Consider the following 56320-nt stretch of genomic DNA (forward strand, 5'->3'; position numbering starts at 1 on the left):
CCATACTTTTGTCGGCTACTTCATCGGCAGCCCTGGGATGAACCTGATCGACGTGCAGCCGCAGCCGGGGGGTGTCGGGTTTGCCTCGACCCACCTTCCGTTGTCCGAAGCGCAACAGCAGCGTATCGCCGAATCCGAATGGCACACCCTGAAGGTTGGCATCCGTCCGGAGTTCATCCATGTGTGGGACGAGCCGTTCGATGACGCGATGCAGGCGCAAGTCGTACACGTCGAGGACCTCGGCACCTACAAGATCATGACCTTGAACCTCGACGGCGCACCGCTGAAAGTGCGCCTGGCCGAAGATAAACCGGTGCCGCAAGGCACTGCTTTCATCAGTTTTCCGGCCCAGTGGTTGATGGTCTACGCCGATGACTACCTGCTGGAGACGCAGCCATGAACAAGGTGCAGAACAACAAGGCCTGGTGGCTGGTGTTGCCGGTATTCCTGCTGGTGGCATTCAGTGCCGTGATCCCGATGATGACCGTAGTGAACTATTCGGTGCAGGATATCTTTGATCAATCCAGCCGCTATTTTGTCGGCGCCGAATGGTACAAGCAGGTGCTGCTGGATCCGCGGCTGCATGACTCGTTGCTGCGCCAGTTCATCTACTCCGGTTGTGTGCTGCTGATTGAAATCCCTTTGGGCATCGCCATAGCCCTGACCATGCCGACCAAGGGGCGCTGGTCGTCGCTGGTACTGATCATCCTGGCGATACCGTTGTTGATCCCGTGGAACGTGGTGGGCACCATCTGGCAGATCTTCGGCAGGGCCGACATCGGCCTGCTGGGTTCGAGCCTCAACGCCATGGGCATCAGCTACAACTATGCCGCGAACACCATGGACGCCTGGGTCACCGTGCTGGTGATGGACGTCTGGCACTGGACTTCGCTGGTGGCGCTGCTGTGCTTTTCCGGCCTGCGGGCGATCCCGGACGTGTACTACCAGGCGGCACGGATCGATCGGGCCTCGGCCTGGGCGGTGTTCCGCCATATCCAGCTACCCAAACTGAAAAGCGTACTGCTGATCGCGGTGATGCTGCGCTTCATGGACAGCTTCATGATCTACACCGAGCCGTTCGTGCTGACGGGCGGTGGTCCGGGTAATGCCACCACCTTCCTCAGCCAGACCCTGACGCAGATGGCGATCGGCCAGTTCGACCTCGGCCCGGCTGCGGCTTTCTCGCTGGTGTACTTCCTGATCATCCTGTTGGTGTCCTGGCTGTTCTACACCGCCATGACTCACTCTGACGCCAACCGCTGAGGTCTGCCATGAGCAAAAGAAAGCTGATTCCGTTGCTGATCTACATCCTGTTCCTGCTTGTGCCGATTTACTGGCTGCTGAACATGTCCTTCAAGAGCAACACCGAAATCCTCAGCGGCCTGACCCTGTTTCCGCAGGATTTCACCTTGGCCAACTACAAGGTCATCTTCACTGACCCGGCCTGGTACACCGGCTACCTCAACTCGCTGTATTACGTGAGCCTGAACACGGTGATTTCCCTGAGCGTGGCGCTGCCGGCGGCCTATGCGTTCTCGCGTTATCGCTTCCTGGGCGACAAGCACCTGTTCTTCTGGCTGCTGACCAACCGCATGGCCCCCCCAGCCGTTTTCCTGCTGCCGTTCTTCCAGCTGTATTCCTCGATTGGTCTGTTCGATACGCACATCGCCGTGGCCCTGGCGCACTGTCTGTTCAACGTGCCGCTGGCGGTGTGGATACTTGAAGGCTTCATGTCCGGGGTGCCCAAGGAAATCGACGAAACGGCCTACATCGACGGCTACAGTTTTCCCAAGTTCTTCGTGAAGATCTTCATCCCGCTGATCGGCTCGGGGATCGGTGTCACCGCCTTTTTCTGCTTCATGTTTTCCTGGGTCGAGCTATTGCTGGCGCGCACCCTGACCTCGGTGAACGCCAAGCCCATTGCGGCGGTGATGACCCGCACGGTTTCCGCCTCCGGTATCGACTGGGGCGTGCTGGCGGCGGCAGGAGTACTGACCATCCTGCCGGGCATGCTGGTGATCTGGTTTGTGCGCAACCACGTGGCCAAGGGCTTTGCCCTGGGCCGGGTATAAGGAGCTGATGATGGAATGGATGAGCTGGACTGTCCCCACCGCGGCGTTTTTCATCGTCATCGGCCTGATCCTGGTGGGCATGACGACTTGGGAACTGCGTTCGCCGAGCGTTCTTCGTCGGGGTTTTTTACCGATTGCCACCACCCGTGGCGATCGGCTGTTTATCGGTCTTCTCGGTAGCGCTTACCTGCATTTGCTGGTGATTGGCGCAACCGACTGGAGCATCTGGGTAGCGTCCGCGTTGTCCCTGGTGTGGCTGTTGGCTGTGATGCGCTGGGGCTAGTCGACATCGCTCGGCAAAGTTGCTCCAAAACTCAAACAGGAGGTCTCTATGTTCGACAAAAACAATAAGCTGCGACATAGCGTTTCATTGGCAGCCATGCTGGCACTCAGCGGGTTGAGCGCTGCGGCCTGGGCCGATGCCTATGAAGACGCCGCGAAGAAGTGGATTGGCAGCGAGTTCAAACCGTCCACGCTGACGCCAGAGCAGCAGCTCGAAGAACTGAAGTGGTTCATCAAGGCTGCCGAACCGTTTCGCGGGATGAATATCAAAGTGGTCTCGGAAACCCTGACCACCCACGAATACGAGTCCAAGGTATTGGCCAAGGCCTTTACCGAGATCACCGGGATCAAGCTGACCCACGACCTGCTGCAGGAAGGCGATGTGGTGGAGAAGCTGCAAACCGTCATGCAGTCGGACAAGAGCATCTATGACGGTTGGGTCAACGACTCGGATTTGATCGGTACACATTTCCGCTACGGCAAGACTGAATCAATCACAGACCTGATGGCCAACGAAGGCAAGGACTTCACCTCGCCGACCCTGGACATCAAGGATTTCATCGGTATCTCCTTCACAACCGCTCCGGACGGCAAAATCTATCAACTGCCAGACCAACAGTTCGCTAACCTCTACTGGTTCCGCGCCGACTGGTTTGAGCGCCCGGACCTGAAAGCCAAGTTCAAGGAAAAGTACGGCTATGAGTTGGGCGTACCAGTGAACTGGTCGGCTTATGAAGACATCGCCAAGTTCTTCAGCGAAGACGTCAAGGAAATCGACGGCAAGCGGATCTACGGGCACATGGACTACGGCAAGAAAGACCCGTCCCTGGGCTGGCGCTTCACCGATGCCTGGTTCTCCATGGCCGGTGGCGGCGACAAGGGGATCCCCAATGGCTTGCCGGTGGACGAGTGGGGCATCCGCGTCGAGGACTGTCATCCGGTCGGTTCCAGCGTGACCCGTGGCGGCGACACCAACGGCCCGGCAGCGGTTTATGCGACGCAGAAATACGTCGACTGGATGAAGGCCTACGCACCACCTGAAGCGGCGGGCATGACGTTCTCCGAATCCGGGCCGGTGCCGTCCCAGGGCAACATCGCCCAGCAGATTTTCTGGTACACCGCCTTTACCGCCGACATGACCAAACCGGGCTTGCCGGTAGTAAACGCCGACGGCACGCCGAAATGGCGCATGGCTCCGTCGCCACGTGGGCCGTACTGGGAAGAGGGCATGAAGCTGGGGTATCAGGATGTGGGGTCCTGGACGTTCATGAAGTCGACGCCTGAAAAACAAAAACTCGCGGCCTGGCTGTACGCGCAGTTCGTGACCTCGAAAACCGTTTCGCTGAAGAAAACCATCGTCGGCCTGACGCCTATTCGCGAGTCGGACATCAACTCGCAAGCCATGACCGACCTCGCGCCTAAACTCGGCGGCCTGGTGGAGTTCTATCGCAGCCCGGCCCGTGTGCAGTGGACCCCGACCGGGACCAACGTACCGGACTATCCACGCCTGGCACAACTGTGGTGGAGCCACATTGCCGAAGCGGCCAGCGGCGAGAAAACCCCGCAACAGGCGCTGGACGGTTTGGCCAAGGATCAGGACGCGATCATGACCCGGCTCGAGCGCTCCAAGGCACAGCCGGTGTGCGGGCCGAAGATGAACCCGGAGCGGGATGCGCAGTACTGGTTTGACCAGCCGGGTGCGCCGAAGCCGAAACTGGCGAACGAGAAGCCCAAGGGCGAAACCGTGAACTACAACGAACTGCTGAAATCCTGGGCGGATGCGCGTAAGTAAACGGCAGGACCTTAAAATACGAACGGCACCGCAAGGTGCCGTTTTTGTTAGTGCCTGGCTCATCGCTATCGCTGGCAAGCCCGCTCCCACAGGTATTGCGTCAGTCGCAGTAGGTGCATACACCACGAGTCATTGTGGGAGCGGGCTTGCCCGCGAAGAGGCCATCCCATGCGCCCAATTTCTCTAGCCGAACAAACATCTGTCAGAAACGCTGATCGCTGAGTTGGCTAACCGCCCGGAACATAAATCTTATTCGTGGGAGCCTTCGAAATCTTCATGTATGTCATCAGACAGAGGGGCGTCGCACTCTTCGGGAAGCTTTTTAGTCTGCCTATTGGGCTACGCTCGATCGAGAAAATACCACATAAAGCGCGCTTGTATCTCACGGAAAGTTACACTCTTGAAAATTCCGCTTTAGGAAATTTTTCGTTTGTTATTGCGACAATTCCTAATCGATCATTGGTCTATTCTATTGCATTGCTTCCAACACGCGGTCTACCGTCTTTTTTCAACTCCGGTTTCAGCTCATCGAACGATCACTACCGTCGCTAACCAATCGGACAGTTTTCATGGATAAGGGTAATGGCACAGATGTTGGGGGATTTATTAAGACCATGCCAGCTGTCAATCTCCAACCAGAGTTTGAGAGTGTTGTCGGAGATGTCTGCTCGACCTTGGTCGAGGCGCTCGGGACGGTAGTAGATAGCATCTACCTATATGGCAGCGTTGCCCGCGGACAAGCGAGACCAGGTGAGTCAGACCTGGATGTGACCCTGCTGATCAATGGTCAAATTGAACTTTATAACAGCCAGCTAGAGCGTATAAAGGATGAGTTAGAGGAACGACATCCAGAAGTCACCAAGATTGATTTCGATGTAGGAACTCGCACTGAAACTCTGGCTCCTGAGAACCATTTTAGCTGGGGCTACTGGCTAAAACATCATTGCCGGTGTGTATGGGGGAGTGACCTTAGCAGCGAGTTTCAACGTTTTAAGCCCTCACGCGAGATCGCAATGGCAGTCAACGGCGATTTCGCTCGGGTGCTAAGGCAATACGCCACGTCGATTGAGTGTACGACTGACACCGAGCAACTACTGCGCTTGCAGCGGGAGGCGTCCCGAAAACTCATCAGGTCGACGAACATTCTGCGTCTGGATCAGGAACAATCGTGGCCTCTCTCACTTGAGGATTATGTAGAGCTCTTTTTACGAGTCGCTCCAGAAATGAAACATGAAATTGAATATTTCCTGAGGCATGCAAGGGTGCCAGACTCCGAAGCAAATACTTTTTCGACGAACCTCAGATCCTTTATTGACTGGATGCTCGAGCGGCAAGCACGTCGCGGTACCCTACCTAAAGGATAGCGTGATGGCGCTTCTAAACCTCTAAGCAGACAGGTTTCAGCCATAGCTGGATGGGCATGCGCTTGGCTATGATTAACCCGCCCACAACGCATGCTGCCATACCCAAAAAACGGGAACCTGCCCCCAACGTACGCTTATCCTGATGTGCATGGCCCACCGGTTCCACTCGAACGGGGCGCTGGGGAGTCCAGCGGGAGCAAGCTCCCTCGCCACAAAAAACGGCACCCGAAGGCGCCGTTTGTTTTCTACCGATTACCGCTAAGCGATCAACCCGCCAATACCGCCTGCTGAACCAGGCTCAGCAACGGCTGTGGGTACACGCCGAGGAAGAAGGCGACCACCGCGATGGCCAGCAGCATCACACCGCCTGCACGTTGTTCCCAGTGCAGTTGCGCATCGTGGCGACGCAGGTTTGGTTCGATCAGGAACAGCGTGACCATGACGCGCAGGTAGTAGAAGACGCCGATGGCGCTGCCCAGTACCAGGGAACCGACCAGCCACCATTGGTGCGACTCGACACCGGTAGCGATGATGTAGAACTTGCCGATGAAGCCCGCAGTCAGCGGGATACCGGCCAGGGACAGCATCATCACGGTCAGTACCGCAGTCAGGTAAGGACGGCGCCAGAACAGGCCGCGGTATTCGTACAGGGCATCGGCGTCACGGCCGTTGTACGGCGAGGACATCAGCGTGATCACGCCGAAGGCGCCGAGGCTGGTGATGACGTAGGTGACCAGGTACACGCCGATGGCTTCCACGGCCAGACCCTTGCTCGCCACCAGGGCGATCAGCAGGTAGCCGAAGTGCGCGATGGACGAGTAACCCAGCAGACGCTTGAGGTTGCTCTGGGTCAGGGCCAGCAGGTTACCGAACAGGATCGAGGCGATGGCGATGATGGTCAGTACGTCGCTGAGCACGCCACTGCTCGCCGCTGGCGAGATCTGGAACAGGCGCACCATCACCGCGAACACGGCGACTTTCGAAGCGGTGGCCAGGAACGCAGCCACCGGTGCCGGAGCACCTTCGTAGACGTCTGGAGTCCAGAGGTGGAACGGTACCAGCGACAGCTTGAACGCCAGGCCGACCAGCATCATGCCCAGGCCCAGTTGCGCCAGCGAGCTTGGCAGGCCGGTAGCCGCCAGGGCCTGGCCGATACCGACGAAGCTCAGGCTACCGGAGTCGGCGTAGAGCAGAGCCATACCGAACAACAGGAACGCGGAACCGGCTGCCGACAGCACCATGTACTTGATGCCGGCTTCCAGAGAACGCTTGTTGAAGAAGGCGTAAGCCACCAGACCGTAGACCGGCACCGAGAGCAGTTCCAGACCGATGAACAAGCCGGCCAGGTGCTGCGCGCTGACCAGGACCAGGCCGCCCAGGGCGGACATCAGGATCAGCAGGTAAAGTTCTTCACGGTTGCCCGGGTAACCCGAACCCCCATCGCCAAGGTAGGCGTGGGCGAGGGTCACACAGGCGAGGGTGGCGACCAGGATCAGCGCCATATACAAGCACGCGAAGCTATCGATCTGCAGCAACGGAGTCACGGCCAGGGGCGCAACTTTCAGGGCAGGCAGGATCGACAGCAGCGCCAGGTTCAGACCTGCCACCGAAATCAGGAAGGTCTGCGAGTGGTTACGGCGCCAGGCAATCGCCAGCATCACCACGATGATCGTGACGGTGGTGATCAACAGCGGCGCCAGCGCGATAAAGTGTTGAGTCGTGAATTCCATAGCGCTCTTACCGGGCCGAAGCGAGTTGAGTGAAGGCGGTACTGAGCCATTGCTGCACGCCATGCATCGTGGCGGCAGAGGTATCGAGGAACGGTTGCGGGTACACGCCGAGGTAAATCAGCAGTACCGCCAGGCCCAGCACCATGATCAGTTCGCGAGCATCCATGCCATGCAGCACCGCGTCCGATTTGGAGGGGCCGAAGTAGGCACGGTGAATCATGATCAGCGAGTACACCGAACCAAACACCAGGCCGGTCGTGGCAATCGATGTGATCCATGGAGCGCTGGCGAACGTGCCGAGCAGGATCAGGAACTCGCCCACAAAGTTACCGGTGCCCGGCAAGCCCAAGGACGCGGCAGCGAAGAACAGGCTGATGGCGGGCAGGTAGGCAATCTTCGACCACAGGCCACCCATCTGACGCATGTCGCGGGTATGGGTGCGTTCGTACAGCTGACCACTGAGGATAAACAGTGCAGCGGCCGAAACGCCGTGAGCCAGCATCTGCATCACTGCGCCCTGCAGCGCGAGCTGGCTGCCGGAGTAGATGCCGATCAGGACGAAACCCATGTGGGAAACGGACGAGAAGGCGATCAGACGCTTGATGTCGGTTTGCGCGAATGCCAGGAAAGCACCGTAGAAGATCCCGATCAGACCCAGGGTCATGGCGATCGGCGCGAACTCGGCCGAAGCATTCGGGAACAGCGGCAGGGCGAAACGCAGCAGACCGTAGGCAGCGGTTTTCAACAGGATACCGGCCAGGTCGACCGAACCCGCTGTAGGCGCCTGGGCGTGAGCATCAGGCAACCAAGAGTGGAACGGCACGACTGGCAGCTTCACCGCGAAGGCGATGAAGAAGCCCAGCATCAGGATGTACTCGGTGGTGAGCGACATCTTGGTTTTCAACAGGTCGGCGTAGTTGAAGGTAATCACGCCGGTGTTGTTGAAGTTGACCAGTACCAGACCGAGGATCGCCACCAACATGATCAGGCCGGAAGCCTGGGTGAAGATGAAGAACTTGGTCGCCGCGTAGATCCGGGTTTTCTTGCCGTCCGAAGAACTGTGACCCCAGAGCGCGATGAGGAAGTACATCGGCACCAGCATCATTTCCCAGAAGAAGAAGAACATGAACAGGTCGAGGGCGAGGAACACGCCGACGACACCGCCCAGGATCCACATCAGGTTCAGGTGGAAAAAGCCAACGTGGCGTTGAATCTCTTTCCACGAGCACAGTACCGAGAGGATACCCAGCAGGCCGGTCAGCAGGATCATCAACAGCGACAGGCCGTCGAGGGCCAAGTGCACGCTGATGCCGAAGCGCTGGATCCAGGTGTGCTTGAACTCAAGCGCCCAGGTCGGATCGGCGCCAGGCGCCGGGGCAAACGAATAGTTGCCGGTTGCCCACAGCCAGAGGCCGATAGCGAGCAACAGGGACATGGTGATCAGCGCAATCCAGCGCGGGAGGGTAGCGCCGAAGCGCTCTCCCATCCAGCACAGCAGGCCGCCGATGAAGGGGATCAGGATTAGCCAAGGCAGAATCATGACGGGCTCAATTCCTTTCGCAAGTTCGCAAGGTTCATATTCAGACCGCTACCAGCACGATGGCGCCGATGACCAGCACGGAGCCGGCTGCCATCGAGGCCGCGTACCAACGCAGTTGACCGGTTTCGGTACGGCTCAAGGCAGTGTGACCGCCCTTGGCCATACGCGGGATCAGGCCGATGGTCTGGTCCAGCGGGTCTTTGCGCAGTACGTGGCTGATTGCCAGGTAAGGCTTGACGAACAGTTTGTCGTAGATCCAGTCGAAGCCCCAGGCAGCGAACCACCAGGCCGAAAGGAAGCGGCCGATACCGCTGTTGGCGATTGCAGTGACGAAACGACGCTTGCCGAGGAACAGCAAGGCGGCCAGCAGGATACCGGCCAGGGCGATGGCGCCCGAAGCGATTTCCAGACTGTGCTTGGCTTCGCCGCCGGCATGCCCGACGCTTTGCGGCAGCACGCCGTGCAGTGGTGGAACGATCATCGCACCGATGGCGGTGGACAATACGATCAGCACCGACAGGGGCAGCCAGTGAGCGATGCCATGACCGGCGTGCGCTTCAGTCTTCGCTTCACCGTGGAACGCGATGAAGATCAGGCGGAAGGTGTACAGCGAAGTCATGAACGCGCCGACCAGACCTGCATACAGCAGACCATGGTTGCCGCTGGCGAACGCTTCCCAGAGGATTTCGTCCTTGGAGTAGAAGCCTGCGGTCACCAGTGGCAGGGCCGACAAGGCCGCGCCGCCGACGATGAAGCTGGCGTAGGCCAGTGGCAGTTTCTTCCACAGGCCGCCCATCTTGAAGATGTTCTGCTCGTGGTGGCAGGCAACGATTACCGCGCCGGAAGCAAGGAACAGCAGTGCCTTGAAGAAGGCGTGGGTCATCAAGTGGAAAATCGCGCCATCCCATGCGCCAACGCCCAGGGCCAGGAACATGTAGCCGATCTGGCTCATGGTCGAGTAGGCGAGGATACGTTTGATGTCGGTCTGCACCAGTGCGGCAAAACCGGCCAGCACCAGGGTCACACCGCCGACGATGCCGACCAGTTGCAGGATGTCCGGGGCCAGTGCAAACAGGCCGTGGGTCCGGGCGATCAGGTAGACACCGGCGGTGACCATGGTCGCGGCGTGGATCAGTGCCGACACCGGAGTCGGACCGGCCATCGCGTCCGCCAGCCAGGTTTGCAGTGGCAGTTGCGCGGATTTACCAACGGCGCCACCCAGCAGCATCAGGGTCGCCAGGACGATCCAGAAATCGCCGACCTGGAACTTCTGCGGTGCCAATACCAGCAGCTCCTGGACATTTAGCGTGCCCAGTTGCACGAACAGGATGAACAGGCCGATGGCCATGAACACGTCGCCGATGCGGGTCACGATAAAGGCTTTGAGTGCCGCGTTACCGTTGTTGCGGTTGCTGTAGTAGAAACCGATCAACAGGTATGAGCACAGGCCCACGCCTTCCCAGCCGAAGTACAGGAACAACAGGTTATCGCCCAGGATCAGGAACAGCATGCTGGCGATAAACAGGTTGGTGTAAGCGAAGAAGCGCGAGTAACCGTCTTCACCGCGCATGTACCAGGACGCGAACAGGTGGATCAGAAAGCCGACGCCCACCACCACGCCAAGCATGGTCACGGACAGGCCATCCAGGTACAGGGCGAAGTTCGGCGTGAAGCCTTCCACCGCCATCCACTGCCACAACACCTGGGTGTAATGGCCGCCTTCCGGCGGGGCGACGTTGAATTGCCAGATCACGTAGGCCGAGACGATGGCAGACAGGCCGATGGAACCGACGCCGATCAGCGCCGACAGGTTTTCCGAAAAGCGTCCCCGGGAGAACGACAGCAGCAGGAAACCGATGAGAGGGAATACGAAAGTCAGATAGAGAAGATTCATCCGCGCATCTCGCTGGCAGCGTCGATATCGAGAGTGTGGAAGCGGCGATACAGCTGCAACAGAATCGCCAGGCCAATACTGGCCTCGGCGGCGGCCAGGCTGATCACCAGGATGAACATGATCTGTCCATCCGGCTGACCCCAGCGGCTACCGGCGACGATGAAGGCCAAAGCGGAGGCATTCATCATGACCTCCAGGCTCATCAGCACGAAGAGAATGTTGCGGCGGACCATCAGGCCGACCAGACCGAGGCAGAACAGGATGCCGGCAACCGCCAGGCCATGTTCCAAGGGGATAGCAGGCATAGTTATTGCTCCTTCGCCTCGTTACGGCCCAGGTGGAATGCCGTGACGGCTGCGGCAAGCAGCAGCATCGAGGCGAGTTCGACCACCAGCAGGTAAGGACCGAAGAGGCTGATGCCCACGGCCTTGGCGTCTACGGTGGTGTGGCCGATGGCCTGGCCGCTCTGGTGGGCGAACAGCACATACAGCAGTTCAACCAGCAACAGCATGCCGAGGATGGTCGGGCCAAGCCAGATGCCGGGCTTGAGCCAGACGCGCTCCTGCTGAACCGAGGCCGGGCCAAGGTTCAGCATCATCACCACGAACACGAACAGCACCATGATGGCGCCAGCGTAGGCGATCACTTCCAGGACGCCGGCAAACGGCGCGCCGAGGGCGAAAAACGTCATGGCCACGGCGATCAGCGAAATGATCAGGTAGAGCAGGGCGTGCACGGGGTTGGTGTGGGTGATCACGCGAAGCGTGGACACCACAGCGATACCCGATGCGAAATAGAAAGCGAATTCCATCTTTCTTCCTTAAGGCAGCAAGCTCTTCACGTTGATCGGTTCGGCTTCATTTTGCGCGGCGCCTTTAGGCTTACCGGCAATTGCCATACCTGCAACACGATAGAAGTTGTAATCAGGGTTTTTGCCGGGGCCGGAGATCAGCAGATCTTCTTTCTCGTAAACCAGGTCCTGACGTTTGAACTCGGCCATCTCGAAATCCGGTGTCAGCTGGATCGCGGTGGTCGGGCAGGCTTCCTCGCAGAGGCCGCAGAAAATGCAGCGCGAGAAGTTGATGCGGAAGAACTCCGGGTACCAGCGACCGTCTTCGGTTTCGGCTTTCTGCAGCGAGATACATCCCACCGGGCACGCCACGGCGCACAGATTGCAGGCAACACAACGCTCTTCGCCGTCAGGGTCGCGGGTCAGGACGATACGACCACGGTAGCGCGGCGGCAGGTAGACCTGCTCTTCCGGGTACTGCAGCGTGTCGCGCTTGCGGAAGGCATGGCCGAAGATCATCACCAGGCTGCGAAGCTGGGTGAAGAAGCCATGCACGATGTCAATTATGTACTTCATGATTCTCTATCCTCACTGAGCCGCGACGGCGGGCGTGTTAAGCAACACGATCGCAGCGGTCACCAGCATGTTGACGAGGGTCAGCGGCAGGCAGAACTTCCAGCTGAAATCCATCACTTGGTCATACCGTGGGCGCGGAATCGAGGCGCGCAGCAGGATGAAGATCATGATGAAGAACGCGGTTTTCAGTGCAAACCAGATGAACGGTATCTGCGGCAGAATGCCGAACGGACCATGCCAGCCACCGAAGAACAAGGTCACCAGCAGCGCCGAAATCAACACGATGCCGATGTATTCGCCGACGAAGAACATGCCCCATTTCATGCCGGCGTATTCAATGTGGTAACCGTCGGCCAGTTCCTGCTCCGCTTCCGGCTGGTCGAACGGGTGACGGTGAGTCACGGCGACGCCAGCGATGAAGAAGGTCAGGAAACCGAAAATCTGCGGAATGATGAACCACAGGTTCTGCGCTTGATATTCGACGATGTCGCGCATGTTGAACGAGCCGACCTGGATCACGATGCCCATCAGCGACAGGCCCATGAACACTTCGTACGACACGGTCTGCGCCGAGGCCCGCAAGCTGCCCAGCAGGGCGAACTTGTTGTTACTCGCCCAGCCGGCGAACAACACCGCATAGACCGACAGGCCGGCCATGGCGAAGAAGAACAGGATGCCGATGTTGATGTCCGCCACGCCCCAGGTCGGGGTGATCGGGATGATCGCGAAGGCAATCAGCAGGGCGCTCATGGCCACTACCGGTGCCAGGGTGAAGATCATCTTGTCGGCGAACGGTGGCGTCCAGTCTTCCTTGAAGAACATCTTGATCATGTCGGCCGCGATCTGGAATGCGCCGAACGGGCCGACGCGGTTCGGACCGTAACGGTCCTGCCAGAGGGCAAGCAGACGACGCTCCACCCAGCTCAGCAGCGCGCCGCACACCACCACGGCGAGCAGAATCACGATGGCCTTGAGGACCGCGATGATCACGTCAATCACTTCAGGCGTGAACCAGGTCATTGAGCTGCCTCCTGCAGACCGTCAACGGTTTTGCCAAAGATCGCCGGTGGAATGCCGGCAATACCCGCGGGCAATGCAACCAGGCCAGCACCCAGCTCTTCGTTGATACGCAGCGGCAGACGCAGGGTCTGGCCAGCAACGTTCAAGCTCAGCAAGGCACCTTCATTGACACCCAGGCGGTCGGCTTCAGATTTGGCCAACGCGACATAGGCGGCTGGAATGCGTTCCTGAACCGGTGCGGCCTTCGAAGAGTTCTCTTCGCTGCCGAACAGATGGAAGAACGGCACGACTTGCCAGGTGCCTTGAGCCGGGTTGAACGCGCGCGGAACGCTGGCGAACCAGTTCAGCGAATCACCGGTGCTTTCGATCAGGCGGGTGCCCGGGTCGCCAGCGCGGATGTGACCACCGACTTCGTCCTGGAACTTGTTCCAGGCCTGTGGCGAGTTCCAACCCGGGGACCAGGCGAATGGCACTTGCTGACGCGGTTCGACCGAGCCCGAGTAACCTTCCATCGAGAAGTTGAACGCGGTGTCGTTGTCTTGCGGGGTACGCGGTTCATGGACGCTGATGTCAGCGCGCATGGCGGTACGACCGGAATAACGCAGCGGTTCACGGGCCAGTTTCATGCCCTTGATACGGAACGAGGCAGACGGCGCGGCATCAACGATACGTGCCAGCTGCGGAGTGCTCGAGGCAACGGCAGCGGTGACGTGGTCCAGTTGGGTCCAGTCGATCGGCTGGTTCAGCAGGGTTGAGCGCAGGGCGTGCAGCCAGCGCCAGCCTTCGTGGACCAGGATGCTCGCGTCCATGTACTTTGGATCGAATACCTGGAAGAAGCGCTGGGCACGGCCTTCCTGGCTGACCAGGGTGCCGTCGCCTTCAGCGAAGCTGGCAGCTGGCAGGACCAGGTGCGCACGATCGCTGGTGGCGGTCTTCTGATGGTCGGCGACGATCAGCACTTTCGCAGCGTTCAGGGCAGCATCGACCAGCGCCTTGTCGGTGCGGGTATACAGATCGTTTTCCAGCACGACGATGGCGTCGGCCTTGCCGTCAATTACCGATTGCAGCGCAGCGTCGACCGATTCACCACCGAGCATGGCCAGGCCGAGGCTATTGGCCTCTGGCACGATCAGGCTGATGGAGCCGTTCTTCTCGCGCAGCTTCAAGGCTTTGGCGATGTTTGCCGCCGCTTCGATCAGGGCCTTGGAGCCCAGCGAAGTGCCGGCAATGATCAGCGGACGCTTGGCCGCGAGCAGGGCGTCGGCAATGCGCTTGGCCAGGTCCAGTGCTTCGGTGTCCAGGCCTTCAACGGCCGGAGCACTGGCGTCGAGGGCGTGAGCCACGGCGAAACCGATACGAGCCAGGTCGTCAGGCGCAGCGTGTACACATTCTTCAGCGATGTCGTCGAGCTTGGTTTCAGCCAGGCTGGCGATGAACAGCGGGTGCAGCGCATGCTGACCGATGTTCTTCACTGCTGCATCGAGCCAAGGCTGGACGCGCATGGCGTCGGCCATGTCTTCGGCTTTACCCTTGACCGACTGACGCAGGGACAGCGCCATGCGGGCAGCGGTTTGGGTCAGGTCTTCACCGAGGACGAAAATCGCGTCATGGTCTTCGATGTCGCGCATGTTCGGGATCGGCAGCGGGCTGTCTTTGAGCACCTGCATGACCAGACGAATGCGTTCCAGCTCGGCGGTTTCGATACCCGAGTAGAAGTGCTCGGCGCCAACCAGTTCGCGCAATGCATAGTTGCTTTCGAGGCTGGCACGGGGCGAGCCGATACCAACGATGTTGCGACCGCGCAGCAGGTCAGCGGCTTTGTCCAGCGCTTCGTCGAGACTCAGCTTGGTGCCATTGGCCAGCAATGGCTGACGCGGGCGGTCTTCGCGGTTGACGTAGCCATAGCCGAAACGGCCACGGTCGCACAGGAAGTACTGGTTGACCGAACCGTTGAAGCGGTTTTCGATACGACGCAGTTCACCGTAACGTTCGCCCGGGGATATGTTGCAACCGCTGGAGCAGCCATGGCAGATGCTCGGCGAGAACTGCATGTCCCACTTGCGGTTGTAGCGCTCGGAGTGAGTCTTGTCGGTGAACACACCGGTCGGGCAGACCTCGGTGAGGTTGCCGGAGAACTCGCTTTCCAGGGGGCCGTCTTCAACGCGACCGAAGTACACGTTGTCGTGGGCGCCGAACACACCGAGGTCAGTGCCGCCGGCGTAGTCCTTATAGAAGCGCACGCAGCGGTAGCAAGCGATGCAGCGGTTCATCTCGTGGGAAATGAACGGGCCCAGTTGCTGGTTCTGGTGGGTACGCTTGGTGAAGCGGTAACGGCGCTCGTTGTGGCCGGTCATTACCGTCATGTCTTGCAGGTGGCAGTGACCGCCTTCTTCACAGACCGGGCAGTCGTGAGGGTGGTTGGTCATCAGCCATTCGACGACGCTGGCGCGAAACACTTTCGCTTCTTCGTCGTCGATGGAGATCCAGCTGCCGTCGGTGGCGGGGGTCATGCAGGACATGACAATCCGACCACGGGTGTCGTTGGCGTCGGTGTACTGCTTGACCGCGCACTGGCGGCAAGCGCCAACGCTGCCAAGGGCGGGGTGCCAGCAGAAATAAGGGATATCGAGGCCTAGTGACAGACATGCCTGTAACAGGTTGTCTGCCCCATCGACTTCGAGCTCTTTGCCGTCTACGTGGATAGTGGCCATGGTTCAAAGTTCTTCGTTGGCCCGGTGTCAGCGGGCGTGGCTAATGGAATCTTGTGTTCGTGCGAATCAAAACAGCCTCCAAAGGCGTCATCGCACGAGAAGGTGAAGGGCACGGACCCTTCGCCTTTTTAAGCGTTTACGCGCCGACTACGATCGGCCTTGCCAGAGGCGGGACGGCGGCGCTGATAGGCGCGATGCCGGCTTCGAACTCATGGCGGAAGTATTTGATTGCGCTGCCCAGTGGCTCCACGGCGCCCGGTGCGTGAGCACAGAAGGTCTTGCCAGGGCCGAGGAAACCGACCAGACCCAGCAGGGTCTCGATATCGCCGGCTTGCCCTTCACCGTTCTCGATCGCACGCAGCAGCTTGACGCTCCACGGCAGACCGTCACGGCATGGGGTGCAGAAGCCACACGATTCGCGGGAGAAGAACTCTTCCATGTTGCGCAGCAGGGAAACCATGTTGACGCTGTCGTCCACCGCCATGGCCAGGCCGGTACCCATGCGGGTGCCCACTTTGGCGATGCCGCCGGCGTACATTTGTGCGTCGAGGTGTTCCGGCAACAGGAAACCGGTACCGGCGCCGCCTGGCTGCCAAGCCTTGAGCTTGAAGCCGTCGCGCATGCCGCCGGCGTAGTCTTCGAACAACTCGCGACCGGTGACGCCGAATGGCAGCTCCCACAGGCCCGGGTTCTTGACCTTGCCGGAGAAGCCCATGAGCTTGGTGCCCATGTCTTCACTGCCTTCACGGGCCAACGATTTGTACCAGTCCACGCCGTCGGCAATGATCGCCGGCACGTTGCACAGGGTTTCAACGTTGTTCACGCACGTCGGCTTGCCCCACACGCCAACGGCGGCAGGGAAGGGCGGCTTGGAACGCGGGTTGGCGCGGCGGCCTTCGAGGGAGTTGATCAGTGCGGTTTCTTCACCGCAGATGTAACGCCCGGCGCCGGTGTGGACGAACAGCTCGAAATCAAAACCGCTGCCCAGAATGTTCTTGCCCAGCAGGCCCGCTGCCTTGGCTTCTTCCACGGCACGGTTCAGGTGCTTGGCGGCGGTGGTGTATTCGCCGCGCAGGAAGATGTAGCCACGGTAGGTTTTCAGCGCGCGAGCACTGATCAGCATGCCTTCGATCAGCAGATGGGGCAGTTGCTCCATCAGCATGCGGTCTTTCCAGGTGTTCGGCTCCATTTCATCCGCGTTGCACAGCAGGTAGCGGATGTTGATGGATTCGTCCTTGGGCATCAGGCCCCACTTCACGCCAGTGGGGAAGCCGGCACCGCCGCGACCTTTCAGGCCGGCGTCTTTCACGGTCTGGACGATATCGTCCTGGGCCATTTCGGCGAAGGCCTTGCGCGCAGCGGCATAACCATTCTTGGCCTGGTACTCGTCGAGCCACACGGCCTCGCCGTCGTCACGCAGGCGCCAGGTCAGCGGGTGAGTCTCAGCCGACCGCTTGATACGGTTGGCAGGACCAAAGGAAGTCAGGGTCATACGTAGCCCTCGAGCAATTTGGCAACGCCGGCTGGCTGTACATCACCGAACGTGTCGTCGTCGATCATCAACGCCGGCGCCTTGTCGCAGTTGCCGAGGCAGCAGACCGGCAGCAGGGTGAAACGACCGTCGGCAGTGGTCTGACCCAGGCCGATGCCCAGATTGCTTTGGATTTCGCTGACCACGGACTCGTGGCCGCCGATGTAGCAGACCATGCTGTCGCAGACGCGAATGATGTGACGACCAACCGGCTGACGGAAGATCTGGCTGTAGAACGTTGCCACGCCTTCAACATCGCTGGCCGGGATGCCGAGGATTTCGCCGATGGCGTACAGGGCGCCATCAGGCACCCAGCCACGTTCCTTCTGGACGATCTTCAGGGCTTCGATCGACGCCGCGCGCGGGTCTTCGTAGTGATGCAACTCGTGCTCGATGGCCGAGCGCTCGGTTTCACTCAAGGTGAAACGGTCTGTCTGGATAAGCGTGCTGTTCATGCTTAGCGGTCCACGTCGGCCATAACGAAATCGATACTACCCAGGTACGCGATCAAGTCCGCGACCATGCTGCCTTTGATCACCGAAGGGATCTGCTGCAGGTGCGGGAAGCTTGGAGTACGAATCCGGGTGCGGTAGCTCATGGTGCCGCCATCGCTCGTCAGGTAATAACTGTTGATGCCCTTGGTCGCTTCGATCATCTGGAAGGATTCGTTGGCCGGCATGACCGGGCCCCACGAAACTTGCAGGAAGTGCGTGATCAGGGTCTCGATGTGCTGCAGCGTGCGCTCTTTCGGCGGCGGCGTAGTCAGCGGGTGATCCGCCTTGTACGGCCCTTCCGGCATGTTGCGCATGCACTGTTCGATGATCTTGATGCTCTGGCGCATTTCTTCGACGCGCACGATGCAACGATCGTAGGCATCGCCATTGGCCGCCAGCGGCACTTCGAACTCGAAATTCTCGTAACCGGAGTACGGGCGCGCTTTACGCAGGTCGAAGTCGCAACCGGTCGAACGCAGGCCGGCACCGGTGACGCCCCATTCCAGGGCCTCTTTGGTGTTGTAGGCAGCGACGCCGATGGTCCGGCCTTTGAGGATGCTGTTGTCCAGGGCGGCTTTCTGGTATTCGTCCAGACGCTTTGGCATCCACTCGACGAAGTCTTTCACCAGTTTTTCCCAGCCGCGCGGCAGGTCGTGGGCGACGCCACCGATGCGGTACCAGGCCGGGTGTAGACGGAAACCGGTAATGGCTTCGATCACCGTGTACGCCTTCTGGCGGTCGGTGAAGGTGAAGAACACCGGGGTCATGGCACCGACGTCCTGGATGTACGTACCCAGGAACAGCAGGTGGCTGGTGATCCGGAAGAACTCGGCCATCATGATCCGGATGACGTCGACCTTCTCAGGCACCTTGATGCCGGCCAGCTTCTCGACCGAGAGCACGTACGGCAGGTTGTTCATCACGCCGCCGAGGTAGTCGATACGGTCGGTGTACGGAATGAAGCTGTGCCAGGACTGACGCTCGGCCATCTTCTCGGCACCACGGTGGTGGTAGCCAACGTCTGGCACGCAGTCGACGATTTCTTCACCGTCCAGCTGCAGGATGATGCGGAATGCACCGTGCGCGGAAGGGTGGTTCGGGCCGAGGTTGAGGAACATGTAGTCTTCGTTCGCCCCGGAACGCTTCATACCCCAGTCTTCAGGCTTGAAGCGCGCTGCTTCTTCTTCAAGCTGTTGCTTGGCCAGGGTCAGGCTGAACGGGTCGAACTCGGTGGCACGGGCCGGGAAGTCCTTGCGCAGCGGGTGACCTTCCCAGGTCGGCGGCATCATGATGCGGGTCAGGTGCGGGTGACCTTTGAAGTCGATGCCGTACATGTCCCACACTTCACGCTCGTACCAGTTGGCGTTCGGCCAGATGCTGGTGACGGTCGGTACGCTGAGGTCGCTCTCGGACAAGGCGACCTTGATCATGACGTCACTATTACGTTCGATCGACATCAAGTGATAGAACACAGTGAAATCGGCGCCGCTTGGCAGCCCTTGACGCTTGGTGCGCAGGCGCTCGTCCACGCCGTGCAGGTCATAGAGCATGACGTACGGCTTGGGCAGGTTGCGCAGGAAGCTCAGGACTTCAAAAAGTTTGGCACGGGCAACCCAAAGCACTGGCATGCCAGTGCGGGTCGGCTGGGCGGTGAACGCCTCGGGGCCAAAACGGTTGTTCAGTTCGACGACCACATCCTGGTCGTCTGCCTTGTAAGGCGGGATGTACAGAGCACTGCCTGTAGTCATGGTTATTTATCGCTTTCGGTCAACGTAAAGAATGAAGCCAGTGTCTCGTTCTATTAAAGAAGCAGAGCTGGATCAGACTTCGTCGGGGCTGCGCAGGTTGGTGACTGCGATTCGCTGTTCGCGGCGCTGTTCCTTTTGCGAAGGCATCTCGGCGCGGTACACGCCTTGATCGCCGACGACCCAGGAAAGCGGACGACGCTCCTGTCCAATCGACTCCTGCAACAGCATCAAGCCTTGCAGAAAAGCTTCAGGGCGGGGCGGGCAGCCAGGCACGTAGACGTCCACGGGCAGGAACTTGTCCACCCCTTGAACGACGGAGTAGATGTCGTACATGCCACCGGAGTTGGCGCACGAACCCATGGAGATAACCCATTTAGGCTCGAGCATTTGCTCGTAGAGACGCTGGATGATCGGCGCCATCTTGATGAAGCAGGTACCGGCGATAACCATAAAATCCGCCTGACGCGGCGATGCCCGGATAACCTCGGCGCCAAAGCGCGCGATGTCGTGGGGCGCCGTGAAGGCGGTGGTCATTTCCACGTAGCAGCACGAAAGACCGAAGTTATACGGCCACAGGGAGTTCTTGCGCCCCCAGTTGATCGTGCCGTTAAGCACGTCTTCGAGCTTGCCCATGAAAATGTTTTTGTGAACTTGATCTTCTAACGGATCGGAAACGGTTTCCCGCTCGCCAATCGGATACTGCTCGTTAGGAGCATCGGGGTCGATCCTGGTGAGATTGTATTGCATTGCCAAAGCCTCATTGTTTCAGCTTCGCCTGCCGCTTGCGCCGCGCTTCCGGAGCCCAGTCAAGGGCGCCCACTCGGAACAGGTAGACAAGACCTGCCAACAGAATTGCTATGAAAACGAGAGCTTCGACGAATCCGGTCCAGCCGCTTTCGCGGACGGACACAGACCAGGCAAAGAGAAAGAGGGCTTCGATATCGAAGATCACGAAGAGCATCGCGACCAGATAGAATTTGGCTGAGAGCCGCAAGCGGGCGCCACCTGTAGGTAGCATGCCGGACTCGAACGGTTCGTTTTTGCTGCGGCCCCAGGCTTTTGACCCAAGGAGGCTGGAAACGCCAAGCATGAAGGCGCAGAGGCCGACGACGCCCAGAAGGAAAATGGCAAAGCCCCAGTTGTGGGCCATGAGTCCTGTCGCTTCGGGCATGCTGGAAATCCTTAACAGAGAGCAAAGGTCTCTGAGCTTGAAAAAGAAACAACGCAGTGACGATATGTCGCAGCAATCAATCCCGCTGATTTTATGGCACAACACGGTGCAAGTAAAATTCCTATAGCGAAATTATTTATAGGAATAAGGACATTACGCACGGAAAAAGGGGTGTAGCCCTTGCGTTGCGGGCATTAGCCGGCTTTTCGGGAATTATGTTTTGTAGGGAATGTAACGAACACAGCTTGGTTTAAATGATAATCAATGCCGTTTGTGACGGTTTTCAAACTGTTTCTCAGGTTTATGGCTGGGAAGTTATCTTATATGTGCGCAACTGTAAGAGCTGACGAGTGCGATCTTTTGATTTTTTTAACAGCAAGATCAAAAGATCGCAGCCTGCGGCAGTTTCTACAGGGTTTTGTTGTTTCACGAAATCCCGCGCAAAAAAACGCCCCGAACCAGTCGGGGCGTCAGATGTGCGACGTTGCGGTTAGCTTTCTATTCGGTCCGCAACGGCCGTTTGCTCAGATCAGTGGAACTGTTCTTCTTCGGTCGAACCGGTCAGTGCGGTCACCGAGGACGAGCCGCCCTGGATCACGGTGGTCATGTCGTCGAAGTAGCCGGTGCCCACTTCCTGTTGGTGAGCCACGAAGGTGTAACCCTTGGCGGCGTCAGCGAACTCTTGCTCTTGCAGTTTCACGTAGGCAGTCATGTCGTTGCGGGCGTAGTCGTGCGCCAGGTTGAACATGCTGTGCCACATGTTGTGAATGCCGGCCAGGGTGATGAACTGGTGCTTGTAACCCATGGCGGACAGTTCGCGCTGGAACTTGGCGATGGTCGCGTCGTCCAGGTTTTTCTTCCAGTTGAAGGAAGGCGAGCAGTTGTACGACAGCAGTTGGTCCGGGTATTCCTTTTTGATCGCTTCAGCGAAGCGACGAGCCTCGTCCAGGTCCGGCTTGGCGGTTTCGCACCAGATCAGGTCAGCGTATGGAGCGTAGGCCAGGCCGCGAGCGATAGCCTGGTCCAGGCCTGCGCGCACTTTGTAGAAACCTTCCTGGGTACGTTCGCCAGTTACGAACGGCTGGTCGTAAGGGTCGCAATCGGAAGTCAGCAGGTCAGCCGCGTTAGCGTCGGTACGGGCCAGGATGATGGTCGGAGTACCGGCCACGTCAGCTGCCAAGCGAGCAGCGGTCAGCTTCTGTACGGCTTCCTGGGTAGGAACCAGTACCTTGCCGCCCATGTGGCCACATTTTTTCACGGAAGCCAGTTGGTCTTCGAAGTGAACGCCGGCGGCGCCTGCTTCGATCATGCTCTTCATCAGCTCGTAGGCGTTCAGTACCCCACCGAAACCGGCTTCGGCGTCAGCCACGATCGGCGCGAAGTAGTCGATGTAGCCTTCGTCACCCGGGCCTTTGCCGGCTTTCCACTGGATCTGGTCAGCGCGACGGAAGGAGTTGTTGATGCGCTTGACCACGGTTGGAACCGAGTCCACCGGGTACAGCGACTGGTCCGGGTACATCGATTCGGCGGAGTTGTTGTCCGCAGCCACTTGCCAGCCCGACAGGTAGATCGCCTGGATGCCGGCCTTGACTTGTTGTACAGCCTGGCCGCCGGTCAGGGCGCCCATGCAGTTGACGAAATCTTTCTCTGGGCGGAAGGACGGCTTGGCACCCTGGGTCACCAGGTTCCACAGCTTCTCGGCGCCGAGTTTTGCAAAGGTGTGCTCAGGTTGAACCGAGCCACGCAGGCGGACGACGTCAGCAGCGGAGTAGGCGCGTGTCACACCTTTCCAGCGTGGGTTTTCAGCCCAGTCTTTTTCGAGGGCTGCAATTTGCTGTTCGCGTGTCAGTGCCATGGAGATAAACCTCGTCGCGTCTTTTACGGAAAGTTGTTCTGCGGTGGAAAATACGTGCGCTCGCAGACCAGAAGCTTAGGCGGTCAAGTCGGATTCGGCGGGATTGGCGACGGGATGAACGATGGGCTCGAGGGGAAGTGAGCAGGTAAGGGCGAACTGGCGAACGCATTCGGGCGTCGTGGGCCCTGATGCAAACTTCAGTGTGGAGCCGGGTTACCTAATTACGCTTCCGTCCCTCGGGACAACTTCGTTCCAGTCGGCAATCTCGTCAAACACACCTTGTGGGCGGTACAGACACGAAGCGGTTCACGGGGTATATGCGAACATCGTTTCGAAGGCCCTTGCCAGGGCCTCTGATTAGCGGGAGCGAGGCCATCATGCCTTTGCTTTTTTCGATCGTCAAACGTTTTGTAGTGCTTTTTTTATAGCACTACATCTTTGGTCTAATACGACTAATCAGTCAGTTTTCGGTGGTTTAGTCCAAAGTATCGACTTTGACCCGCAGGGTCATGTCGTCCCGGCCCTGAGTCGAGTAGCTGCGGGCCAGGCCTTGTTTGTCGGCCTGGGTCTGGCGATTCACGCCGGCGAGAGTGATCCATTCGCCAAGGCGGCCCGTGACCGTTGTGTCGGTGCTTTGCACATTCACTACATCGGGACGTTCCTGGCTCATGCGGTCACGGTTGGTGCTGATATCCAGGTGAACAATCTCACCGGTGACGCGGGCGGTGACATAGAAGCCCTGGGTGACGTTGCGGTACTCGGTCTGGCTGCGCAGGTCGCCGTAGGAGTCGCTTTGGCTGGTGGTCAGTGGCACGCTCTGGCCCACCTGGATCAGCGCGGGCGCACCTTCGCTGGCCTGGATCTGCTGGATGCCACCATCACGGCTGTCAGTACTGTGGTTGATGATGCGGGTCTGGCTCGGCTTGGCACCGTTGACCGAATAGCCCTGGTCAGCCTGAAAATTGTTTTCACTGGTGTCGACGGTGATCAGCAGGCGTTTTGGTGCAGTGTCCAGTTGGCTGATTAGCGCCTTAAGTTCGTCGATTTTCCGTTGATCTGCGGTGACAATTAGCTGATTTCCATAAGCGCTGACTTGGCCGTCCTTGCCGACGAAATCTTGCGCCATTGGCAGCATGTCGGCGCTGGTATGGTAGTTCAGCGGCACGATCTCGGTGGCAGCGCTGAGCGAAAAACTGCAGGTGAGCAGCAGCGTGGTGAGCAGGGTGCGTAGGGACATGTCCGTTATCTCCGCCAAATAAACAAAGCCCGTAGGAGCTGCCGAAGGCTGCGATCTTTTGATCCTGCCTTTGATTTATTGATATTGCCAGTTTGTCGGCTTGGGGTGGGGCAAGTTGAATAAAGGACAGCAAAACGCCCCGGCATCCGGAGATGGCGGGGCGTTTTGTGGTGTTCTTCAGGCTTTTTTGGCGAGGGAGTGATTAAGCCGAATGACGCACCATGTCCACATGGGGAATTCCGGCTTCCAGGAACTCCTCGCTGACCAGGCTGAAGCCCAGGCGCTCATAGAACGCCGTCGCCTGCACTTGTGCACTCAGCATCTGTTGCTTCAGCCCACGCTTCTCGGCTTCATCAATCACCGCTTGCATCAGCGCGTCGCCCACTTTCAAGCCGCGCCAGTCTTTCAGTACCGACACCCGGCCCACGTGCCCATCGGGCAGGAGGCGCGCAGTACCAATCGGGAAGTCATCCTCGAAGGCCAGGAAATGCACAGCTGTCTCGTCATCTGCATCCCACTCAAGTTCTGGTGGAACAGATTGCTCGGCGATGAATACCGTCTCACGAATGCGCCGGATATCGGCGTTGTCCTGTTGCCAGTCTGCGACACGTACGTGAATTTTATTCATCAGCGAACCCCAGGCTTCCTTGCTTGATCAGCTCGCACAGTAGGCCACGACCGTCTTCGTCGCTCAGCCATTGGCCAAGGTTGTCGACGTGCAGTGCGTCAGCGGCGCAGATCATTTTTAGCAGTTCGCGCAGCTTGCCCGGCAGATAACGGCTCTGGCCGCTGGCGAACAGCAGCAGGTCGTCATCGACTTCGGACCAGGCCAGGCGCGCGCTTGGGTTGCGGATCAGTACGGCGCCCTGTTCCAGGCTGGCGAGCAAGTCGTCTTCCTCGATCTCTTCCGGGCCTACCACAAGTTCCGGGTAGCGCGGCTCGGTCATGAACTGGCCAAACCAAGTCAGCAGCAGGCGCTCGTCGCTCATGTGTTCGGCCAGCAGGCCTTTGAGGCGGCCTAGCGCGTCGTGCTGAATTTGGTGCGGGTCAGACGCAGGCTGGGCATCGGCGTCGGTGTAGCGCTCTTCGTCCGACAGGAACTGGCTGAGGAAGTCGGTGAAGTGAGTCAGCACTTCGGAGGCGCTTGGTGCGCGGAAGCCGACCGAGTAGGTCAAGCAATCATCCACGGCTACGCCGCAATGGGCCAGGCGCGGTGGCAGGTACAGCATGTCGCCCGGTTCCAGGACCCATTCGTCGGTGGCTTCGAAATCAGCCAGGATGCGCAGGTCCGCGTGCTGCAGCAGCGGGCTTTCGGCGTCGCACATCTGGCCGATTTTCCAGTTGCGCTTGCCGTGACCTTGCAGCAGAAACACATCGTAGTTGTCGAAGTGCGGGCCGACGCTGCCACCTGGAGCGGCGAAGCTGATCATCACGTCATCGACGCGCCAGCTTGGTAGAAAGCGGAAGTTTTCCAGTAGTTCAGCGACTTCCGGGACGAACTGGTCAACGGCTTGAACCAGCAGAGTCCAGTCCTGCTCCGGCAGCTTGCTGAATTCGTCTTCGGCAAATGGGCCGCGGCGCAATTCCCAGGGGCGCTCGCCGTTCTCGATCACCAGGCGCGACTCAACTTCTTCTTCCAGCGCCAGGCCGGCCAACTCGTCGGCGTCGATCGGGCTTTCGAAATCAGGAATCGCCTGACGGATCAGCAGCGGTTTTTTCTGCCAGTAGTCGCGCATGAATTCGCGCGCCGTGATGCCGCCCAGAAGTTGAAGAGGAATATCAGGATTCATGTGTAACCTATTGAAAAAAAGCACTTTTCAGACGGGAATAAAAACGCCCGGCGCTGCCGGGCGTCTCAAACGGGTACAGCGGTCGATCAGATGCGTCTGGCTTGCTCAACGGCGTTGCCGATGTAGTTCGCCGGGGTGAGCAGTTTCAGCTCGGCCTTGGCAGCGGCAGGCATATCCAGGCCATCGATGAAAGTTTGCAGTGCTTCGGGGCTGATGCCCTTGCCACGGGTCAATTCTTTCAGCTTTTCGTAAGGGTTTTCGATGTTGTAGCGACGCATTACGGTCTGGATCGGCTCGGCCAATACTTCCCAGCAAGCGTCCAGGTCTGCAGCGATCTTCTGGGCGTTGAGCTCCAGCTTGCTGATGCCTTTGAGGCTGGCTTCGTACGCAATCACGCTGTGGGCGAAGCCGACACCGAGATTGCGCAGTACGGTGGAATCGGTCAGGTCGCGCTGCCAGCGGGAGATCGGCAACTTGCTCGCCAGGTGCTGGAACAGCGCGTTGGCGATACCCAGGTTGCCTTCGGAGTTTTCAAAATCGATCGGGTTGACTTTGTGCGGCATGGTCGACGAGCCGATTTCGCCCGCGATGGTGCGCTGCTTGAAATAACCCAGGGAGATATAGCCCCAGATGTCGCGGTCGAAGTCGATCAGGATGGTGTTGAAGCGCGCGATCGCGTCGAACAGCTCGGCGATGTAGTCATGCGGCTCGATTTGCGTGGTGTAGGGGTTGAAGCCCAGGCCCAGCTCGTCTTCGATGAAGGCGCGGGCGTTTTCTTCCCAGTCGATCTCGGGGTAGGCGGACAGGTGTGCGTTGTAGTTGCCCACGGCACCGTTGATTTTGCCCAGCAGCGGCACTGCAGCAACTTGGGCGATCTGGCGCTCCAGGCGATAAACCACGTTCGCCAGCTCTTTGCCCAAGGTGGTCGGCGAAGCCGGTTGGCCGTGGGTGCGCGACAGCATCGGCACGTCAGCGAAACGTATCGCCAGCTCGCGGATGGCATCGGCAGTCTGGCGCATCAGCGGCAGCATCACTTCATCACGGCCTTCACGCAGCATCAGGGCGTGGGACAGGTTGTTGATGTCCTCGCTGGTGCAGGCAAAGTGGATGAATTCGCTGACCTTGGCCAGTTCCGGCAGCTTGGCCGCTTGCTCTTTGAGCAGGTATTCGATGGCTTTTACGTCGTGGTTGGTGGTGCGCTCGATCTCTTTGACACGCTCGGCGTGCTCCAGAGCGAAGTTGTCCGCCAGGGTGTTCAGCACCGCGTTGGCTTCGGCGGAGAACGCCGGCACTTCGCTGATGGCAGGGTGAGCGGCCAGGCGCTGGAGCCAGCGCACTTCAACCAGTACGCGAGCACGGATCAGGCCGTATTCGCTGAAAATAGGGCGCAGGGCCTGGGTTTTGCCGGCGTAGCGGCCGTCAACAGGGGAAACCGCAGTGAGCGAAGAGAGCTGCATGGGGTGTTCTCGGACAGTCGGGCAACGAAATGGGGCGCGTATCATACATGAAAAAATCCGCCGGTCCGTTGCCAACTGACCGGCGTATTACGCGTTAAAGATCAAAAACGGTGTTGCGGGCGCGGTTCAGCTGCTGCGCATCAGCGGGTAAAGCTCTTTGAGCAATTTGCGCCGGCTGATCACCAACTGCCAACGATGACCGCCCAGTTGGCGCCACAGACGTGCCGAACGAATTCCTGCCAAAAGCAGTGCGCGGATCTTCGAGGCGTTGCTTGGCTGCTGCAGGTTGCGCATGTCGCCGTGCACCTGAATACGTTGGCGCAAAGTGCTCAAGGTGTCCTGATACAGCCCGCCACAGGCGGCGATCACGTTTTCGTGGGCCGGGCCGAAGTGTTCTACCTGGGATTGAATCTGCGGCAGGCGCTTGCCGATCACTTCCAGCAAGTCGTCGCGCTTGGCCAGCTGGCGCTCCAGGCCGAGCATGGCCAGCGCGTAGCGCAGCGGTTCGCGTTGCAGGGTACTGGGGTCGCGTTCCAGAGCACCGATCAAGGCGCGGTAGCCTTCGCGCAAATTGATGTCGTCTCCGCCGTAAACTTCCAGAGTGTCCTTGGGGTCGCGAATCAGCAGGCTGCCCAGCATGCAGGTCATGCCCGCTTCGGTGGTCTGGCCGGTCTTGGCGATCTTGTCGACCAGGACAGCGGCGAGAAATACCCCGCCAAGCGCCGTCAGTTGCTCCTGAGTCGGGTTCATTGGGCTTGGCCCTTGCTGGTGCTCTTGCTCGTCCAAGGCTCGGCCATTTCGATCACGCCGCCACCCAGGCAGATTTCCCCGTCGTAGAAGACCACGGACTGGCCCGGGGTGACCGCGCGTTGCGGGTCATCGAAGATGGCGCGATAGCCGGTGGCGGTCTTTTCCAGCGTGCACGGCTGGTCGCTCTGGCGATAACGAACCTTGGCGGTCAGCTTGCGCGGCTCGCGCAGGTCGATCGGGTTGACCCAATAGATGTCCGAGGCGAGCAGGGCGCGGGAAAACAGGTAAGGGTGGTCATTGCCTTGGCCGACGATCAGCTCGTTATGCTCCAGGTCTTTGATCAGCACGTACCACGGCTCGTCACCGGCGTCTTTCAGGCCGCCGATGCCCAGGCCCTGGCGCTGGCCGATGGTGTGGTACATCAGGCCGTGGTGACGGCCGATCACTTCACCTTCGGTGGTCTTGATCTCGCCGGGTTGCGCCGGCAGGTATTGCTTGAGGAAGTCGCTGAAGCGGCGCTCGCCGATAAAGCAGATACCCGTGGAGTCTTTTTTCTTGGCGGTGGCCAGGTCGTGCTTCTCGGCGATCGCGCGCACTTCGGGCTTTTCCAGCTCGCCCACCGGGAACAGGGTCTTGGCGATCTGTTCGCCGCCAACGGCGTGCAGGAAATAGCTCTGGTCCTTGTTCGGGTCCAGGCCCTTGAGCAGCTCGGTGCGGCCATCGATGTCGCGGCGGCGCACATAGTGGCCAGTGGCGATCAGGTCGGCGCCGAGCATCATGGCGTAGTCGAGGAATGCCTTGAACTTGATTTCGCGGTTGCACAGGATATCCGGGTTCGGCGTGCGACCGGCCTTGTATTCGGCCAGGAAGTGCTCGAACACGTTGTCCCAGTACTCGGCGGCGAAGTTGGCGGTGTGCAGCTTGATGCCAATCTTGTCGCACACAGCCTGGGCGTCCGCGAGGTCGTCCATCGCAGTGCAGTATTCCGTTCCATCGTCTTCTTCCCAGTTCTTCATGAACAGGCCTTCCACCTCGTAACCCTGCTCGATCAGCAGGAGAGCGGAAACGGAAGAGTCCACGCCGCCGGACATGCCGACAATGACGCGCTTCTTTTGTGTATCAGAAGGGGCTGGATCACGCATAGGGATTCAATGAGTGTCTTGAAAAAGGACGCGATTCTAGCAGGCCCAAGGCCACAAGGCTAAAGAGAAGGACGGATCAATTCCAGGCCGAAGCGCTGACCACCGAGATAGTCGTCGATGCAGCGGATGATCAGTTCGCTGCGCCAGTTGTCGCGCTGCTCGATTAATTCCTCGCGGGTCAACCACTTGGCGCCGATGATGCCGTCGTCCAACTGATACTCGGGGTGGTGTTTCAGCGGTTTGGCGATGAAGCAGACTCGCTGATAGGTCACGCCGTTGCTCGGGGCGGTATACAAATATATGCCCAGTACGCCGGTGGGTTCGACATCCCAGCCGGTTTCCTCGAGGGTTTCGCGGATCGCAGCTTCGGTGAGGGTTTCATTTGGGTCGAGGTGGCCGGCGGGTTGATTGAGTACCGCTCGTCCCCCTTTGGATTCTTCGACCATCAGGAAGCGGCCGTTGTCTTCGACGATGGTGGCGACGGTGATGTGGGGTTTCCAATCCATAACGCTTCCTCAGATATTGAATAATGAAACACAAACCCTGTGGGAGCTGGTGTCAATCAATAGGCCCTGAAAACAGAAACCCCGGCACGGGGCCGGGGCTTCTTTGCATCCTTACAACCTTATACCAGCGCAGCGATCGCGGCGTTGAAGGTGTTGCTTGGGCGCATTGCCTTGCTGATCAGCTCGGCATCAGCGTGGTAGTAACCACCGATGTCCACTGGCTTGCCCTGAACAGCGTTGAGCTCGGTGACGATGGTCGCTTCGTTCTCGGTCAGGGTCTTGGCCAACTGGCCGAACTGCGCCTGCAGTGCAGTGTCTTCGGTCTGGGCAGCCAGGGCCTGGGCCCAGTACAGCGCCAGGTAGTAGTGGCTGCCGCGGTTGTCGATGTTGCCGACTTTGCGCGATGGGGACTTGTTGTTGTCCAGGAACTGGCCGGTGGCCTGATCCAGGGTCTTGGCCAGCACCAGGGCTTTCGGGTTGTTATAAGTAACACCCAGATGCTCCAGGGACGCGGCCAAGGCCAGGAACTCGCCCAGGGAATCCCAGCGCAGGAAGTTTTCTTCCAGCAGTTGCTGAACGTGCTTCGGAGCCGAACCGCCAGCGCCGGTTTCGAACAAGCCGCCACCGTTCATCAGCGGTACGATCGACAGCATCTTGGCGCTGGTGCCAAGCTCCATGATCGGGAACAGGTCGGTCAGGTAGTCGCGCAGTACGTTGCCAGTCACCGAAATGGTGTCTTTGCCAGCGCGGGTGCGGTCCAGGGTGAACTTCATCGCGTCGACTGGCGCCATGATCTGGATGTCCAGGCCGGCCGTGTCGTGATCCTTCAGGTAGGCCTGAACTTTCTCGATCACCACTCCATCATGGGCGCGCATAGGGTCCAGCCAGAAGATCGCAGGTGTGCTGCTGGCGCGCGCACGGTTGACGGCTAGTTTAACCCAGTCCTGGATCGGTGCGTCTTTGGTCTGGCACATGCGGAAGATGTCGCCGGCTTCAACCGCTTGCTCCAGCAGCAGGCTCCCTTTGCTGTCGGTGACGCGAACAACGCCGTTGGCCTTGATCTGGAACGTCTTGTCGTGCGAGCCGTACTCTTCGGCTTTTTTCGCCATCAGGCCAACGTTTGGCACGCTGCCCATGGTGGTTGGATCGAAAGCGCCGTTTACCTTGCAGTCTTCGATTACCGCCTGGTAAATGGTGGCGTAGCAGCGATCCGGGATTACTGCCTTGGTGTCGTGCAACTGGCCGTCAGTGCCCCACATCTTGCCGGAGTCACGGATCATCGCCGGCATCGAGGCGTCGACGATGACGTCGCTCGGTACGTGCAGGTTGGTGATGCCTTTGTCGGAGTTGACCATCGCCAACGACGGACGAACGGCGTAGACCGCCTGGATGTCCGCTTCGATTTGCGCTTGCTGCTCGGCAGGCAAAGCCTTGATGCGAGCGTACAGGTCACCGATGCCGTTGTTCAGGTTGAAGCCGATCTGCGCCAGCACTTCAGCGTGCTTGGCCAGTGCGTCTTTGTAGAACTCGGCAACGATCTGGCCGAACATGATCGGGTCGGAGACCTTCATCATGGTGGCTTTGAGGTGAACCGACAGCAGTACGCCCTTGGCCTTGGCGTCTTCGATCTCGGCAGCGATGAAGCTGCGCAGGCCGTTCTTGCTCATGACCGCGCAATCGAGGATCTCACCGGCTTGTACGGTGGTTTTTTCCTTCAGGACGGTGGTGGTGCCATCTTGAGCGATCAATTCGATTTTGACGGCGTCAGCGGCGTCGATCAGGGCAGCTTTTTCGCTGCCGTAGAAATCGCCGGTGCTCATGTGCGCTACATGGGACTTGGAGTCCGCAGCCCAGGCGCCCATTTTGTGCGGGTGCTTGCGCGCGTAGTTCTTGACCGACAGCGGAGCGCGGCGATCGGAGTTGCCTTCGCGCAGAACCGGGTTTACGGCGCTGCCCTTGATCTTGTCATAACGCGACTTGGTTTCTTTATCCGCGTCGCTGGTGACAGTTTCCGGGTAGTCCGGCAGCGCGAAGCCCTGGGCTTGCAGCTCTTTGATTGCGGCTTGCAGCTGCGGAACGGAAGCACTGATGTTCGGCAGTTTGATGATGTTGGCTTCAGGCGTAACGGCCAGGTCGCCCAGTTCGGCGAGGTGGTCGGCTACGGCTTTGTCACCCAATTGCTCAGGGAAGCTGGCCAGAATGCGCCCTGCAAGAGAGATATCGCGAGTTTCCACGGCGATATCAGCGGAGGCGGTGAAAGCCTCTACGATAGGCAACAGCGAATAGGTGGCGAGGGCGGGAGCTTCGTCGGTGAAGGTATAGATGATCTTCGAGCGGGTGGGCATATTCGGATTAACTCTCTCTTCTTTGCTAAAGCGTGCGCAGAAACTCGAGGGGCGCCGGGTAAGCGCGTTCGTTCAAAGTCGTCCATGAGCCGAATGTCGAGATTTGTGCGCGGTGATGTTGGGTGCATCAATCGAGCGGCAAGCGGGTGGACTGCTGTAGCGGTCCTGCTTTTTCGGGCCGGAGCTCTCGCAGTAGAGGGTTCGGCCGTCGTGACTCTGTGGTCAGCGGGCGGCATTATACATAGGTAGCTGGCAATCTGCCGATGGTTCACACACAACGTGTGTCGTCCATTGGTCTAAAGGTCGCAGGGGGGTGGGGGGCGTAGAGTCTTGCACCGTGCTTGAGTTTGGCGCTTTTCCCTTTGCATTCAGGCTTGTAGAACCCCAGCCACACAGCTTTGCAGCAGATGGGTGGAACATGGGGTTTGCGCGCCGAATTAACTGGGGTACGCTCGAACCAAGCCAGATGTTCAATCCAAACAATGGAGTTCAGCATGGGATACAAGAAGATTCAGGTTCCGGCAGTCGGCGACAAAATCACCGTCAACGCGGACCATTCTCTCAATGTTCCTAACAACCCGATCATCCCCTTCATCGAAGGGGATGGTATAGGCGTTGATATCAGCCCGGTCATGATCAAGGTTGTCGATGCTGCTGTTAAGAAGGCTTACGGCGGCGATCGCAAAATTTCCTGGATGGAAGTCTATGCCGGGGAGAAAGCGACTCAGGTTTACGATCAGGACACCTGGCTACCTCAGGAAACCCTGGACGCAGTCAAGGATTACGTGGTTTCCATCAAGGGCCCACTGACGACTCCGGTCGGCGGCGGCATCCGTTCGTTGAACGTGGCCCTGCGTCAGCAACTTGACCTCTACGTGTGCCTGCGCCCTGTGCGCTGGTTCGAAGGTGTGCCGAGCCCGGTGAAGAAGCCAGGCGACGTCGACATGACGATTTTCCGTGAGAACTCGGAAGACATCTATGCCGGCATCGAGTGGAAGGCCGGTTCGCCGGAAGCGACCAAAGTCATCAAGTTCCTCAAAGATGAGATGGGCGTCACCAAGATCCGTTTCGACGAAAACTGCGGTATCGGCATCAAGCCGGTTTCGCTGCAAGGCACCAAACGACTCGCGCGCAAGGCTCTGCAATATGTGGTCGACAACGATCGCGACTCGCTGACCATCGTGCACAAAGGCAATATCATGAAGTTCACCGAAGGTGCCTTCAAGGAATGGGCCTACGAAGTGGCGGCTGAAGAGTTTGGTGCGACCCTGCTCGACGGCGGTCCGTGGATGCAGTTCAAGAACCCGAAAACCGGCAAGAACGTCATCGTCAAGGATGCCATCGCCGACGCCATGCTTCAGCAGATCCTGCTGCGCCCGGCCGAATACGATGTGATCGCGACCCTGAACCTGAATGGCGACTACCTCTCCGACGCCCTGGCGGCCGAAGTGGGCGGCATTGGTATTGCGCCAGGTGCCAACCTGTCCGACACCATCGCCATGTTCGAAGCCACCCACGGTACTGCGCCGAAGTACGCCGGCAAGGACCAGGTCAACCCGGGTTCGCTGATCCTGTCCGCAGAGATGATGCTGCGCCACATGGGCTGGACCGAAGCGGCCGACCTGATCATCAAGGGCACCAATGGCGCGATTTCCGCCAAGACCGTGACCTATGACTTCGAGCGCCTGATGGACGGCGCCAAGCTGTTGTCCTCTTCGGCGTTCGGCGATGCGCTGATCTCGCACATGTAAGAAGCACCCTGTAACGAAAAAACCGCCCCGCTCAAGTGATGAGCCGGACGGTTTTTTTGTAACTGAAAAGTGGGCGCAAAAATCATGCAGTAACAGTTGTTTGCTCGCTGGGTGTGACGACTTGCGCGATGGTCTGGGGCGCGCTGATGTTCACCGCGTGCAGGCCCTTGGGTCCCTGGATAATCTCGAACACCACGGCCTGGCCGGCCTTCAGAGTTTTGTACCCCTCCATCTGGATGGCCGAATAGTGGGCGAATAAGTCTTCGCTATTGCCGTCTTCGTTGATGAAACCGTATCCCTTGGCATTGTTGAACCATTTCACCTTGCCGCTGACCTTGGCACCTGACATACCCATATCCCTCTGCAACTGACTCCATCACTGGAGTATCATCCAGTTAATCTGCAGTCGAATCTCATAAATAAGATTGACTCTGCGGACCTTTTTTACCCACTGTGGGCTCTATTGGTTGTAACACCGTTTTGCCGATAGTCAAGGTGACCGGGCAGTCGCAGTTGAAATCGTCCATAGCCGCCCCCACCACTGTATTCGCACAACTGACGAACCTTTCTTTCCATGCATGCAATCAGCCAGATTCGACTAACATTCAATCAGGATCATCCGGTTCTCCAGCAAGACAGTCCGGAGACCCACGACGACGATTCCGCAGGCATTGCTGTTCAGGAGGCAAAGCCTGCTTTACAGGCGCCACCGATGTACAAGGTGGTTTTGTTCAATGATGACTACACACCGATGGATTTCGTCGTCGAAGTGCTCGAGGTGTTTTTTAACCTGAATCGGGAGCTGGCGACCAAGGTCATGTTGGCCGTCCATACAGAAGGACGGGCAGTATGTGGAGTGTTTACCCGCGACATCGCCGAGACCAAGGCCATGCAGGTCAACCAGTACGCCAGGGAAAGCCAGCATCCGCTACTCTGTGAAATCGAGAAGGACGGTTAATCGCCGACCACTTGGGTATGAGGTGAAGCTATGTTAAACCGCGAGCTCGAAGTCACCCTCAATCTAGCCTTCAAGGAGGCTCGTTCGAAGCGTCATGAATTCATGACCGTCGAACATCTCCTGCTGGCCCTATTGGATAATGAGGCTGCCGCCACCGTATTACGCGCGTGCGGCGCCAACCTCGACAAACTCAAACATGACCTGCAGGAGTTCATCGACTCCACCACGCCACTGATCCCCGTGCATGATGAGGATCGTGAGACCCAGCCAACCCTGGGCTTCCAGCGTGTCCTGCAGCGCGCCGTGTTTCACGTACAGAGCTCGGGCAAACGCGAAGTGACCGGCGCCAACGTGCTGGTCGCCATCTTTAGTGAGCAAGAGAGTCAGGCAGTGTTCCTGCTGAAACAGCAGAGCGTTGCGCGCATCGATGTCGTCAACTACATCGCCCACGGTATCTCCAAGGTGCCCGGGCATGGCGATCACTCTGAAGGTGAGCAAGATATGCAGGACGACGAGGGCGGCGAGTCTTCTTCTTCTGGCAATCCCCTGGATGCTTATGCCAGCAACCTCAACGAACTCGCCCGCCAGGGTCGTATCGACCCACTGGTCGGTCGCGAGATGGAAGTCGAGCGTGTCGCGCAGATCCTGGCGCGTCGCCGTAAGAACAATCCGCTGCTGGTGGGCGAGGCGGGCGTGGGTAAAACCGCGATTGCCGAAGGCTTGGCCAAGCGTATTGTCGACAACCAGGTGCCTGACCTTCTGGCCAGCGCCGTGGTGTATTCGCTTGACCTGGGCGCATTGCTGGCCGGGACCAAATACCGCGGTGATTTCGAGAAGCGCTTCAAGGCGCTGCTCAACGAGTTGAAAAAGCGTCCGCAGGCGATCCTGTTCATCGACGAAATCCACACCATCATTGGTGCGGGTGCCGCGTCTGGTGGTGTCATGGATGCCTCGAACCTGCTTAAGCCGCTGCTGTCTTCCGGTGATATCCGCTGTATCGGTTCGACCACGTTCCAGGAGTTCCGCGGGATCTTCGAGAAGGACCGTGCCTTGGCTCGGCGCTTCCAGAAGGTCGATGTGTCGGAGCCTTCGGTGGAAGACACCATCGGCATCCTGCGCGGCCTGAAGGGGCGTTTCGAAGCGCACCACAGCATCGAGTACAGCGATGAGGCCCTGCGTGCCGCTGCCGAACTGGCGTCGCGCTACATCAATGACCGGCACATGCCGGACAAGGCCATCGACGTGATAGACGAAGCGGGTGCCTACCAGCGCCTGCAACCGGTCGAGAAGCGCGTTAAACGCATTGAGGTGCCTCAGGTCGAGGACATCGTGGCGAAAATCGCGCGAATTCCGCCTAAGCATGTCACCAGCTCCGATAAAGAGCTGCTGCGTAACCTTGAGCGCGACCTCAAGTTGACGGTGTTTGGCCAGGACGCTGCAATCGACTCGCTGTCGACTGCAATCAAGCTGTCCCGGGCAGGCCTCAAGTCGCCTGACAAACCAGTCGGATCGTTCCTGTTTGCCGGCCCGACTGGTGTTGGTAAAACCGAAGCAGCGCGTCAGTTGGCGAAGGCGTTGGGTATCGAACTGGTGCGATTCGATATGTCCGAGTATATGGAGCGCCATACCGTATCGCGTCTGATCGGTGCACCTCCAGGCTATGTCGGGTTCGATCAGGGCGGTCTGTTGACCGAAGCTATCACCAAGCAGCCACACTGCGTGCTGCTGCTCGATGAAATCGAGAAGGCGCATCCGGAAGTTTTCAACCTGCTGCTGCAGGTTATGGATCACGGTACGCTTACCGACAACAACGGGCGCAAGGCGGACTTCCGTAACGTGATCGTCATCATGACGACCAACGCCGGTGCCGAAACCGCAGCTCGCGCTTCGATCGGTTTCACCCATCAGGATCACTCGTCCGATGCGATGGAAGTAATCAAGAAGAGCTTTACGCCAGAGTTCCGCAACCGCCTGGACACCATTATCCAGTTTGGTCGCCTCAGTCATGAGGTCATCAAGAGCGTGGTGGACAAGTTCCTTACCGAGCTTCAAGCGCAGTTGGAGGACAAGCGCGTACAGCTGGAAGTCACCGATGCCGCGCGCAGCTGGCTGGCGGCGGGTGGCTACGATTCGGCGATGGGCGCTCGACCAATGGCACGCCTGATTCAGGACAAGATCAAGCGTCCGCTGGCGGAAGAGATCCTGTTTGGCGAACTGGCCGACCATGGCGGCGTGGTGCACATCGATCTGAAGGACGGCGAGCTGACCTTTGAGTTCGAAACCACGGCAGAAATGGCCTGACGTTAACCGCAACACGGCAAAAGGCGTCGAGAGGCGCCTTTTTGCTGCCTGCCATATTTCTTGCAATCACCTTATAACCCTGTGGGGGCTTGCCCGCGATGGCGGCAGCACATTCAACATCAATACAAGCTGATCCACCGCTATCGCGGGCAAGCCCGCCCCCACAGGAGGTTGATGTGCTGCCTCAAATCGCAGACAAACAAAAACGCCCGGCATAAGCCGGGCGTCTTGTATTGACCTGATTAGCGAGCGCGGTAAGTGATGCGCCCTTTGCTCAAGTCATAGGGCGTCAGCTCGACGCGCACTTTGTCACCGGTAAGAATACGGATGTAGTTCTTGCGCATCTTGCCGGATATATGCGCGGTTACGACGTGCCCATTTTCCAACTCCACACGAAACATGGTGTTGGGCAGGGTGTCGACGACAGTGCCTTCCATTTCGAAGCTGTCTTCTTTCGACATGCAGTAAAGCCCTCGGTGTCCAATGAATGGCCCGGTGCAACTGCGCCAGGCAAAAGCGGCGTGCATTGTGCCCGAAAAAGGGGGTTCAAGCCAAGGGGTTTAGGGCTTGCTCTAACTTAGAAGGACCCAGCGCTGGTTAATCAGCAGCTCTATGGGCCGATATTGCGTCTTGTAACTCATCTTTTTGCAGTTTTTGATCCAGTAGCCCAGGTACACCGCATCCAGTCCAAGGCGCTGGGCCTCGCTGATTTGCCACAGGATTGCGTACCTACCCAGGCTGCGGCGCTCTTCGGCGGGTTCGTAAAAGGTATAGACCGCCGACAGGCCATTGGGCAGCAAGTCTGTCACGGCCACTGCCAGCAACCGGCCGTCGCGACGAAATTCATAGAAACGCGAAAATGGCAGGTCGCGCACCAGAAAAGTGGAAAACTGATCGCGGCTGGGCGGATACATGTCGCCATCGGCATGCCGTTGCTCGATGTAGCGCTGGTAGAGGTCGAAGTACTCTTCACTGAACTGAGGTTTGGCTGGGCGTACCTGCAGATCGAGGTTGCGCTTGAAAATACGCTTCTGCTGGCGATTGGGAGCGAACTGAGCCACGGGGATGCGCGCGGGTACACACGCATTGCAATTCTGGCAGTGCGGGCGGTAAAGGTGATCACCACTGCGACGAAAACCCATTTCAGACAGATCTGCGTAGACATGCACGTCCATGGGCTGACTAGGGTCAAGGAACAGGGTGGTGGCCTGCTCTTCGGGCAGATAACTGCAAGAGTGGGGCTGAGTGGCATAGAACTTTAAGCGCGCCAACTCGGTCATGATCAACCCTCGGGGATAAACTTTAAATAAGTGTAAGCCAAGCGCGCGAAAGCCGCTCAGCAAACCCAGTTGGCGCGGTCGGGTTGATCCAGGTGCTGTGCAAGATAATGGGCGAATTCGCTGCGGGAAATCGCCCGGGCGCCGAGACTGTGTAAGTGGTCGGTCGGCATCTGGCAGTCGATCAGCACGAACCCCGAGTCTTTCAGGTGTTGTACCAGTGTGGCAAAGCCAAATTTAGAGGCGTTGTCGGCGCGACTGAACATCGACTCGCCGAAAAACAGCTGTCCCATCGCCAAGCCATAGAGGCCGCCGACCAACTCGCCCTGGTCCCACACCTCTACCGAGTGGGCGAAGCCACGCTGGTGCAACTCGAGATAAGCGTCCTGCATCGCAGCGGTGATCCAGGTGCCGTCGGCGTATTCGCGCGGGGCTGCGCAAGCCTGGATGACTGCAGCGAAATCGTGGTCGAAGGTCACCTGATAGCGCTGTTGACGCAGCAATTTGCTCAGGCTGCGCGAGACATGCAATTCATCGGGAAATAGCACTGTACGAGGATCGGGTGACCACCAGAGAATTGGCTGGCCTTCGGAGAACCACGGGAAACACCCATGGCGATAAGCCTGGATCAGGCGATCGGCCGACAAGTCGCCGCCCGCAGCCAGAAGGCCATTGGGATCGCGCATCGCCCGTTCCAGCGGCGGGAAGGTCAGTGAGTTGCGTTGTAACCAAGTCAGCATGGCATCCAGGCTTGCAGTAGGGAGGGCGGTGTCGGGCCGGCTGGCCCGACATCAAGTTTGCCGTCAAACGGCAAAAATGTCGTCGATGTATTTTTTACAGCTGTACCGCCTTGTAAGCGATTCAGTAACAGAGGGGGGCGAGTGCAACTTGGCGTGGTGAATGTGGTCGTAGATGAATCGCTCATAAGCCTTTGTCACGAAAGGCAATGCATGCTCAAATTGGATCGCAGGTCGCACGCTTTTGACTATGCTTGAAACTGAAGTTGCCAGCATGGCATCGGCGGTACAAACCCGTACAATGCGCGACTGTTACATAATATTGAACCTGCACCGTGTTTATAAAATGCGCGATGCAGTGGTAAAAGTAGTCCCGGTTGTGCCTGTCAATTTTTTTGCCTGCCCGGATTGGGCAGTTTTATAGTCATTCAACAGATGGACGCGCCACGGGCGCAGGAAAAGTAGCGTTTTGAAGAAATCCACCGCAGCACCTAAAACAGTCGTCGTTCCGCTCTGGCGGCAACAATTGCACTACCGACTCAAGGAAGGTGCGTTGATCGCCATCGGTGCCTTGTGCCTGTTCCTGATGATGGCCTTGCTGACCTACGGCAGGGACGATCCGGGCTGGAGCCACAACAGCAAGATCGACGACGTACAGAATTTCGGAGGTCCTGCCGGCTCCTACAGCGCCGATATCCTGTTCATGGTGCTGGGCTACTTCGCCTACATCTTCCCGCTGCTGCTCGCGGTCAAGGCCTACCAGATCTTCCGGCAACGCCATCAGCCGTGGGAATGGAGCGGCTGGCTGTTCTCCTGGCGCCTGATCGGCCTGGTGTTCCTGGTGCTGTCGGGTGCGGCCCTGGCCCATATCCATTTTCACGCGGCCACCGGTCTACCGGCGGGCGCGGGGGGCGCGCTGGGCGAGAGCCTCGGTGACTTGGCCCGCAATGCGTTGAACATCCAGGGCAGCACTTTGCTGTTCATCGCCTTGTTTCTGTTCGGTCTGACGGTGTTCACAGACTTGTCGTGGTTCAAGGTGATGGACGTCACCGGCAAGATTACCCTCGACCTGTTCGAACTGTTCCAAGGCGCTGCCAATCGCTGGTGGGTCGCTCGTGTGGAGCGCAAGCAACTGGTCGCGCAATTGCGTGAAGTCGATGACCGCGTACATAACGTGGTGGCGCCGACCGTTACCGACAAGCGCGAACAGGCCAAGGTCAAGGAGCGCCTGATCGAGCGTGAGCAGGCCCTCAGCAAGCACATGTCTGACCGCGAAAAGCAGGTGCCGCCGGTGATTGCCCCCGCGCCGCCAAAGCCTGCCGCGCCAAGCAAGCGAGTGGAAAAAGAAAAACAGGCGCCGCTGTTTGTCGACAGTGCCGTGGAAGGCACCTTGCCGCCGATCTCGATTCTCGACCCTGCGGAAAAGAAACAACTCAATTACTCGCCCGAATCCCTGGCTGCAGTTGGCCACTTGCTGGAAATCAAGCTCAAGGAATTTGGCGTCGAAGTGTCGGTGGATTCGATTCACCCCGGCCCGGTCATTACCCGTTACGAAATCCAGCCGGCGGCTGGCGTGAAGGTCAGTCGCATCTCTAACCTGGCCAAGGACCTTGCCCGCTCCCTGGCAGTGACCAGCGTCCGGGTTGTAGAAGTGATTCCGGGCAAGACCACGGTGGGTATCGAGATTCCGAACGAGGACCGCCAGATCGTGCGCTTCTCCGAAGTGCTCTCGACCCCGGAATACGACAACTTCAAGTCGCCGGTGACCCTGGCCCTGGGCCACGACATTGGTGGCAAGCCGGTGATCACCGACTTGGCGAAGATGCCGCATTTGCTGGTGGCCGGTACCACCGGCTCCGGTAAATCCGTGGGCGTGAACGCGATGATCCTGTCGATCCTGTTCAAGTCCGGCCCGGAAGACGCGAAGCTGATCATGATCGACCCCAAGATGTTGGAGTTGTCGATCTACGAAGGTATTCCGCACCTGCTGTGCCCGGTCGTTACCGACATGAAAGACGCGGCTAACGCCCTGCGCTGGAGCGTGGCGGAGATGGAGCGTCGGTACAAGCTGATGGCGAAGATGGGCGTGCGTAACCTGTCGGGCTTCAACGCCAAGGTCAAGGAAGCCCAGGACGCTGGCGAGCCGTTGACTGATCCGCTGTACAAGCGCGAAAGCATTCATGATGAAGCACCGCTGTTGACCAAGCTGCCGACCATCGTCGTGGTGGTCGACGAATTTGCCGACATGATGATGATCGTCGGCAAGAAGGTTGAAGAGCTGATTGCCCGTATCGCCCAGAAAGCCCGTGCTGCCGGTATCCACCTGATCCTCGCGACCCAGCGTCCGTCGGTTGATGTGATCACGGGTCTGATCAAGGCCAACATTCCGACGCGCATGGCGTTCCAGGTGTCGAGCAAGATCGACTCGCGGACCATCATCGACCAGGGTGGCGCCGAGCAACTGCTGGGCCATGGTGACATGTTGTACATGCCGCCCGGCACCAGCCTGCCGATCCGGGTCCACGGCGCTTTCGTATCCGATGACGAGGTTCACCGGGTGGTTGAAGCCTGGAAGCTGCGCGGTGCACCGGAATACAACGATGACATCCTCGCCGGTGTCGAAGAGGCAGGCAGCGGTTTTGAGAATGGCGGTGGTGGCGGTGATGACGACGCCGAAACCGACGCGCTGTACGACGAAGCAGTGCAGTTCGTGCTGGAAAGCCGTCGTGCGTCCATTTCTGCGGTTCAGCGCAAGCTGAAGATCGGCTACAACCGCGCTGCGCGCATGATCGAAGCCATGGAGATGGCCGGGGTCGTGACGTCCATGAACACCAACGGTTCCCGCGAAGTCCTGGCGCCAGGCCCGGTTCGCGACTGATCTGATTTGCAAGGGTGGTGCCCCGGGCGCCGCCCGCACTCCCACGAATATCAAGAGGACTCCCATGCGTCTTATCCGCATGCTGTTGCTGCCGGTACTGGCTTTGACCACGCTCTCGGCCCACGCCGATGACAAGGACGTGGCGCGCCTGACCCAACTCCTGGAAAAATCCCAGACCCTGAGCGCACGCTTCTCCCAGCTGACCCTGGATGGCGGCGGCACCCAATTGCAGGAAACCGCAGGGCAGATGTCCCTGCAACGCCCTGGCCTGTTCTACTGGCACACTGATGCGCCGCAGGAACAGCTGATGGTATCGGACGGCAAGAAGGTCTCCCTGTGGGACCCGGACCTGGAACAGGTCACGATCAAGAACCTTGACCAGCGCCTGACCCAGACCCCAGCGCTGCTGTTGTCCGGTGACGTGTCCAAGATCAGCCAGAGCTTCGACGTCAGCGCCAAGGAAGCTGGTGGCGTAATCGACTTCACCTTGAAGCCCAAAACCAGGGACACCCTGTTCGACAGTCTGCGCCTGTCGTTCCGCAATGGCCTGGTCAATGACATGCAACTGATCGACAGCGTCGGCCAGCGCACCAATATCCTGTTCACCGGGGTGAAGGCCAATGAGCCGATCCCGGCGTCCAAGTTCAAGTTCGACATCCCGAAGGGTGCGGACGTCATCCAGGAATAAACCAGGCCCCTTGTAGGAGCGAGCTTGCTCGCGATGGTCGTCAACGATAATGATGTCAGCCTGACACCCCGCAGTGTTTCGGTATGCATCGCGAGCAAGCTCGCTCCTACAGGTATTCGGTGTTCAGCAGTTCGAAGTTCTACACCAAGGCCCAGTAAGGTTTCAGAGGTAGTGATGGACCTGTTCAGTAGCGCCCCGATAGCTCAACCCCTGGCCGCCCGCCTGCGCGCGGCCAATCTGGATGAGTACGTCGGTCAGGAACATCTGCTGGCTCGCGGCAAGCCTTTGCGCGAAGCCCTGGAGCAGGGTGCGCTGCATTCGATGATTTTCTGGGGGCCGCCGGGTGTGGGCAAGACCACCCTGGCGCGACTCTTGGCGGAAGTTTCCGACGCGCACTTCGAAACAGTTTCGGCGGTACTGGCCGGGGTGAAGGAAATCCGCCAGGCAGTGGAAATCGCCAAGCAGCAGGCCGGGCAATACGGCAAGCGCACCATCCTGTTTGTCGATGAAGTGCACCGTTTCAATAAGTCCCAGCAGGATGCATTCCTGCCCTACGTCGAAGACGGTACCCTGATCTTCATCGGCGCGACGACTGAAAACCCCTCATTCGAACTCAACAACGCCTTGCTTTCCCGGGCTCGCGTTTATGTGCTCAAAAGCCTCGACGAAGCGGCCCTGCGCAAACTGGTACAGCGCGCCCTGACCGAAGAACGCGGCCTGGGCAAGCGTCAGCTGACCCTCAGTGATGAAGGCTTCCAGATGTTGCTGACGGCCGCCGATGGCGATGGCCGGCGCCTGCTCAATCTGCTGGAAAACGCCTCGGACCTCGCCGAAGATAACAGCGTAATCGGCGTCGATTTGCTTCAGAGCCTGCTCGGTGATACCCGTCGCCGATTCGACAAGGGTGGCGAAGCGTTTTATGACCAGATTTCCGCGCTGCACAAATCGGTGCGCGGCTCCAGCCCAGATGGTGCGCTGTACTGGTTCGCGCGTATGATCGACGGCGGTTGCGACCCCCTGTACCTGGCCCGGCGCGTGGTGCGCATGGCCAGCGAAGATATCGGCAATGCTGACCCCCGCGCGCTGAGCTTGTGCCTGGCGGCGTGGGAAGTACAGGAGCGTCTGGGCAGTCCGGAAGGCGAACTCGCCGTGGCACAGGCCATCACCTACCTGGCCTGCGCACCAAAAAGCAATGCGGTTTACATGGGCTTCAAGGCCGCCATGCGCAGTGCCACCGAACATGGCTCCCTGGAAGTGCCTTTGCACTTACGCAATGCACCCACCAAGCTGATGAAACAACTAGGCTATGGCGACGAGTACCGTTATGCCCACGATGAACCAGACGCGTACGCCGCCGGCGAAGATTATTTTCCTGAAGCGCTTGAGCCACAACCTTTCTATCAACCGGTGCCTCGGGGCCTGGAGTTGAAGATTGGCGAGAAGCTCAACCACTTGGCTCAACTTGATCGTCTGAGCCCCAGGCAGCGGAGAAAATAGTGATTCCACTGATTATCGCCGTCTCGATCGGCGGCATCGCCGGCACACTGTTGCGCTTCACCACCGGCAATTGGGTCAACGCAAATTGGCCGCGGCACTTCTATACCGCTACGCTGGCCGTTAATATCGTGGGCTGTCTGCTGATCGGCGTGTTGTACGGCCTGTTTCTGATACGTCCGGAAGTGCCCATTGAGGTGCGCGCCGGGTTGTTGGTCGGCTTCCTTGGGGGGCTGACGACTTTTTCATCCTTTTCACTGGATACCGTGCGCCTGCTGGAAAGCGGGCAAGTGTTGCTAGCCTTGGGCTATGCGGCCATCAGCGTATTCGGCGGGCTGCTCGCCACCTGGGCCGGCCTGTCCCTGACCAAACTTTGATAACGAGAGACCGACATGCTCGATTCCAAACTGTTACGTAGCAACCTTCAGGACGTAGCGGACCGCCTGGCATCCCGTGGCTACACGTTGGATGTTGCACGCATCGAAGCGCTGGAAGAGCAGCGCAAGACTGTCCAGACCCGCACCGAAGCACTGCAGGCTGAACGTAATGCGCGCTCCAAGTCCATCGGTCAGGCCAAGCAGCGTGGCGAAGACATCGCGCCGTTGATGGCAGACGTCGAGCGCATGGCCAACGAACTGGGCGCGGGCAAAGTGGAGCTGGACGCCATTCAGACCGAACTGGACTCGATCCTGCTCGGCATCCCGAACCTGCCGCACGAGTCCGTGCCGGTCGGCAAGGATGAAGATGACAACGTCGAAGTGCGCCGCTGGGGCACCCCGACCGTTTTCGATTTCCCGGTTCAGGACCACGTCGCCCTGGGCGAAAAATTCGGCTGGCTGGATTTCGAAACCGCTGCCAAGTTGTCCGGTGCACGCTTCGCCCTGTTGCGCGGTCCGATCGCTCGTCTGCACCGCGCCCTGGCGCAGTTCATGATCAACCTGCACACCAGCGAGCATGGCTATGAAGAGGCCTACACGCCTTATCTGGTCCAGGCGCCGGCGCTGCAAGGCACCGGCCAGCTGCCGAAATTCGAGGAAGACCTGTTCAAGATCGTCCGCGAAGGCGAAGCCGACCTGTACCTGATCCCGACGGCCGAAGTGTCGCTGACCAACATCGTGGCCGGCGAAATCGTCGACTCGAAACTGCTGCCCATCAAGTTCGTCGCCCACACTCCATGCTTCCGCAGTGAAGCCGGCGCGTCGGGTCGTGACACCCGCGGCATGATCCGCCAGCATCAGTTCGACAAGGTCGAGATGGTTCAGATCGTCGAGCCATCGACTTCGATGGAGGCCCTGGAAGGGCTGACCGCCAACGCCGAGAAAGTCCTGCAACTGCTGGAGCTGCCATATCGCACCCTGGCGCTGTGCACCGGCGACATGGGCTTCAGCGCGGTCAAGACCTACGACCTGGAAGTGTGGATTCCGAGCCAGGACAAGTACCGCGAGATTTCGTCGTGCTCCAACTGCGGCGACTTCCAGGCCCGGCGCATGCAAGCGCGTTTCCGCAACCCGGAAACTGGCAAGCCCGAGTTGGTCCACACACTTAACGGTTCTGGCCTGGCGGTCGGTCGGACCCTGGTTGCGGTACTGGAAAACTACCAGCAGGCCGACGGTTCGATCCGTGTGCCGCAAGTGCTGAAACCGTATATGGGTGGCCTTGAGGTCATCGGCTAAATGGACTATCTGCCGCTGTTTCACAACCTTCGCGGCAGTCGTGTGTTGGTCGTCGGTGGGGGGGAGATTGCCTTGCGCAAATCCCGCCTGCTGGCCGAAGCCGGTGCTCTGCTGCGAGTGGTTGCACCTGAAATCGAACCGCAACTGCGCGAACTGGTGGCCGGCAGCGGCGGCGAGTGCATGCTTCGCGGTTACGTCGAGACGGATCTGCACGGTTGCGGGCTGATCATTGCCGCCACCGACGACGAGCCCTTGAACGCACAAGTCTCCGCCGATGCCCATCGGCGTTGCGTGCCGGTCAACGTTGTGGATGCGCCTGCACTGTGCAGCGTGATCTTCCCGGCGATCGTTGACCGTTCGCCGTTGGTCATTGCGGTCTCCAGCGGCGGTGATGCGCCGGTACTGGCGCGGTTGATCCGGGCCAAACTGGAAACCTGGATTCCCTCCACCTACGGCCAACTGGCCGGTCTGGCGGCGCGTTTTCGCAGCCAGGTCAAAGGACTGTTCCCGGATGTGCAGCAACGCCGGGCGTTCTGGGAAGACGTGTTCCAGGGCCCCATCGCCGATCGGCAACTGGCCGGGCAGGGCACTGAGGCCGAGCGCCTGCTGCAAGCGAAAATCGACGGTGAAGCCACTGTGGCGACCGGTGAAGTCTATCTGGTGGGCGCAGGCCCGGGTGATCCGGACCTGCTGACCTTTCGTGCACTGCGCCTGATGCAGCAAGCCGACGTGGTGCTGTACGACCGTCTGGTGGCGCCGGCGATTCTCGACTTATGCCGCCGCGATGCCGAGCGGGTCTATGTTGGCAAGCGTCGGGCCGATCACGCGGTGCCCCAGGACCAGATCAACCAACAGTTGGTGGACCTTGCCAAGCAAGGCAAGCGCGTAGTGCGGTTGAAGGGGGGGGATCCGTTCATCTTCGGCCGCGGCGGTGAAGAGATTGAGGAACTGGCGGCCCATGGCATCCCGTTCCAGGTGGTGCCCGGCATCACGGCTGCCAGTGGTTGCGCCGCTTACGCGGGCATCCCGCTGACGCACCGTGACTACGCGCAGTCAGTACGCTTTGTCACCGGGCACCTGAAGGATGGCTCCACCGATCTGCCGTGGGCCGACCTGGTCGCGCCTGCGCAGACCCTGGTGTTCTACATGGGACTGGTGGGCTTGCCGGTCATCTGCGAACAGCTGATCAGGCATGGCCGCGCTGCGGATACTCCAGCGGCGTTGATCCAGCAGGGCACTACCGTCAATCAGCGGGTGTTTACCGGCACCTTGGCCGATCTGCCACGGCTGGTGGCGGAGCATGAAGTACATGCGCCGACCTTGGTGATTGTTGGGGAAGTGGTGCAACTGCGCGAGAAACTGGCGTGGTTTGAAGGGGCTCAGGCGCAGGTCTAGTTAGACCGAGTCGCCTTCTTCGCGGGCAAGCCCGCTCCCACAGGCTTTGTGATGAAGCTGCAATCTACCTCATCACACAAACCCCTTTGGGAGCGGGCTTTCCCGCGAAGATGTCCTCAAAATCGGCATAAATCTCAAGCTTTGCGCCAAACCCCTTTCCCACTCAACCGCCCCCGATCATGCCCAGCAGTAAAGTCCTGCACCGGCCCCTTGGGCACAACCCCAGTCGGGTTGATGGTTTTGTGACTGCCGTAGTAGTGATTCTTGATGTGGGTGAAGTCCACAGTCCCGGCAATCCCCGGCCACTGATACATCTCCCGCAACCAGTTCGACAGATTCGGATAATCGGCAATCCGCCGCAGGTTGCACTTGAAGTGCCCGTGATACACCGCATCAAAGCGAATCAACGTCGTAAACAATCGAACATCGGCCTCGGTCAGGTACTCACCAACCAGGTAACGATTGGCGCCTAACAGCGATTCCAGCCGATCCAGCTCCGCAAACACTTCATCAAATGCTTCTTCATAGGCCTGCTGCGAGGTGGCAAAACCTGCGCGATACACACCGTTGTTGACCGCCGGGTAAATTCTCTCGTTCAGCGCATCGATTTCGCCACGCAGCGCTGCCGGGTAGAAGTCCAGGTCGTTGCCGGTCAAATCATCGAACGCACTGTTGAACATGCGGATGATCTCCGCCGATTCGTTGCTGACGATACGTTGCTGTTGTTTGTCCCACAGCACTGGCACCGTGACCCGGCCGGTGTAGTTGGCGGTATCGGCGGTGTAGCGCTGGTGCATGAAATCGAAGTGATCGAGCTTGTCGCCGGTGGAGCCGAGGCTCTGGTCAAAGGTCCAGCCGTTCTCCAGCATTAGCCAACTGACCACCGACACATCGATCAGTCCTTCCAGGCCTTTGAGCTTGCGCAGGATCAGCGTGCGATGAGCCCAGGGACAGGCCAGGGAAACGTACAGATGATAACGCCCGGCTTCAGCGGAAAAACCACCGACTCCGCTGGGACCAGGCTGGCCGTCTTTGGTCACCCAGTTGCGACGTTGCGCCTGCTCGCGCTGGAATGCGCCGTCTTTGCTGCTTTCGTACCACTGGTCATGCCAGCGGCCTTCGACTAACAAACCCATGTTCAAGACTCCTCAACCAATAAGCGTTGGAGAGGAGTCTATTCCGATAGGTTCGAACAAAAAGCGCAAAGGTTGGGCAGTTATGATCGGTTAAATCGATCTTTCCCGAGCGTCCCAGTACTGACGGGCCGTTTCGAACGCCTGCTCCCGGGGTTGGCCGAGGCCGCGCAGGGCCAGGGCCATGGTCGCGATCAGGGCCATTTGCGGATAGCTGTCGACCACGTCGCCACGCCAGACTGCTTTCAACTGTTCAGGGTCCAGTGCAGCCGGTTTGACGTGCCGCTGGCTGGACATCTGTGGCCATTCCTCATCCCAGCTTATGCCGCCAGTGGTGCCATAGAGGTGGCTGTCGGCGTCCGGATTGATCTCGATTTCGCCACCGTCGCCCTTGACCACGATCGCGGTGTCGCCGAGCAGGCCGCTGGCATCACGGTGCACTGCCTGGTAACCAGGGTGGAAGATGCTTTGCAGGCCACAGCGTGCACCCAGCGGATTGAGAATGCGGGTCAGGGAATGGATCGGCGAACGCAGGCCCAGGGTGTTGCGCAGGTCGATCATGCGCTGCAGTTGCGGCGCCCAGTCCACCAGCGGCATGAATGCCAGGCCGCTGTTATCCAGTGCGGCGCCAACTTGCTGCCAGTTGCGGCACAGCGGGATCTGCAACCCTTGCAGCAACTGCTCGCTGTACAGCCGACCGGCCGTGTGCGCGCCGCCACCGTGCATGAAAATTCGCACGCCGTTCTGCGCCAGGCACTTGGCCGCCAGCAGATACCAGGGTAAGTGGCGCTTTTTGCCGGCGTAGGTCGGCCAGTCCAGATCGACATTCAGTGCCGGTGCCTGCAAGCGTGCACGCAAGGCTTCGGTGAAGCCGGCCATTTCCTCGGCGCTTTCTTCCTTGTGGCGCAGCAGCATCAGAAACGCACCCAACTGGGTGTCCTCGACTTGGTCGTCTAGCACCATGCCCATGGCGACCCGTGCTTCGACCCGGGTCAGGTCGCGGGCGCCACGCTTGCCCTTGCCGAGAATCCGCACGAACTGGGCGAACGGGTGTTCGGCGGGCGTTTCGAGGGTCAGCGCTGGGTAGTCGGTCATAAGCAATTCGTCGGTTTGGGCAGGCCCGCCAGTTTCGCGGCGAGTTTGGCAGGGGTGCCTTTGAACAGTCGGTTGAGGTGCAGGCTGTTGCCTTTTTCCGGGCCGAGCTTCAATGCGGTGTACTTGATCAGCGGCCGGGTGGCCGGGGACAGCTGAAATTCAGCATAAAAGCTGCGCAGCAGTTCAAGGATCTCCCAGTGCTCGGGGCTGAGCTCGATATCTTCGGCAGCGGCGAGGGCGCTGGCCACTTCGGCGGACCAGTCGCCGAGTTCGACCAGGAAGCCGTCCTTGTCCACTTCGATGGCGCGGGCGCCAACTGTCAGGGCATTCATAGCCAGCTGTTGACCTTGTCGTAGCGGATCGACAGTTCGACGAAGGCCGGGTAGTCGATGCTGCCGGCCCAGTCTGGAACGCTCACCGCGCGGGCCTGGGCGTCTTCCGCCAGGACGAACAGTTTCAGGCCGTGCGCACTCAGCGCGTCGAATGGTGCAGTCCCCGGTTGCAGGGCGTACACCGCATCGCCGCTGAGCAGCAGTCCATCGTCGGCACCGAAGATGCGCAGGCAACTGCTCAGGCGGTCGTCGCCGAACGGGGAATGGGACAACACATGCAAGGTCGACATCAGAGGGTAATCACCTGATCGTAACGGTCAATAAGTGCGGTGACTTCGTGGGCGGCCAGCCCCTGGGCTTCTTCCAGCGCAAAACTGCTCAGGCCACGGGCGGCGGCACTGTCGGCACAGACGAACAACGCTTCGACACCGAACATCGGCAGCGCTTGCAGATTGGCACTGAGGTCTTTCTGCTGCAGGGCCTTGGCGTCTTGTCCGGCGGCGAGCTGGAACACCCCGTCATCGAGAAACAGCAGGCCGATGGGCAGGTCGAAGGCGCCACCGGCAAGCACGATGTCCAGCGCTTCCCGAGCACTCGGTCCGGACCAGGGCGACTGGCGGCTGATGATCAATAAGGATTTGGCCATTTTATGCGCCTCCGAAGCAGATCAGACGATCGGCGTCCTGGACCGCGTCGTGCAGTTGGCCAAGGCCGGACAGCTCCCACGGCGCCCCGACCGCGACCGAGCGCTGGTAACGATTGGCTTCTTCCTCATTCAACACGCCACGGCGCAGCGCGGCGGCGATGCACACCACGCCGTCGAGCTGATGGTCGGCGACGAATTCGCGCCATTGCCGGGGCAAGTCCAGCTCATCCTGGGCAGTCACCACGCTGGCCGACGCGTTATAGACACCATCCTGGTAGAAAAACAGCCGGACAATCTCATGTCCCCCAGCCAGCGCGGCCTGGGCAAACAACAGGGCACGGCGCGAGGAGGGCGCATGGGCGGCGGAAAACAGTGCGATGGCGAACTTCATGACGGACTCGATCAGCGAAACTGCGAGCATGATAAAGCTTTATGGGTGGGTGGCGAAGCGGGTTTCGGTTCAGACCGAGGGGTTCCCTCATGAGCAAGTCGAATCGTCGCACCGTCGCTCCCACACTAGATCGCATTCCTCAATGCGAACCCGGTCAAAATGCGGGAACGGGCTTGCTCGCGAAAGCGGCCTTAGCATCGACACAAATACCAGACCTACCGCGGCATATACCCCAACTGCCAACGCCGCGGAATTTTCAGCGACAGCACCCCGATCACCCCGGCCAGCAGCCCGCTGACAAACAGCGCCCTGAGCCCCAGATGATGCTCCAGCAGCGCACCCAGCACCGCACCGGCAAACATCCCGGTCCACGGGATCAACTGCACCCGCCAGCCGTTGCGCTGCTCCCCCAGCATCCATCGGCCCAACCCGCGGCCAAACCGCGAGAGGGCGCCAGTCACATAGGTGAGCCCGACCGGCAGGCCGTTGACCTCTTCCACGGCTGCGTTGAGCATGCCCATGGCGATGATCGCTGCCAGCAGGGCTGGCAACTGTTCTTCATAAGGCCAGGCAGCCGCGCCGCACAGCAGCATGGCGATGCACAGCAACAACGGCAGCGCCCGGCGGCCGCCGAGGCGGCTGACGACAATACCCAGTGCATTGCCGATAACGAAGGTGGCGACCAGGATCACCAGGCGCAAGGTCAGGCCCAAATCGCCGTCGCTGATGGCGACGGCTAGGCGAGTGGTGTTGCCGCTCATGAACGAGACGAAGTCACCACTGGCCATGAAGCCAATGGCATCGGTCATGCCGGCAAGTACCGAGAGGCTGGCGACCAGAGACAGGCCGATACGCCCGCGCCATTTACGAGCGTGCAGATGACCGTCGCTGGCGCGGTTACTGGAGGGCGAAGGTAACATCGGTGCGGGTATCCTTGAGCATGGGTTATTTACCCAATCCATATAACTCGCAATACTCCAACCAGTCCATGCCCGCCATCTCGGCCACTTCGCGGTGAACTTCCAGGCGCTGCGCCTGATAGTCCGCTTCAGTCGCGGCGGTCAATTGCAACGTCAACTCCCAGGCGAACAGACCAAGGCACTCAGCCTCGGCTTCGTAGGCTTCGTGCAGCCGTTCTTCGCGGTACTGCGCGGCAGTCTCGCCCTTGGCCTGGGCCAACAGCGGGTTGAGGTTGTCGAGTTCGACGCGCAGTTCAGGGCGCTGGTCGAGAAACTTCTTCAGTGCCTGTTCATGTTGCTGTTCGGTTGCCGCCATGGTTGCTCCTGGAGAGGTTACGAATTCTGCTTTTTGCTGGCCTTGGCCGCAGCCGCCAGGCATTCGAGGGCAAATTGCTCGGGGTAGGTCATCTGGATTGGTGTGGTCTCGCCCTTGACGGTGCGTTCGCCTTCAAGGATGTAGCGGATGCGCTTGTCGGTGACGCCGATGCGCTTGGCGATCCAGGACGGCGTCTGGCCAATCTGGCTGATCAGCTTGTCGGCGTATTCGGCGGTCGGTTTGTAGTATTCGGCGTTAGGTGTCATGGCCTTTCCAGAAAATGCGCCCGCAAATCGGGCAATCGGACGTTTATGGCGCGACAGGGTGCGTGAATCGTCACGCGGTGTCGCGGTATAAATGAAGTAAAGCAGAATGAAACGTTGAGCCTGGATGATACAGTCGGCTTTTTCCTGATGAGTGAACACAATGCGAATTCTGCTGCTGGCCCTGGCCGCGACCCTGCTGTTGGGCTGCGCGGGCTCGGTGATGAACGATGCTCGCACCAAAACCCCGTACCGGACCCTGAAGTCGGACAAACCGGAAAAAGTCGTCGCCCAGTGCGTGCAATTTTCCTGGCAGGACGAGGCGGTGTTCGGCGTCGATGCGGGCGCCTACCTGCAGCCGGGCGAGAAGGGCGGATCGACCGTCTACACCCGTGCGGCGGAGTCGTTCGTGGACGTGACCACGGATGCGGCGTCGGGGACCGTGTTGAGCTATTACGCCCAGCAGGATGATTTTGTGGCCAAACGACGGTTGGCGGCGTTGGCTACCTGCCTCTGATCGAACAAAATTTCACACATCACCCCCTGTGGGCGTGTATCGCCTGCAGGGTCAGGCGATGTTGATCAGGCGCTTCTGGAAAAAGAAGCGCTTATGCCCCGGCGGGTAATCGACGATCTGCCCGAACTCGCTATAACCCATCTTCCGGTAGAACCCCGGCGCCTGGAACTCGAAGGTGTCTAGCCAGATCCCCAGGCATTCCTTCTCCCTGGCATGATCCTCGGCCATGCGCATCAGCCGTGAACCCAGGCCCTGTCCCCGGGCATTCTCCGGCACCGACAGCAACTCGATATACAACCACTGATAAAACACCCGGCCATACAGGCCGCCGAGAATCTGCTCGTGTTCGTCGCGCACCAGCAGGGCGATAGGCTCTGGTTTCGTGACACCCGTCTTCGAAGCGTTGTAGGCGCGCAACGGCAGGATAAGCGCCTGGTGCTCCTCTTCGGTGGGGGCTTGCGTTACTTCTATGTGTAGCGTCATCAGCTAAATCCTTATGGCCATGAGTGAACGCGCTGCAGCTTAGCGCGTCGATCACAGCTTGATCCACCCCTTCTGTGGAACTGTCACTCACGCGCAAATGTCTAGCTATTACAGCGTCATTCGAGAACGCAGCCGATGAGGACCACCCGTGAATATTTTTGAAGCCTTGCGCGAAAGCCACGACCGTCAACGTACCTATGCCGATGCGCTGATCCAGACCAGTGGCGATACCCCTGAGCGTGCCGAGGCCTACAAGCGCCTGAAGTCCGAACTGCAGGCCCACGAAACCGCCGAGGAGCGGCACTTCTACATCCCGTTGATGGAGTTCGACAATGGCGTTGACCTTAGCCGTCACGCGATTTCCGAGCATCACGAGATGGACGAGATGATGGAAACCCTCGACGAGACCGAGATGTCCAGCCCTTCCTGGCTGGCCACCGCGAAGAAGTTGTCCGAGAAGGTCCATCACCACTTGAAAGAGGAAGAGCAGAAGTTCTTCCAGATGGCCGGCAAACTGCTGAGCGACACGCAGAAGGACGCGTTAGCGGGACAGTACCTGAAGGAATTCGACGAGCAGCTAAAGCAGGCGTCCTGAAGGGAGTCCCCGCCTGAGCCATTGCTGACAACTCTGTAGGCGCCGGGGAGGCGCAAATCGCAATCGCGGCCATACTTCGTACTGCTCTTGAAACGTTCCCTCTGTTTGCCCCCGAACCTGAAAACAAAAAGAGACCGAATCATGAAGTTCGAACCTTTTGCCAAATCGCTGATAGCGACCTCCCTGGTGCTCAGTTGTCTATCTACTCAAGCGGCCTCCGTGGCCCCGGTCGCGGCCGAAAACGGCATGGTCGTCACCGCCCAGCACCTGGCGAGTCACGTGGGTGTCGATGTGCTCAAGAACGGTGGCAACGCGGTCGATGCCGCTGTCGCAGTCGGCTATGCGCTGGCGGTGGTCTACCCTGCAGCCGGCAACCTCGGCGGCGGTGGCTTCATGACTATACAACTGGCCGACGGGCGCAAGACCTTCCTCGACTTCCGTGAAAAAGCGCCGTTGGCAGCCACTGCCGACATGTATCTGGATAAAGAGGGCAATGTCGTTCCTGACCTCAGTACCCGTGGGCATCTGGCGGTGGGCGTGCCGGGTACTGTGTCGGGCATGGAGTTGGCTCTGTCGAAATACGGCACCAAGTCGCGTAAAGAAGTGATTGCCCCGGCAATCAAGCTCGCCGAAGACGGTTTTGAGCTGGAACAGGGCGATGTCGAACTGCTGGAATACGCCACCGACGTCTTCAAAAAAGACATGAAGGATTCCGGTTCGATCTTCCTGAGCAACGGCGAACCGATGCAGGTCGGTCAGAAATTGGTGCAAAAAGACCTGGGTAAAACCCTGCGGGAAATCTCCGAGAAGGGCGCCGACGGTTTTTATAAAGGCTGGGTCGCTGACGCTATCGTCACCTCTAGCCAAGCCAACAAGGGCATCATCACCCAGGCCGACCTCGACAAATACAAGACCCGTGAACTGGCACCGGTGGAGTGCGACTACCGGGGTTATCACGTGGTCTCGGCACCACCGCCAAGCTCCGGCGGCGTGGTGATCTGCGAGATCATGAACATCCTCGACGGCTACCCGATGAAAGATCTGGGCTACCGCTCGGCCCAGGGCATGCACTACCAGATCGAAGCCATGCGCCACGCCTATGTGGACCGCAACAGCTACCTCGGCGACCCGGATTTCGTGAAGAATCCGATCGAGCACCTGCTGGACAAGAACTATGCGACCAAGATCCGCGCCGCCATCGACCCGAAAAAGGCCGGTGTGTCCCGCGAGATCAAGCCCGGCGTTGCCCCCCATGAAGGCAGCAACACCACCCATTACTCCATCGTCGATAAATGGGGCAATGCGGTATCGGTGACCTACACACTCAACGACTGGTTTGGCGCAGGGGTCATGGCCAGCAAGACCGGGGTCATCCTAAACGATGAGATGGACGACTTCACCTCGAAGATCGGCGTACCGAACATGTACGGCCTGGTCCAAGGCGAGGCCAATATCATCGCCCCCGGCAAGGCGCCGCTGTCGTCGATGAGCCCGACCATTGTTACTAAGGACGGTAAGGTGGTGATGGTCGTCGGCACCCCTGGGGGTAGTCGCATCATTACTGCGACACTGCTGACCATTCTCAACGTGATCGACTATGGGATGAACATCCAGGAAGCGGTCGATGCCCCGCGTTTCCATCAGCAATGGCTGCCGGAAGAAACCAACCTGGAAACCTTTACCACCAGCCCGGACACAGTGAAGATGCTCGAAAGCATGGGCCACAAGTTCGCCGGCCCCCAGGACGCCAACCACGTGGCAGCGATACTGGTCGGCGCGCCTTCGCTTGATGGCAAGCCGGTTGGCAAAAACCGCTTCTATGGAGCCAACGACCCGCGGCGCAATACCGGTTTGTCGCTCGGCTATTGAAAGTTGTATTTAAAGGGGGACAGATCTATTTTCTGTCTCCTGTTTGTTATTTACAGCACCGCTAACTCAAGGAAGGAAAATCATGACCACCGCACTGCTGATCATCGACGTACAGCAAGCCTTGTGCACCGGCCAGTACGAATGCTTTGATATTCAACGGGTGATTGCCACCATCAACACGCTCAGTGCCAGGGCCAGGGCCGCGAGGATCCCGGTCGTACTCATCCAGCACGAAGAAAAGGGCGACTTGCTGCAAAACGGCTCCGAGGGCTGGCAACTCGCAACGCAACTGCTCACCTCAACCGAGGATCTGCGGGTAGGCAAGACCACCGGCGACTCGTTCTACCAGACCCCACTTAAAGCATTGCTGCAAGAGCGCGAGGTTGATCGCCTGATCATCTGCGGCTTGCAAACTGATTACTGCGTGAACGCCACCCTCCGGCAGGCGCATGACCTGGGCTACGACGTGGTGCTCGCCGCCGACGCGCATTCCACGGTCGATAACGGCAATCTTACCGCTGAAGACATCATCGCCGAACACAACCAAACCCTGGCCCACTTGACCGGCCCGGTAGGCCGGATCGACGTCATGCCCGCGAACGAAATCAAGCTCTAAGCCGCACCTATGGCACACCGTCAGGCGCCCCTGTAGGGGCGAGCTTGCTCGCAATTCACGAAAGACCACCGCGTCTATCCTGAATGCACGCGTTATCGTTCACGTCCATCGCGAGCAAGCTCGCTCCTACAAGAATACATACCGCCGGCCGGGCTC

General features: G+C 59.2%; 55 protein-coding genes (1 of these 55 only partly in view). 19 read left to right on the top strand and 36 right to left on the bottom strand.

What is annotated here, in order from left to right:
• From L9059_RS13930 to L9059_RS13955, 6 genes are all read left to right on the top strand, one after another.
• On the top strand, nucleotides 1-400 hold the end of the coding sequence (locus L9059_RS13930; protein ID WP_247291606.1) for an ABC transporter ATP-binding protein. 698 nt of this gene lie to the left of the window's left edge; 400 of the gene's 1098 nt are visible here — the last part of the coding sequence; the start codon falls outside the window, past its left edge; the stop codon is at nucleotides 398-400.
• Nucleotides 397-1263, top strand: coding sequence for a carbohydrate ABC transporter permease (locus L9059_RS13935; RefSeq protein WP_247291607.1), 867 nt, complete (start codon nucleotides 397-399; stop codon nucleotides 1261-1263). Before L9059_RS13930 ends, L9059_RS13935 begins: the two co-directional genes overlap by 4 nt.
• 8 nt (nucleotides 1264-1271) lie before the next feature.
• Nucleotides 1272-2072, top strand: coding sequence for a carbohydrate ABC transporter permease (locus tag L9059_RS13940; protein ID WP_045062323.1), 801 nt, complete (start codon nucleotides 1272-1274; stop codon nucleotides 2070-2072).
• A gap of 10 nt (nucleotides 2073-2082) precedes the next feature.
• Nucleotides 2083-2355, top strand: a complete 273-nt coding sequence (locus tag L9059_RS13945) for a DUF2160 domain-containing protein (protein WP_247291608.1) — start codon at nucleotides 2083-2085, stop codon at nucleotides 2353-2355.
• 48 nt (nucleotides 2356-2403) lie between these two features.
• Nucleotides 2404-4146, top strand: coding sequence for an ABC transporter substrate-binding protein (locus tag L9059_RS13950; RefSeq protein WP_247291609.1), 1743 nt, complete (start codon nucleotides 2404-2406; stop codon nucleotides 4144-4146).
• 569 nt (nucleotides 4147-4715) lie between these two features.
• Nucleotides 4716-5510 carry a nucleotidyltransferase family protein gene (locus L9059_RS13955; protein WP_247291610.1) on the top strand — a complete coding sequence of 265 codons (795 nt, stop codon included), beginning with the start codon at nucleotides 4716-4718 and terminating at the stop codon, nucleotides 5508-5510.
• 266 nt (nucleotides 5511-5776) lie between these two features.
• On the opposite strand, the gene nuoN is transcribed toward L9059_RS13955, so the two are convergent.
• From nuoN to L9059_RS14065, 22 genes are all read right to left on the bottom strand, one after another.
• The gene (gene nuoN, locus L9059_RS13960; protein ID WP_247291611.1) at nucleotides 5777-7240 is read right to left on the bottom strand and encodes an NADH-quinone oxidoreductase subunit NuoN; all 1464 of its coding nucleotides are present in this window, start codon (nucleotides 7238-7240) and stop codon (nucleotides 5777-5779) included.
• Nucleotides 7241-7247: 7 nt separating this feature from the next.
• On the bottom strand, nucleotides 7248-8780 hold the full coding sequence (gene nuoM, locus L9059_RS13965) for an NADH-quinone oxidoreductase subunit M (protein WP_247291612.1): 1533 nt from the start codon (nucleotides 8778-8780) through the stop codon (nucleotides 7248-7250).
• Between the two features lie 40 nt (nucleotides 8781-8820).
• A complete protein-coding gene (nuoL, locus tag L9059_RS13970) occupies nucleotides 8821-10674 on the bottom strand; it encodes an NADH-quinone oxidoreductase subunit L (protein ID WP_247291613.1) in 1854 nt (617 codons plus the stop codon).
• Complete coding sequence (gene nuoK / locus L9059_RS13975) at nucleotides 10671-10979, bottom strand: NADH-quinone oxidoreductase subunit NuoK (RefSeq protein WP_007905077.1); 309 nt, start codon at nucleotides 10977-10979, stop codon at nucleotides 10671-10673. Before nuoK ends, nuoL begins: the two co-directional genes overlap by 4 nt.
• A 2-nt stretch (nucleotides 10980-10981) precedes the next feature.
• The gene (gene nuoJ, locus L9059_RS13980) at nucleotides 10982-11485 is read right to left on the bottom strand and encodes an NADH-quinone oxidoreductase subunit J (protein ID WP_247291614.1); all 504 of its coding nucleotides are present in this window, start codon (nucleotides 11483-11485) and stop codon (nucleotides 10982-10984) included.
• A gap of 9 nt (nucleotides 11486-11494) precedes the next feature.
• Nucleotides 11495-12043, bottom strand: coding sequence for an NADH-quinone oxidoreductase subunit NuoI (gene nuoI, locus L9059_RS13985; RefSeq protein WP_345894357.1), 549 nt, complete (start codon nucleotides 12041-12043; stop codon nucleotides 11495-11497).
• 9 nt (nucleotides 12044-12052) lie between these two features.
• Nucleotides 12053-13060 carry an NADH-quinone oxidoreductase subunit NuoH gene (gene nuoH / locus L9059_RS13990; protein ID WP_247291616.1) on the bottom strand — a complete coding sequence of 336 codons (1008 nt, stop codon included), beginning with the start codon at nucleotides 13058-13060 and terminating at the stop codon, nucleotides 12053-12055.
• A complete protein-coding gene (nuoG, locus tag L9059_RS13995) occupies nucleotides 13057-15771 on the bottom strand; it encodes an NADH-quinone oxidoreductase subunit NuoG (protein WP_247291617.1) in 2715 nt (904 codons plus the stop codon). The genes nuoH and nuoG overlap by 4 nt, the downstream gene beginning before the upstream one ends.
• 136 nt (nucleotides 15772-15907) lie before the next feature.
• Complete coding sequence (nuoF, locus tag L9059_RS14000; protein WP_247291618.1) at nucleotides 15908-17263, bottom strand: NADH-quinone oxidoreductase subunit NuoF; 1356 nt, start codon at nucleotides 17261-17263, stop codon at nucleotides 15908-15910.
• On the bottom strand, nucleotides 17260-17757 hold the full coding sequence (gene nuoE, locus L9059_RS14005) for an NADH-quinone oxidoreductase subunit NuoE (RefSeq protein WP_007946422.1): 498 nt from the start codon (nucleotides 17755-17757) through the stop codon (nucleotides 17260-17262). Before nuoE ends, nuoF begins: the two co-directional genes overlap by 4 nt.
• 2 nt (nucleotides 17758-17759) lie before the next feature.
• Complete coding sequence (gene nuoC / locus L9059_RS14010; protein WP_247291619.1) at nucleotides 17760-19544, bottom strand: NADH-quinone oxidoreductase subunit C/D; 1785 nt, start codon at nucleotides 19542-19544, stop codon at nucleotides 17760-17762.
• 72 nt (nucleotides 19545-19616) lie between these two features.
• Nucleotides 19617-20291: a NuoB/complex I 20 kDa subunit family protein gene (locus L9059_RS14015; RefSeq protein ID WP_008146035.1), complete on the bottom strand. Its 675-nt coding sequence runs from the start codon at nucleotides 20289-20291 to the stop codon at nucleotides 19617-19619.
• 10 nt (nucleotides 20292-20301) lie between these two features.
• Entirely contained in the window at nucleotides 20302-20715 is a 414-nt protein-coding gene (locus tag L9059_RS14020) for an NADH-quinone oxidoreductase subunit A (protein ID WP_003223812.1), read from the bottom strand.
• Nucleotides 20716-21244: 529 nt separating this feature from the next.
• On the bottom strand, nucleotides 21245-22570 hold the full coding sequence (gene aceA, locus L9059_RS14025) for an isocitrate lyase (protein WP_008032724.1): 1326 nt from the start codon (nucleotides 22568-22570) through the stop codon (nucleotides 21245-21247).
• 475 nt (nucleotides 22571-23045) lie between these two features.
• Entirely contained in the window at nucleotides 23046-23807 is a 762-nt protein-coding gene (locus tag L9059_RS14030; protein WP_247291620.1) for a secretin N-terminal domain-containing protein, read from the bottom strand.
• 202 nt (nucleotides 23808-24009) lie between these two features.
• Complete coding sequence (locus L9059_RS14035; protein WP_247291621.1) at nucleotides 24010-24435, bottom strand: GNAT family N-acetyltransferase; 426 nt, start codon at nucleotides 24433-24435, stop codon at nucleotides 24010-24012.
• Nucleotides 24428-25597: a ribosomal protein uL16 3-hydroxylase gene (locus L9059_RS14040; RefSeq protein WP_247291622.1), complete on the bottom strand. Its 1170-nt coding sequence runs from the start codon at nucleotides 25595-25597 to the stop codon at nucleotides 24428-24430. Before L9059_RS14040 ends, L9059_RS14035 begins: the two co-directional genes overlap by 8 nt.
• Nucleotides 25598-25683: 86 nt before the next feature.
• Nucleotides 25684-27054 carry an adenylosuccinate lyase gene (gene purB, locus L9059_RS14045; RefSeq protein ID WP_247291623.1) on the bottom strand — a complete coding sequence of 457 codons (1371 nt, stop codon included), beginning with the start codon at nucleotides 27052-27054 and terminating at the stop codon, nucleotides 25684-25686.
• A gap of 126 nt (nucleotides 27055-27180) precedes the next feature.
• Nucleotides 27181-27804, bottom strand: a complete 624-nt coding sequence (hflD, locus tag L9059_RS14050) for a high frequency lysogenization protein HflD (protein ID WP_247291624.1) — start codon at nucleotides 27802-27804, stop codon at nucleotides 27181-27183.
• Nucleotides 27801-28946, bottom strand: a complete 1146-nt coding sequence (mnmA, locus tag L9059_RS14055; protein WP_247291625.1) for a tRNA 2-thiouridine(34) synthase MnmA — start codon at nucleotides 28944-28946, stop codon at nucleotides 27801-27803. The genes hflD and mnmA overlap by 4 nt, the downstream gene beginning before the upstream one ends.
• Nucleotides 28947-29005: 59 nt before the next feature.
• Nucleotides 29006-29452: an NUDIX hydrolase gene (locus tag L9059_RS14060; RefSeq protein WP_247291626.1), complete on the bottom strand. Its 447-nt coding sequence runs from the start codon at nucleotides 29450-29452 to the stop codon at nucleotides 29006-29008.
• A gap of 119 nt (nucleotides 29453-29571) precedes the next feature.
• Complete coding sequence (locus L9059_RS14065; protein ID WP_247291627.1) at nucleotides 29572-31797, bottom strand: NADP-dependent isocitrate dehydrogenase; 2226 nt, start codon at nucleotides 31795-31797, stop codon at nucleotides 29572-29574.
• Nucleotides 31798-32291: 494 nt separating this feature from the next.
• Here L9059_RS14065 and icd point away from each other — a divergent pair, with 494 nt between their 5' ends.
• The gene (gene icd / locus L9059_RS14070) at nucleotides 32292-33548 is read left to right on the top strand and encodes an NADP-dependent isocitrate dehydrogenase (RefSeq protein ID WP_247291628.1); all 1257 of its coding nucleotides are present in this window, start codon (nucleotides 32292-32294) and stop codon (nucleotides 33546-33548) included.
• A gap of 82 nt (nucleotides 33549-33630) precedes the next feature.
• On the opposite strand, the gene cspD is transcribed toward icd, so the two are convergent.
• Nucleotides 33631-33897 carry a cold shock domain-containing protein CspD gene (gene cspD / locus L9059_RS14075; protein ID WP_247291629.1) on the bottom strand — a complete coding sequence of 89 codons (267 nt, stop codon included), beginning with the start codon at nucleotides 33895-33897 and terminating at the stop codon, nucleotides 33631-33633.
• 225 nt (nucleotides 33898-34122) lie between these two features.
• Here cspD and clpS point away from each other — a divergent pair, with 225 nt between their 5' ends.
• Together clpS and clpA are read left to right on the top strand one after the other, a co-directional pair.
• Nucleotides 34123-34506: an ATP-dependent Clp protease adapter ClpS gene (clpS, locus tag L9059_RS14080; RefSeq protein ID WP_247291630.1), complete on the top strand. Its 384-nt coding sequence runs from the start codon at nucleotides 34123-34125 to the stop codon at nucleotides 34504-34506.
• A gap of 30 nt (nucleotides 34507-34536) precedes the next feature.
• Entirely contained in the window at nucleotides 34537-36807 is a 2271-nt protein-coding gene (gene clpA / locus L9059_RS14085; protein ID WP_247291631.1) for an ATP-dependent Clp protease ATP-binding subunit ClpA, read from the top strand.
• A 242-nt stretch (nucleotides 36808-37049) separates the two neighbouring features.
• Here the strand turns inward: clpA and infA are convergent, their stop codons facing one another.
• From infA to aat, 3 genes are all read right to left on the bottom strand, one after another.
• Nucleotides 37050-37268 carry a translation initiation factor IF-1 gene (gene infA / locus L9059_RS14090; RefSeq protein ID WP_002553999.1) on the bottom strand — a complete coding sequence of 73 codons (219 nt, stop codon included), beginning with the start codon at nucleotides 37266-37268 and terminating at the stop codon, nucleotides 37050-37052.
• 111 nt (nucleotides 37269-37379) lie between these two features.
• A complete protein-coding gene (locus L9059_RS14095) occupies nucleotides 37380-38087 on the bottom strand; it encodes an arginyltransferase (protein WP_247291632.1) in 708 nt (235 codons plus the stop codon).
• A 56-nt stretch (nucleotides 38088-38143) separates the two neighbouring features.
• Nucleotides 38144-38824: a leucyl/phenylalanyl-tRNA--protein transferase gene (gene aat, locus L9059_RS14100; protein ID WP_247291633.1), complete on the bottom strand. Its 681-nt coding sequence runs from the start codon at nucleotides 38822-38824 to the stop codon at nucleotides 38144-38146.
• Between the two features lie 466 nt (nucleotides 38825-39290).
• On the opposite strand from aat, the gene L9059_RS14105 reads away from it, so the two are divergent.
• The 6 genes from L9059_RS14105 (at nucleotide 39291) to cysG (ending at nucleotide 46949) form a co-directional block, all read left to right on the top strand.
• The gene (locus L9059_RS14105; RefSeq protein ID WP_247291634.1) at nucleotides 39291-41699 is read left to right on the top strand and encodes a DNA translocase FtsK; all 2409 of its coding nucleotides are present in this window, start codon (nucleotides 39291-39293) and stop codon (nucleotides 41697-41699) included.
• A 64-nt stretch (nucleotides 41700-41763) separates the two neighbouring features.
• Complete coding sequence (gene lolA / locus L9059_RS14110; RefSeq protein ID WP_247291635.1) at nucleotides 41764-42387, top strand: outer membrane lipoprotein periplasmic chaperone LolA; 624 nt, start codon at nucleotides 41764-41766, stop codon at nucleotides 42385-42387.
• A gap of 174 nt (nucleotides 42388-42561) precedes the next feature.
• Entirely contained in the window at nucleotides 42562-43884 is a 1323-nt protein-coding gene (locus tag L9059_RS14115; protein WP_247291636.1) for a replication-associated recombination protein A, read from the top strand.
• A complete protein-coding gene (gene crcB / locus L9059_RS14120) occupies nucleotides 43884-44258 on the top strand; it encodes a fluoride efflux transporter CrcB (RefSeq protein WP_247291637.1) in 375 nt (124 codons plus the stop codon). Before L9059_RS14115 ends, crcB begins: the two co-directional genes overlap by 1 nt.
• 15 nt (nucleotides 44259-44273) lie before the next feature.
• Nucleotides 44274-45554, top strand: coding sequence for a serine--tRNA ligase (gene serS / locus L9059_RS14125; protein WP_247291638.1), 1281 nt, complete (start codon nucleotides 44274-44276; stop codon nucleotides 45552-45554).
• Nucleotides 45555-46949 carry a siroheme synthase CysG gene (gene cysG, locus L9059_RS14130; RefSeq protein ID WP_247291639.1) on the top strand — a complete coding sequence of 465 codons (1395 nt, stop codon included), beginning with the start codon at nucleotides 45555-45557 and terminating at the stop codon, nucleotides 46947-46949.
• 134 nt (nucleotides 46950-47083) lie between these two features.
• Here cysG and L9059_RS14135 read toward each other — a convergent pair whose 3' ends face one another.
• From L9059_RS14135 to L9059_RS14175, 9 genes are all read right to left on the bottom strand, one after another.
• A complete protein-coding gene (locus L9059_RS14135) occupies nucleotides 47084-48085 on the bottom strand; it encodes a glutathione S-transferase family protein (RefSeq protein WP_247291640.1) in 1002 nt (333 codons plus the stop codon).
• A 90-nt stretch (nucleotides 48086-48175) separates the two neighbouring features.
• Complete coding sequence (locus tag L9059_RS14140) at nucleotides 48176-49177, bottom strand: glycosyl transferase family protein (protein WP_247291641.1); 1002 nt, start codon at nucleotides 49175-49177, stop codon at nucleotides 48176-48178.
• Nucleotides 49174-49509 carry a TusE/DsrC/DsvC family sulfur relay protein gene (locus tag L9059_RS14145; RefSeq protein ID WP_247291642.1) on the bottom strand — a complete coding sequence of 112 codons (336 nt, stop codon included), beginning with the start codon at nucleotides 49507-49509 and terminating at the stop codon, nucleotides 49174-49176. The genes L9059_RS14140 and L9059_RS14145 overlap by 4 nt, the downstream gene beginning before the upstream one ends.
• Nucleotides 49506-49799: a sulfurtransferase complex subunit TusB gene (tusB, locus tag L9059_RS14150; protein WP_247291643.1), complete on the bottom strand. Its 294-nt coding sequence runs from the start codon at nucleotides 49797-49799 to the stop codon at nucleotides 49506-49508. Before tusB ends, L9059_RS14145 begins: the two co-directional genes overlap by 4 nt.
• Nucleotides 49799-50155: a sulfurtransferase complex subunit TusC gene (gene tusC / locus L9059_RS14155; protein WP_247291644.1), complete on the bottom strand. Its 357-nt coding sequence runs from the start codon at nucleotides 50153-50155 to the stop codon at nucleotides 49799-49801. Before tusC ends, tusB begins: the two co-directional genes overlap by 1 nt.
• Before the next feature lies 1 nt (nucleotide 50156).
• On the bottom strand, nucleotides 50157-50546 hold the full coding sequence (gene tusD, locus L9059_RS14160) for a sulfurtransferase complex subunit TusD (protein ID WP_247291645.1): 390 nt from the start codon (nucleotides 50544-50546) through the stop codon (nucleotides 50157-50159).
• A gap of 215 nt (nucleotides 50547-50761) precedes the next feature.
• Nucleotides 50762-51466 (bottom strand): YoaK family protein, encoded by a 705-nt coding sequence (locus L9059_RS14165; RefSeq protein ID WP_247291646.1) that lies wholly within the window; start codon nucleotides 51464-51466, stop codon nucleotides 50762-50764.
• 25 nt (nucleotides 51467-51491) lie between these two features.
• Complete coding sequence (locus tag L9059_RS14170; RefSeq protein WP_247291647.1) at nucleotides 51492-51821, bottom strand: DUF6388 family protein; 330 nt, start codon at nucleotides 51819-51821, stop codon at nucleotides 51492-51494.
• Nucleotides 51822-51838: 17 nt separating this feature from the next.
• Nucleotides 51839-52087 carry a hypothetical protein gene (locus L9059_RS14175; RefSeq protein ID WP_247291661.1) on the bottom strand — a complete coding sequence of 83 codons (249 nt, stop codon included), beginning with the start codon at nucleotides 52085-52087 and terminating at the stop codon, nucleotides 51839-51841.
• Between the two features lie 160 nt (nucleotides 52088-52247).
• Between L9059_RS14175 and L9059_RS14180 the strand changes: the two genes are divergently transcribed.
• Nucleotides 52248-52601, top strand: a complete 354-nt coding sequence (locus L9059_RS14180) for a hypothetical protein (protein WP_247291648.1) — start codon at nucleotides 52248-52250, stop codon at nucleotides 52599-52601.
• Between the two features lie 51 nt (nucleotides 52602-52652).
• Here L9059_RS14180 and L9059_RS14185 read toward each other — a convergent pair whose 3' ends face one another.
• The gene (locus L9059_RS14185; protein ID WP_247291649.1) at nucleotides 52653-53084 is read right to left on the bottom strand and encodes a GNAT family N-acetyltransferase; all 432 of its coding nucleotides are present in this window, start codon (nucleotides 53082-53084) and stop codon (nucleotides 52653-52655) included.
• 148 nt (nucleotides 53085-53232) lie between these two features.
• Between L9059_RS14185 and L9059_RS14190 the strand changes: the two genes are divergently transcribed.
• The 3 genes from L9059_RS14190 to L9059_RS14200 all read left to right on the top strand — a co-directional run bounded on the left by L9059_RS14190 (nucleotide 53233) and on the right by L9059_RS14200 (nucleotide 56164).
• Complete coding sequence (locus L9059_RS14190; protein WP_247291650.1) at nucleotides 53233-53679, top strand: hemerythrin domain-containing protein; 447 nt, start codon at nucleotides 53233-53235, stop codon at nucleotides 53677-53679.
• 141 nt (nucleotides 53680-53820) lie between these two features.
• On the top strand, nucleotides 53821-55548 hold the full coding sequence (gene ggt, locus L9059_RS14195; RefSeq protein ID WP_247291651.1) for a gamma-glutamyltransferase: 1728 nt from the start codon (nucleotides 53821-53823) through the stop codon (nucleotides 55546-55548).
• Nucleotides 55549-55630: 82 nt separating this feature from the next.
• Nucleotides 55631-56164 (top strand): cysteine hydrolase family protein, encoded by a 534-nt coding sequence (locus tag L9059_RS14200; protein WP_247291652.1) that lies wholly within the window; start codon nucleotides 55631-55633, stop codon nucleotides 56162-56164.
• Nucleotides 56165-56320 lie beyond the last annotated feature (156 nt).

The organism is Pseudomonas violetae (assembly GCF_023072615.1).
GTDB lineage: Bacteria > Pseudomonadota > Gammaproteobacteria > Pseudomonadales > Pseudomonadaceae > Aquipseudomonas > Aquipseudomonas violetae.

What these genes read in the sequence shown, in the direction of transcription:
- L9059_RS13935 (WP_247291607.1), top strand. Translation starts at nt 397, where the DNA reads ATGAACAAGGTGCAGAACAACAAGGCCTGGTGGCTGGTGTTGCCGGTA.
- L9059_RS14065 (WP_247291627.1), bottom strand. Translation starts at nt 31,797, where the DNA reads ATGCCCACCCGCTCGAAGATCATCTATACCTTCACCGACGAAGCTCCC.
- L9059_RS13955 (WP_247291610.1), top strand. Translation starts at nt 4,716, where the DNA reads ATGGATAAGGGTAATGGCACAGATGTTGGGGGATTTATTAAGACCATG.
- L9059_RS14140 (WP_247291641.1), bottom strand. Translation starts at nt 49,177, where the DNA reads ATGACCGACTACCCAGCGCTGACCCTCGAAACGCCCGCCGAACACCCG.
- L9059_RS13940 (WP_045062323.1), top strand. Translation starts at nt 1,272, where the DNA reads ATGAGCAAAAGAAAGCTGATTCCGTTGCTGATCTACATCCTGTTCCTG.
- purB (WP_247291623.1), bottom strand. Translation starts at nt 27,054, where the DNA reads ATGCAGCTCTCTTCGCTCACTGCGGTTTCCCCTGTTGACGGCCGCTAC.
- L9059_RS14185 (WP_247291649.1), bottom strand. Translation starts at nt 53,084, where the DNA reads ATGACGCTACACATAGAAGTAACGCAAGCCCCCACCGAAGAGGAGCAC.
- nuoG (WP_247291617.1), bottom strand. Translation starts at nt 15,771, where the DNA reads ATGGCCACTATCCACGTAGACGGCAAAGAGCTCGAAGTCGATGGGGCA.
- cysG (WP_247291639.1), top strand. Translation starts at nt 45,555, where the DNA reads ATGGACTATCTGCCGCTGTTTCACAACCTTCGCGGCAGTCGTGTGTTG.
- nuoC (WP_247291619.1), bottom strand. Translation starts at nt 19,544, where the DNA reads ATGACTACAGGCAGTGCTCTGTACATCCCGCCTTACAAGGCAGACGAC.
- icd (WP_247291628.1), top strand. Translation starts at nt 32,292, where the DNA reads ATGGGATACAAGAAGATTCAGGTTCCGGCAGTCGGCGACAAAATCACC.
- clpA (WP_247291631.1), top strand. Translation starts at nt 34,537, where the DNA reads ATGTTAAACCGCGAGCTCGAAGTCACCCTCAATCTAGCCTTCAAGGAG.
- nuoN (WP_247291611.1), bottom strand. Translation starts at nt 7,240, where the DNA reads ATGGAATTCACGACTCAACACTTTATCGCGCTGGCGCCGCTGTTGATC.
- L9059_RS13945 (WP_247291608.1), top strand. Translation starts at nt 2,083, where the DNA reads ATGGAATGGATGAGCTGGACTGTCCCCACCGCGGCGTTTTTCATCGTC.
- L9059_RS14180 (WP_247291648.1), top strand. Translation starts at nt 52,248, where the DNA reads ATGCGAATTCTGCTGCTGGCCCTGGCCGCGACCCTGCTGTTGGGCTGC.
- tusC (WP_247291644.1), bottom strand. Translation starts at nt 50,155, where the DNA reads ATGGCCAAATCCTTATTGATCATCAGCCGCCAGTCGCCCTGGTCCGGA.
- L9059_RS14040 (WP_247291622.1), bottom strand. Translation starts at nt 25,597, where the DNA reads ATGAATCCTGATATTCCTCTTCAACTTCTGGGCGGCATCACGGCGCGC.
- L9059_RS14145 (WP_247291642.1), bottom strand. Translation starts at nt 49,509, where the DNA reads ATGAATGCCCTGACAGTTGGCGCCCGCGCCATCGAAGTGGACAAGGAC.
- aat (WP_247291633.1), bottom strand. Translation starts at nt 38,824, where the DNA reads ATGCTGACTTGGTTACAACGCAACTCACTGACCTTCCCGCCGCTGGAA.
- L9059_RS14135 (WP_247291640.1), bottom strand. Translation starts at nt 48,085, where the DNA reads ATGGGTTTGTTAGTCGAAGGCCGCTGGCATGACCAGTGGTACGAAAGC.
- tusB (WP_247291643.1), bottom strand. Translation starts at nt 49,799, where the DNA reads ATGTCGACCTTGCATGTGTTGTCCCATTCCCCGTTCGGCGACGACCGC.
- L9059_RS14060 (WP_247291626.1), bottom strand. Translation starts at nt 29,452, where the DNA reads ATGGATTGGAAACCCCACATCACCGTCGCCACCATCGTCGAAGACAAC.
- cspD (WP_247291629.1), bottom strand. Translation starts at nt 33,897, where the DNA reads ATGTCAGGTGCCAAGGTCAGCGGCAAGGTGAAATGGTTCAACAATGCC.
- nuoE (WP_007946422.1), bottom strand. Translation starts at nt 17,757, where the DNA reads ATGAACAGCACGCTTATCCAGACAGACCGTTTCACCTTGAGTGAAACC.
- lolA (WP_247291635.1), top strand. Translation starts at nt 41,764, where the DNA reads ATGCGTCTTATCCGCATGCTGTTGCTGCCGGTACTGGCTTTGACCACG.
- tusD (WP_247291645.1), bottom strand. Translation starts at nt 50,546, where the DNA reads ATGAAGTTCGCCATCGCACTGTTTTCCGCCGCCCATGCGCCCTCCTCG.
- aceA (WP_008032724.1), bottom strand. Translation starts at nt 22,570, where the DNA reads ATGGCACTGACACGCGAACAGCAAATTGCAGCCCTCGAAAAAGACTGG.
- nuoF (WP_247291618.1), bottom strand. Translation starts at nt 17,263, where the DNA reads ATGACCCTGACTTCCTTTGGTCCTGCCAACCGTATCAAGCGGTCGGCT.
- nuoL (WP_247291613.1), bottom strand. Translation starts at nt 10,674, where the DNA reads ATGAATCTTCTCTATCTGACTTTCGTATTCCCTCTCATCGGTTTCCTG.
- L9059_RS14165 (WP_247291646.1), bottom strand. Translation starts at nt 51,466, where the DNA reads ATGTTACCTTCGCCCTCCAGTAACCGCGCCAGCGACGGTCATCTGCAC.
- L9059_RS14035 (WP_247291621.1), bottom strand. Translation starts at nt 24,435, where the DNA reads ATGAATAAAATTCACGTACGTGTCGCAGACTGGCAACAGGACAACGCC.
- L9059_RS14020 (WP_003223812.1), bottom strand. Translation starts at nt 20,715, where the DNA reads ATGCCCGAAGCGACAGGACTCATGGCCCACAACTGGGGCTTTGCCATT.
- L9059_RS14095 (WP_247291632.1), bottom strand. Translation starts at nt 38,087, where the DNA reads ATGACCGAGTTGGCGCGCTTAAAGTTCTATGCCACTCAGCCCCACTCT.
- serS (WP_247291638.1), top strand. Translation starts at nt 44,274, where the DNA reads ATGCTCGATTCCAAACTGTTACGTAGCAACCTTCAGGACGTAGCGGAC.
- nuoK (WP_007905077.1), bottom strand. Translation starts at nt 10,979, where the DNA reads ATGCCTGCTATCCCCTTGGAACATGGCCTGGCGGTTGCCGGCATCCTG.
- L9059_RS14115 (WP_247291636.1), top strand. Translation starts at nt 42,562, where the DNA reads ATGGACCTGTTCAGTAGCGCCCCGATAGCTCAACCCCTGGCCGCCCGC.
- L9059_RS14200 (WP_247291652.1), top strand. Translation starts at nt 55,631, where the DNA reads ATGACCACCGCACTGCTGATCATCGACGTACAGCAAGCCTTGTGCACC.
- ggt (WP_247291651.1), top strand. Translation starts at nt 53,821, where the DNA reads ATGAAGTTCGAACCTTTTGCCAAATCGCTGATAGCGACCTCCCTGGTG.
- mnmA (WP_247291625.1), bottom strand. Translation starts at nt 28,946, where the DNA reads ATGCGTGATCCAGCCCCTTCTGATACACAAAAGAAGCGCGTCATTGTC.
- infA (WP_002553999.1), bottom strand. Translation starts at nt 37,268, where the DNA reads ATGTCGAAAGAAGACAGCTTCGAAATGGAAGGCACTGTCGTCGACACC.
- nuoM (WP_247291612.1), bottom strand. Translation starts at nt 8,780, where the DNA reads ATGATTCTGCCTTGGCTAATCCTGATCCCCTTCATCGGCGGCCTGCTG.
- nuoH (WP_247291616.1), bottom strand. Translation starts at nt 13,060, where the DNA reads ATGACCTGGTTCACGCCTGAAGTGATTGACGTGATCATCGCGGTCCTC.
- hflD (WP_247291624.1), bottom strand. Translation starts at nt 27,804, where the DNA reads ATGAACCCGACTCAGGAGCAACTGACGGCGCTTGGCGGGGTATTTCTC.
- L9059_RS13950 (WP_247291609.1), top strand. Translation starts at nt 2,404, where the DNA reads ATGTTCGACAAAAACAATAAGCTGCGACATAGCGTTTCATTGGCAGCC.
- L9059_RS14170 (WP_247291647.1), bottom strand. Translation starts at nt 51,821, where the DNA reads ATGGCGGCAACCGAACAGCAACATGAACAGGCACTGAAGAAGTTTCTC.
- nuoJ (WP_247291614.1), bottom strand. Translation starts at nt 11,485, where the DNA reads ATGGAATTCGCTTTCTATTTCGCATCGGGTATCGCTGTGGTGTCCACG.
- L9059_RS14175 (WP_247291661.1), bottom strand. Translation starts at nt 52,087, where the DNA reads ATGACACCTAACGCCGAATACTACAAACCGACCGCCGAATACGCCGAC.
- L9059_RS14030 (WP_247291620.1), bottom strand. Translation starts at nt 23,807, where the DNA reads ATGTCCCTACGCACCCTGCTCACCACGCTGCTGCTCACCTGCAGTTTT.
- clpS (WP_247291630.1), top strand. Translation starts at nt 34,123, where the DNA reads ATGCATGCAATCAGCCAGATTCGACTAACATTCAATCAGGATCATCCG.
- L9059_RS14015 (WP_008146035.1), bottom strand. Translation starts at nt 20,291, where the DNA reads ATGCAATACAATCTCACCAGGATCGACCCCGATGCTCCTAACGAGCAG.